The organism is Mesorhizobium sp. B3-1-6 (assembly GCF_006439555.1).
Taxonomy (GTDB): Bacteria; Pseudomonadota; Alphaproteobacteria; order Rhizobiales; family Rhizobiaceae; genus Mesorhizobium.
Map to the genome: position 1 here is coordinate 1 of NZ_VFTM01000017.1, position 54,240 is coordinate 54,240.

The 54,240-nt window shown below is 64.6% G+C and carries 59 protein-coding genes, 2 pseudogenes and 1 riboswitch (1 of these 62 only partly in view); of the genes and pseudogenes, 34 read left to right on the forward strand and 27 right to left on the reverse strand.

Going from position 1 to position 54,240, the window contains the following annotated elements:
• Window positions 1-145: 145 nt before the first annotated feature.
• The gene (locus FJ414_RS16320) at window positions 146-1,009 is read right to left on the reverse strand and encodes a DUF1236 domain-containing protein (RefSeq protein ID WP_140645397.1); all 864 of its coding nucleotides are present in this window, start codon (window positions 1,007-1,009) and stop codon (window positions 146-148) included.
• Between the two features lie 249 nt (window positions 1,010-1,258).
• On the opposite strand from FJ414_RS16320, the gene FJ414_RS16325 reads away from it, so the two are divergent.
• Together FJ414_RS16325 and FJ414_RS16330 are read left to right on the forward strand one after the other, a co-directional pair.
• Window positions 1,259-1,558: a DUF1236 domain-containing protein gene (locus FJ414_RS16325; RefSeq protein WP_140645398.1), complete on the forward strand. Its 300-nt coding sequence runs from the start codon at window positions 1,259-1,261 to the stop codon at window positions 1,556-1,558.
• Between the two features lie 215 nt (window positions 1,559-1,773).
• Window positions 1,774-1,995: a hypothetical protein gene (locus FJ414_RS16330; protein ID WP_140645521.1), complete on the forward strand. Its 222-nt coding sequence runs from the start codon at window positions 1,774-1,776 to the stop codon at window positions 1,993-1,995.
• A 285-nt stretch (window positions 1,996-2,280) separates the two neighbouring features.
• On the opposite strand, the gene FJ414_RS16335 is transcribed toward FJ414_RS16330, so the two are convergent.
• Window positions 2,281-2,631, reverse strand: coding sequence for a DUF982 domain-containing protein (locus tag FJ414_RS16335; RefSeq protein ID WP_140645399.1), 351 nt, complete (start codon window positions 2,629-2,631; stop codon window positions 2,281-2,283).
• Window positions 2,632-2,844: 213 nt separating this feature from the next.
• On the opposite strand from FJ414_RS16335, the gene FJ414_RS16340 reads away from it, so the two are divergent.
• From FJ414_RS16340 to FJ414_RS16360, 5 genes are all read left to right on the forward strand, one after another.
• On the forward strand, window positions 2,845-3,144 hold the full coding sequence (locus FJ414_RS16340) for a DUF1236 domain-containing protein (protein ID WP_140645400.1): 300 nt from the start codon (window positions 2,845-2,847) through the stop codon (window positions 3,142-3,144).
• A gap of 130 nt (window positions 3,145-3,274) precedes the next feature.
• On the forward strand, window positions 3,275-3,484 hold the full coding sequence (locus FJ414_RS16345; RefSeq protein WP_140645401.1) for a hypothetical protein: 210 nt from the start codon (window positions 3,275-3,277) through the stop codon (window positions 3,482-3,484).
• Between the two features lie 119 nt (window positions 3,485-3,603).
• The gene (locus FJ414_RS16350; RefSeq protein ID WP_140645402.1) at window positions 3,604-3,849 is read left to right on the forward strand and encodes a DUF2934 domain-containing protein; all 246 of its coding nucleotides are present in this window, start codon (window positions 3,604-3,606) and stop codon (window positions 3,847-3,849) included.
• 372 nt (window positions 3,850-4,221) lie between these two features.
• Complete coding sequence (locus FJ414_RS16355; RefSeq protein WP_140645403.1) at window positions 4,222-4,722, forward strand: porin; 501 nt, start codon at window positions 4,222-4,224, stop codon at window positions 4,720-4,722.
• Between the two features lie 19 nt (window positions 4,723-4,741).
• Window positions 4,742-5,242 (forward strand): porin, encoded by a 501-nt coding sequence (locus FJ414_RS16360; protein ID WP_181181633.1) that lies wholly within the window; start codon window positions 4,742-4,744, stop codon window positions 5,240-5,242.
• Window positions 5,243-5,248: 6 nt separating this feature from the next.
• On the opposite strand, the gene FJ414_RS16365 is transcribed toward FJ414_RS16360, so the two are convergent.
• Window positions 5,249-5,458, reverse strand: coding sequence for a hypothetical protein (locus FJ414_RS16365; protein WP_140645405.1), 210 nt, complete (start codon window positions 5,456-5,458; stop codon window positions 5,249-5,251).
• A gap of 153 nt (window positions 5,459-5,611) precedes the next feature.
• On the reverse strand, window positions 5,612-5,836 hold the full coding sequence (locus FJ414_RS16370) for a hypothetical protein (protein ID WP_140645406.1): 225 nt from the start codon (window positions 5,834-5,836) through the stop codon (window positions 5,612-5,614).
• A gap of 340 nt (window positions 5,837-6,176) precedes the next feature.
• Window positions 6,177-6,289: riboswitch (TPP riboswitch) on the forward strand.
• Here FJ414_RS16370 and FJ414_RS16375 point away from each other — a divergent pair.
• The 4 genes from FJ414_RS16375 (at window position 6,280) to FJ414_RS16390 (ending at window position 9,731) form a co-directional block, all read left to right on the forward strand.
• A complete protein-coding gene (locus FJ414_RS16375; protein ID WP_140645407.1) occupies window positions 6,280-6,888 on the forward strand; it encodes a YkoF family thiamine/hydroxymethylpyrimidine-binding protein in 609 nt (202 codons plus the stop codon). It overlaps the preceding riboswitch by 10 nt.
• Window positions 6,889-7,162: 274 nt before the next feature.
• Window positions 7,163-7,948 (forward strand): ABC transporter permease, encoded by a 786-nt coding sequence (locus tag FJ414_RS16380; protein WP_181181637.1) that lies wholly within the window; start codon window positions 7,163-7,165, stop codon window positions 7,946-7,948.
• Window positions 7,945-8,718 carry an ABC transporter ATP-binding protein gene (locus FJ414_RS16385; protein WP_140645408.1) on the forward strand — a complete coding sequence of 258 codons (774 nt, stop codon included), beginning with the start codon at window positions 7,945-7,947 and terminating at the stop codon, window positions 8,716-8,718. Before FJ414_RS16380 ends, FJ414_RS16385 begins: the two co-directional genes overlap by 4 nt.
• Window positions 8,715-9,731, forward strand: a complete 1,017-nt coding sequence (locus FJ414_RS16390) for an ABC transporter substrate-binding protein (RefSeq protein WP_140645409.1) — start codon at window positions 8,715-8,717, stop codon at window positions 9,729-9,731. Before FJ414_RS16385 ends, FJ414_RS16390 begins: the two co-directional genes overlap by 4 nt.
• Window positions 9,732-9,787: 56 nt before the next feature.
• Here FJ414_RS16390 and FJ414_RS16395 read toward each other — a convergent pair whose 3' ends face one another.
• From FJ414_RS16395 to FJ414_RS16405, 3 genes are all read right to left on the reverse strand, one after another.
• Window positions 9,788-10,492, reverse strand: coding sequence for a hypothetical protein (locus FJ414_RS16395; RefSeq protein ID WP_246672415.1), 705 nt, complete (start codon window positions 10,490-10,492; stop codon window positions 9,788-9,790).
• An 89-nt stretch (window positions 10,493-10,581) separates the two neighbouring features.
• A complete protein-coding gene (locus tag FJ414_RS16400; protein WP_140645411.1) occupies window positions 10,582-15,099 on the reverse strand; it encodes a tetratricopeptide repeat protein in 4,518 nt (1,505 codons plus the stop codon).
• 194 nt (window positions 15,100-15,293) lie between these two features.
• Window positions 15,294-15,926: a S24 family peptidase gene (locus tag FJ414_RS16405; RefSeq protein ID WP_140645412.1), complete on the reverse strand. Its 633-nt coding sequence runs from the start codon at window positions 15,924-15,926 to the stop codon at window positions 15,294-15,296.
• Between the two features lie 80 nt (window positions 15,927-16,006).
• Between FJ414_RS16405 and FJ414_RS16410 the strand changes: the two genes are divergently transcribed.
• From FJ414_RS16410 to FJ414_RS16430, 5 genes are all read left to right on the forward strand, one after another.
• Window positions 16,007-16,288, forward strand: a complete 282-nt coding sequence (locus FJ414_RS16410) for a hypothetical protein (protein WP_140645413.1) — start codon at window positions 16,007-16,009, stop codon at window positions 16,286-16,288.
• The gene (locus tag FJ414_RS16415) at window positions 16,285-16,581 is read left to right on the forward strand and encodes a hypothetical protein (RefSeq protein ID WP_140645414.1); all 297 of its coding nucleotides are present in this window, start codon (window positions 16,285-16,287) and stop codon (window positions 16,579-16,581) included. Before FJ414_RS16410 ends, FJ414_RS16415 begins: the two co-directional genes overlap by 4 nt.
• Before the next feature lie 87 nt (window positions 16,582-16,668).
• On the forward strand, window positions 16,669-17,517 hold the full coding sequence (locus FJ414_RS16420; RefSeq protein ID WP_140645415.1) for a GcrA cell cycle regulator: 849 nt from the start codon (window positions 16,669-16,671) through the stop codon (window positions 17,515-17,517).
• 276 nt (window positions 17,518-17,793) lie between these two features.
• Window positions 17,794-18,390 (forward strand): DUF6456 domain-containing protein, encoded by a 597-nt coding sequence (locus FJ414_RS16425; RefSeq protein WP_140645416.1) that lies wholly within the window; start codon window positions 17,794-17,796, stop codon window positions 18,388-18,390.
• A gap of 33 nt (window positions 18,391-18,423) precedes the next feature.
• Window positions 18,424-19,068, forward strand: coding sequence for a hypothetical protein (locus FJ414_RS16430; protein ID WP_140645417.1), 645 nt, complete (start codon window positions 18,424-18,426; stop codon window positions 19,066-19,068).
• A gap of 11 nt (window positions 19,069-19,079) precedes the next feature.
• Here the strand turns inward: FJ414_RS16430 and FJ414_RS16435 are convergent, their stop codons facing one another.
• From FJ414_RS16435 to FJ414_RS16450, 4 genes are all read right to left on the reverse strand, one after another.
• Window positions 19,080-20,318 (reverse strand): DUF763 domain-containing protein, encoded by a 1,239-nt coding sequence (locus tag FJ414_RS16435; RefSeq protein WP_140645418.1) that lies wholly within the window; start codon window positions 20,316-20,318, stop codon window positions 19,080-19,082.
• 106 nt (window positions 20,319-20,424) lie between these two features.
• Window positions 20,425-20,751, reverse strand: coding sequence for a hypothetical protein (locus FJ414_RS16440; RefSeq protein WP_140645419.1), 327 nt, complete (start codon window positions 20,749-20,751; stop codon window positions 20,425-20,427).
• Window positions 20,752-20,879: 128 nt separating this feature from the next.
• On the reverse strand, window positions 20,880-21,212 hold the full coding sequence (locus tag FJ414_RS16445; protein ID WP_140645420.1) for a hypothetical protein: 333 nt from the start codon (window positions 21,210-21,212) through the stop codon (window positions 20,880-20,882).
• Between the two features lie 176 nt (window positions 21,213-21,388).
• Window positions 21,389-21,703 (reverse strand): hypothetical protein, encoded by a 315-nt coding sequence (locus tag FJ414_RS16450; RefSeq protein WP_140645421.1) that lies wholly within the window; start codon window positions 21,701-21,703, stop codon window positions 21,389-21,391.
• Window positions 21,704-22,528: 825 nt separating this feature from the next.
• Between FJ414_RS16450 and FJ414_RS16455 the strand changes: the two genes are divergently transcribed.
• Complete coding sequence (locus tag FJ414_RS16455) at window positions 22,529-22,882, forward strand: cupin domain-containing protein (RefSeq protein ID WP_140645422.1); 354 nt, start codon at window positions 22,529-22,531, stop codon at window positions 22,880-22,882.
• A gap of 52 nt (window positions 22,883-22,934) precedes the next feature.
• Here the strand turns inward: FJ414_RS16455 and FJ414_RS16460 are convergent, their stop codons facing one another.
• From FJ414_RS16460 to FJ414_RS16475, 4 genes are all read right to left on the reverse strand, one after another.
• The gene (locus FJ414_RS16460; RefSeq protein WP_140645423.1) at window positions 22,935-24,920 is read right to left on the reverse strand and encodes an acyltransferase family protein; all 1,986 of its coding nucleotides are present in this window, start codon (window positions 24,918-24,920) and stop codon (window positions 22,935-22,937) included.
• Window positions 24,921-25,059: 139 nt separating this feature from the next.
• Window positions 25,060-25,281: an alkylphosphonate utilization protein gene (locus FJ414_RS16465; RefSeq protein WP_140645424.1), complete on the reverse strand. Its 222-nt coding sequence runs from the start codon at window positions 25,279-25,281 to the stop codon at window positions 25,060-25,062.
• A gap of 86 nt (window positions 25,282-25,367) precedes the next feature.
• Entirely contained in the window at window positions 25,368-25,853 is a 486-nt protein-coding gene (locus FJ414_RS16470) for a RidA family protein (RefSeq protein ID WP_140645523.1), read from the reverse strand.
• Between the two features lie 354 nt (window positions 25,854-26,207).
• Window positions 26,208-26,429 (reverse strand): hypothetical protein, encoded by a 222-nt coding sequence (locus tag FJ414_RS16475; protein WP_140645425.1) that lies wholly within the window; start codon window positions 26,427-26,429, stop codon window positions 26,208-26,210.
• Window positions 26,430-26,669: 240 nt separating this feature from the next.
• Here FJ414_RS16475 and FJ414_RS16480 point away from each other — a divergent pair, with 240 nt between their 5' ends.
• Window positions 26,670-27,602 carry a hypothetical protein gene (locus FJ414_RS16480; protein WP_140645426.1) on the forward strand — a complete coding sequence of 311 codons (933 nt, stop codon included), beginning with the start codon at window positions 26,670-26,672 and terminating at the stop codon, window positions 27,600-27,602.
• Between the two features lie 1,083 nt (window positions 27,603-28,685).
• Window positions 28,686-28,808, forward strand: coding sequence for a hypothetical protein (locus tag FJ414_RS32000; protein ID WP_263497842.1), 123 nt, complete (start codon window positions 28,686-28,688; stop codon window positions 28,806-28,808).
• Window positions 28,809-28,852: 44 nt separating this feature from the next.
• Here FJ414_RS32000 and FJ414_RS16495 read toward each other — a convergent pair whose 3' ends face one another.
• Entirely contained in the window at window positions 28,853-29,080 is a 228-nt protein-coding gene (locus FJ414_RS16495) for a hypothetical protein (RefSeq protein WP_140645428.1), read from the reverse strand.
• A 473-nt stretch (window positions 29,081-29,553) separates the two neighbouring features.
• Complete coding sequence (locus FJ414_RS16500; protein WP_140645429.1) at window positions 29,554-30,483, reverse strand: LysR family transcriptional regulator; 930 nt, start codon at window positions 30,481-30,483, stop codon at window positions 29,554-29,556.
• A 131-nt stretch (window positions 30,484-30,614) separates the two neighbouring features.
• Between FJ414_RS16500 and FJ414_RS16505 the strand changes: the two genes are divergently transcribed.
• Window positions 30,615-32,063, forward strand: coding sequence for an MFS transporter (locus FJ414_RS16505; protein WP_140645430.1), 1,449 nt, complete (start codon window positions 30,615-30,617; stop codon window positions 32,061-32,063).
• Between the two features lie 283 nt (window positions 32,064-32,346).
• Window positions 32,347-32,658 (forward strand): hypothetical protein, encoded by a 312-nt coding sequence (locus FJ414_RS16510; RefSeq protein WP_140645431.1) that lies wholly within the window; start codon window positions 32,347-32,349, stop codon window positions 32,656-32,658.
• A 99-nt stretch (window positions 32,659-32,757) separates the two neighbouring features.
• On the opposite strand, the gene FJ414_RS16515 is transcribed toward FJ414_RS16510, so the two are convergent.
• Entirely contained in the window at window positions 32,758-33,600 is an 843-nt protein-coding gene (locus tag FJ414_RS16515; RefSeq protein WP_140645432.1) for a slipin family protein, read from the reverse strand.
• Window positions 33,601-33,820: 220 nt separating this feature from the next.
• On the opposite strand from FJ414_RS16515, the gene FJ414_RS16520 reads away from it, so the two are divergent.
• A complete protein-coding gene (locus FJ414_RS16520; RefSeq protein ID WP_140645433.1) occupies window positions 33,821-34,105 on the forward strand; it encodes a hypothetical protein in 285 nt (94 codons plus the stop codon).
• On the opposite strand, the gene FJ414_RS16525 is transcribed toward FJ414_RS16520, so the two are convergent.
• Complete coding sequence (locus FJ414_RS16525) at window positions 34,085-34,588, reverse strand: hypothetical protein (protein ID WP_226891884.1); 504 nt, start codon at window positions 34,586-34,588, stop codon at window positions 34,085-34,087. The two genes, FJ414_RS16520 and FJ414_RS16525, sit on opposite strands and share 21 nt — an antisense overlap.
• Window positions 34,589-34,692: 104 nt before the next feature.
• Here FJ414_RS16525 and FJ414_RS32100 point away from each other — a divergent pair.
• From FJ414_RS32100 to FJ414_RS16545, 4 genes and pseudogenes are all read left to right on the forward strand, one after another.
• Window positions 34,693-35,056 (forward strand): annotated as a pseudogene (locus tag FJ414_RS32100) (zinc-binding dehydrogenase); the annotation flags it as partial.
• Between the two features lie 331 nt (window positions 35,057-35,387).
• Window positions 35,388-36,347, forward strand: a complete 960-nt coding sequence (locus FJ414_RS16535; protein WP_140645434.1) for an AraC family transcriptional regulator — start codon at window positions 35,388-35,390, stop codon at window positions 36,345-36,347.
• Window positions 36,348-36,701: 354 nt separating this feature from the next.
• Window positions 36,702-37,397, forward strand: coding sequence for an outer membrane protein (locus FJ414_RS16540; protein ID WP_140645435.1), 696 nt, complete (start codon window positions 36,702-36,704; stop codon window positions 37,395-37,397).
• A gap of 245 nt (window positions 37,398-37,642) precedes the next feature.
• Entirely contained in the window at window positions 37,643-38,473 is an 831-nt protein-coding gene (locus tag FJ414_RS16545) for a hypothetical protein (protein WP_140645436.1), read from the forward strand.
• 58 nt (window positions 38,474-38,531) lie between these two features.
• Here FJ414_RS16545 and FJ414_RS16550 read toward each other — a convergent pair.
• The 4 genes and pseudogenes from FJ414_RS16550 to FJ414_RS16565 all read right to left on the reverse strand — a co-directional run.
• Window positions 38,532-38,762, reverse strand: a pseudogene (locus FJ414_RS16550) (VOC family protein); the annotation flags it as partial.
• Window positions 38,763-38,896: 134 nt separating this feature from the next.
• Window positions 38,897-41,194 (reverse strand): xanthine dehydrogenase family protein molybdopterin-binding subunit, encoded by a 2,298-nt coding sequence (locus tag FJ414_RS16555; RefSeq protein ID WP_140645437.1) that lies wholly within the window; start codon window positions 41,192-41,194, stop codon window positions 38,897-38,899.
• Window positions 41,191-42,174: a xanthine dehydrogenase family protein subunit M gene (locus tag FJ414_RS16560; RefSeq protein WP_140645438.1), complete on the reverse strand. Its 984-nt coding sequence runs from the start codon at window positions 42,172-42,174 to the stop codon at window positions 41,191-41,193. Before FJ414_RS16560 ends, FJ414_RS16555 begins: the two co-directional genes overlap by 4 nt.
• Window positions 42,171-42,710, reverse strand: coding sequence for a (2Fe-2S)-binding protein (locus tag FJ414_RS16565; RefSeq protein ID WP_140645439.1), 540 nt, complete (start codon window positions 42,708-42,710; stop codon window positions 42,171-42,173). The genes FJ414_RS16560 and FJ414_RS16565 overlap by 4 nt, the downstream gene beginning before the upstream one ends.
• 482 nt (window positions 42,711-43,192) lie before the next feature.
• On the opposite strand from FJ414_RS16565, the gene FJ414_RS16570 reads away from it, so the two are divergent.
• A complete protein-coding gene (locus FJ414_RS16570; protein WP_140645526.1) occupies window positions 43,193-43,789 on the forward strand; it encodes a TetR/AcrR family transcriptional regulator in 597 nt (198 codons plus the stop codon).
• Between the two features lie 100 nt (window positions 43,790-43,889).
• Window positions 43,890-44,720 (forward strand): aldo/keto reductase, encoded by an 831-nt coding sequence (locus tag FJ414_RS16575; RefSeq protein ID WP_140645440.1) that lies wholly within the window; start codon window positions 43,890-43,892, stop codon window positions 44,718-44,720.
• 88 nt (window positions 44,721-44,808) lie between these two features.
• On the opposite strand, the gene FJ414_RS16580 is transcribed toward FJ414_RS16575, so the two are convergent.
• Both FJ414_RS16580 and FJ414_RS16585 read right to left on the reverse strand, forming a co-directional pair.
• Window positions 44,809-46,404, reverse strand: coding sequence for an alpha/beta fold hydrolase (locus FJ414_RS16580; protein WP_246672416.1), 1,596 nt, complete (start codon window positions 46,402-46,404; stop codon window positions 44,809-44,811).
• A 552-nt stretch (window positions 46,405-46,956) separates the two neighbouring features.
• Window positions 46,957-47,256: a hypothetical protein gene (locus tag FJ414_RS16585; protein ID WP_140645442.1), complete on the reverse strand. Its 300-nt coding sequence runs from the start codon at window positions 47,254-47,256 to the stop codon at window positions 46,957-46,959.
• Window positions 47,257-47,401: 145 nt separating this feature from the next.
• Here FJ414_RS16585 and FJ414_RS16590 point away from each other — a divergent pair, with 145 nt between their 5' ends.
• From FJ414_RS16590 to FJ414_RS16610, 5 genes are all read left to right on the forward strand, one after another.
• Window positions 47,402-48,301 carry a VOC family protein gene (locus FJ414_RS16590; RefSeq protein ID WP_140645443.1) on the forward strand — a complete coding sequence of 300 codons (900 nt, stop codon included), beginning with the start codon at window positions 47,402-47,404 and terminating at the stop codon, window positions 48,299-48,301.
• 40 nt (window positions 48,302-48,341) lie between these two features.
• Window positions 48,342-48,944, forward strand: a complete 603-nt coding sequence (locus FJ414_RS16595) for a sulfotransferase family protein (protein WP_140645444.1) — start codon at window positions 48,342-48,344, stop codon at window positions 48,942-48,944.
• Window positions 48,945-49,037: 93 nt separating this feature from the next.
• Window positions 49,038-50,003, forward strand: a complete 966-nt coding sequence (locus FJ414_RS16600) for a sigma-70 family RNA polymerase sigma factor (protein WP_140645445.1) — start codon at window positions 49,038-49,040, stop codon at window positions 50,001-50,003.
• 109 nt (window positions 50,004-50,112) lie between these two features.
• Window positions 50,113-50,562: a carboxymuconolactone decarboxylase family protein gene (locus tag FJ414_RS16605; protein WP_246672417.1), complete on the forward strand. Its 450-nt coding sequence runs from the start codon at window positions 50,113-50,115 to the stop codon at window positions 50,560-50,562.
• Between the two features lie 94 nt (window positions 50,563-50,656).
• Window positions 50,657-52,042, forward strand: coding sequence for an amidase family protein (locus FJ414_RS16610; protein WP_140645446.1), 1,386 nt, complete (start codon window positions 50,657-50,659; stop codon window positions 52,040-52,042).
• 50 nt (window positions 52,043-52,092) lie between these two features.
• Here FJ414_RS16610 and FJ414_RS16615 read toward each other — a convergent pair whose 3' ends face one another.
• Together FJ414_RS16615 and FJ414_RS16620 are read right to left on the reverse strand one after the other, a co-directional pair.
• Entirely contained in the window at window positions 52,093-52,869 is a 777-nt protein-coding gene (locus FJ414_RS16615) for a DUF2270 domain-containing protein (protein WP_140645447.1), read from the reverse strand.
• A 102-nt stretch (window positions 52,870-52,971) separates the two neighbouring features.
• Window positions 52,972-53,190, reverse strand: a complete 219-nt coding sequence (locus FJ414_RS16620; RefSeq protein ID WP_140645448.1) for a hypothetical protein — start codon at window positions 53,188-53,190, stop codon at window positions 52,972-52,974.
• 304 nt (window positions 53,191-53,494) lie between these two features.
• On the opposite strand from FJ414_RS16620, the gene FJ414_RS16625 reads away from it, so the two are divergent.
• Window positions 53,495-54,240, forward strand: partial view of a cation:proton antiporter gene (locus tag FJ414_RS16625; RefSeq protein WP_246672422.1) — the beginning only. The gene runs 1,450 nt beyond the window's last position; only the first 746 of its 2,196 coding nucleotides appear in the window; its start codon is at window positions 53,495-53,497; the stop codon falls past the right edge of the window.

Below are 54,240 nucleotides of genomic sequence, written 5' to 3' on the forward strand. Positions count from 1 at the left end.
TGACCGCTTGAAGCGCGCACTGTATTTGGACATGCAAAACCCCCGAAGGTTGTGTCCAACTTTCGGGGGTCAGTTCATTGCCAGAGGTTTGTCAGCAGTCTGAGGCCCGCCGCGTGGCGGGCCCTTGGCTGTCCTGCTATCCGGATCAGGTCAGGATCAGCACGATCTTGTAAGTGTCGGGGTCGACGATGACGATGCGTCCGTCGGCCAGCACGAAATACTCGTAGGATTCATAGGCAGGCACGATCTTGACGATGCGCGCCGGCAGGCGGTGCAGACGCACCTTGTGCCGCGGAACCTCGACGCCGACAGAGATGTCGAAGCTGACGTCGCGAACCGGCTCGACCCTGGTCTCGTGAATGATCTGCGTGACCTGCGTCTTCTGCTCCACCGTCACGTTGTTGATCGAGGCCGTCTTGTTCTGGTCGGTCTCGACATTGGTGTTGCCCTGCGCGTTCTGCTCGGTCTGCATCTTGGTGTTGCCGCCCTGAGCGTTCTGCTCGGTGGTGGTTGTGCCGGACTTACCCTGGGCCTGCTGATCGGTCTGGGTCTTCGTCTTGTTCTGGGCATTCTCCTCGGTTGTCGTACCGGTCTTGCCCTGCGCGTTCTGCTCAGTCTGCATCTTGGTGTTGCCGCCCTGAGCGTTTTGCTCGGTGCTGGTCCCGGTCTTGCCCTGAGCCTGCTTCTTCTTCTTCAGCTGTGTATTGTCCTGAGCATTCTGGTCGGTATTGGCGCCGGCCTGACCCTGGGCCTGCTCATCGGTCTTCATCTTGGCCGTGCCCTGGGCCTGCTCTTCGGTGTTGGCGCCGGCCTTGCCCTGAGCGTTCATCTCGGTCTTCGATTTCGTCTCGCCCTGAGCCTGCCCGCCGGCCTTGCCGCCCTTTTGACAATCGGCCGTGCCGGCCGCGCAATTGTCGCCGCCGCTCGGCTGTGCGGATTCGGTCTGCGCCATCGCGGCGCCGCAACCGACGCCGAGCGCGATCATACTTGTGATAAGCAGATGTTTCATGGGATTTCTCCTCGGAAAGTTCGGTCCCTTCACTAGGAAAACCCGGCCCGAAAAGCATTGTTCCGAAATTGCCGCGCCGCGCGCCGGTGACGTTTCTTCGGACGTGCCTGTGACGTTCCCCCGAAAATGGTGTCGGCGAATTTTTTGCAGGAACAAGGCTTGTCGGCCGGCGTTACGCACATTGCCTACCGGCTGTGAAATCGCAGGCGCAGCGTGAGAGGCAATCTATCCAAATCAAGGAGAAGATCGATGAAAATGCACCTCACAACCGCAGCCGCGGGCCTGCTGCTTCTGACCGGCATCGGCGCCGCCGCCGCCGAGGATGTTATTATCCAGCCCGAACAGGAAACGGTCATCCGCGAATATGTGCATAAGCAGCCGCTGGCGTCGGTCAAGCTTCCCGGCGTCAAGCTCAGCATCGGCAGCGTCCTTCCCGACACCGTCGAATTGCACGAGGTACCGAACGTCAAGTACCGTTACGTCGTCGTCGACAATCAGACGGTCATCGTGGATCCCGGCACGCGCAAGATCGTCCAGGTCATCCAGTAGGATCATTCGCAGCTGAGTTGACGGCCCTGCCGCCGGCTGCGGCCGGGCCGTTAACCAGTATTAATTCGTTACCATATGCTAACGGAACCTTCGTTCCGGGCCCGCGTTGCCGCTGCTGTGTTCGAAATTGCCTCATAGAGAACACAAGCATGCGCAGGATGCGGGAATCGGGCGGCGGCGAAACAGGCACGGGTTGGGGGAGGAGACTGACCAACATGTCGAAACGAGAAATCGGAACATCCCGTTCGCTCGGGATGCGTGTCGCCGATCTCAAAGCCAGGATGCGGGACGCCCGGATCACCGAGCATGAGATGAAGACCTTCCAGAAGGTCGCGGCCATCATGGGGGGCAGCGAGGGCTCCCTACGCATAGACGCGGACGATCTGATCGCCGCGTCCTTCGTCACCGAGGCCCCGGGCGAATCGGCACCGAGCTGACAGCGGCCTCCAGCCGAATCCCCGATCGATCCAGTCGACCTCCAGCCGCAAGGCGGCGGTCTGCAGGCAAACGGATGCAACGGACGTCAGGGCGCGCCCGGTTGCTCCGGGATTCGCAGGCCAAATCCTAAACTTGCGGTCAAGGCCAATGCGCACGGCGTCTTGGTGGATGGTCGTCATACGCGTTGTGAGGCGTGATCAACAGACGCTGCCGCTCCAGCGGGCGCCGCTGGCCCTGTGGGCGTCATGCCCGACGCTGCCGACCGGCCTTTGCCCAGCGAGGGACTATCCAGGCACGTGTCGGTTCTGTGCCCTGCTTTCGCGTACCCGGCTTCGCCTGATCTTTGCTTCGCGCAGCACCGCGACCGGATCGGCGCCGGTCCATTCGATTCCGGCCTTCCGCGCGAAGACCAGGAACGCCTGCCGCGCCTTGTCGAGATCGATCTCTCCGGTCCGCGCCGCCTCACAGGCGCGGAATGCGTTGGCGTAGCTATCGCCCCGCGTGGCCTGCGGCCATTCCTTGAGAAAGTTCTGCATCCCGGTGAGCGTGGCGATCTCGCGCTTGAAGCCGGCGCCCACGGCAATGGCCACGGGGGCCCGAAGTTCGATGTCGCTTCTGATGGGACCTTCTTGCATGACTGCGGCATCCTTTGATTTTCAAAGACTTGGGCAGTTTCAATGCCTTCCAATGCGGAGCCGATGCGAAGGTTCCGCCAAATCAATTAGTCGTGGCTGACGGAACAACACCCTGCCGGCGGCGTTTGCCCCGGGAGCTCCCATGTTCGACCTGCCCGTGTTTCCGCCCCGCGGAGGCCAGGCGGAGCTCAACAACGCAACAGGAGATAAACGATGAAAACCACCCTCATTCCAGCTGTCGCCGGCCTGGCTCTGATGGCCGGCATCGGCATCGCGGCCGCGGACGAGGTGATCGTCACCCCCGAGCAGCAGACCGTGGTCAGGGAATATGTCCACAAGCATCCGATCGCCTCGGTCAATGTGCTCGGCCTCGAGCTCGGCGTCGGCTCGACCGTGCCTGACACCGTCGAGCTGCAGCAGGTTCCGGACGTCCAGTACCGCTATGCGGTCGTCAATGACCATACGGTGCTGATCGATCCCGGCACGCGCCGCGTTGTTCAGGTGATCGAGTAGATTAGTCCTGAAAGAGCCCGATCCTCTCCCCGGAGCATCGGGGAAGGATCGGGCTCTTCTCGTATCCGGGCATAAGGCCTAAGATAAACAGCGGTTTGGGAGGCAACGAAGCGCGGAAGGAGTCGTTGCCATGCATCATCCACACGTCGAATCACCTGACATTGCCCGCCAAGTCGACAGGCTGCTGGCCGAACGCGGCGATGGGCTGCTGTCGATCAAGCAGGCGGTCGCGCTGCTGCGCGAGCGCACCGGAACCGATCGTTCCGACGCCGACCTGGCCGGACTGATCGTCAAGAAGGCCGCGTATCTCGGCATCGCGGTGCTTTCCGACGAGAAGTGAGCCATCACCGGATATTGCTTCAAGATGCGTTTGCGCGCCGCGTCTACACCCAAGACGGCACGCGAAAATTCGGCTAATGTTTGGCTGGGGAACAGTCCCAAACCGTAGGAGGCGACAAAGTGACGGACGACAGGCACGAACGCATTCGCCAACGCGCGCACGAGATTTGGGAGCAGGCCGGCCGGCCTGAAGGCGCGCATATGGAGCACTGGGACCAGGCGACGGCCGAGATCGATGAGGCGGGCAGGCCGAAGAAAGCCGCCAAGAAGGCCGCTGCCGCCAAGGTCGAGAAGCCGAAGGCCGCGAAGGCGGAGAAGCCTGCTAAGGCCCCCAAGGCGCCACCCAAGTCGAAAGCCAAGGGCTGATCGCGTCCTAAAGGATTACGGGCAGTCGTCAGACCATCTGCCGCATAGTTGACCCACCGGCGACGGCGACCTGCAAAGCCGCGGCCTGCGCCAGCTGCGCGGGCCCACATCGGCGAGCCTGCCGGGCAGATCGCCCGGCATCGCTTGATATTAGAGAGTGTTAATAAGCCTCGACGCCACAGCTCCAAACCATCGGGGAATTACTGATCAGGTTGAACTGTTTACTGTAGCTGGGCTGCAATATGTGTTCAATAGATGAAATGCTCCCAGTAAAAGTCAGGCATTGAGCGGAAGGCGCAGTTGACTCCGCGCGCTCGCATGCGCCTTTTTCATGCGAGGCTTTCTCTCAACATCCAACTTCGGGGATCAGGCATGCGGGGTATCAACCGTGTCATTTCATTTGCGTTTCTAGCTGTGGCGGGCGGTCTCTCTGCGCCTTGCCAGGCGGCGCCGGTCGAGTACGTCAGGGTCTGCACGGCTTATGGCGCGCAATACTATTACAGTCCCGGCACCGCCACCTGTATCAATGCCAACACGGGCGAGACGCGCAGCTTGACGGAGGACGGTGTGGTCGACGGCAAGACGGCGTTGGCGAGCAAGGTCGACGACATTGACCGCCGCGTCCAGCGCGCCTTCGAGGGTGCATCGGTGGCCTCGGCGCTGGCCGGCCCGGACCTGGTGCAGGGCGAGCATTTCGGCGTGCGCGTCAACTGGGGCAATGCCGGTCAATCCAACGCCATGGGTGTCACCGGCGCGGCGGTTCTTGGCGAGGGCTTCATGTCTGGCGGCAACGGTCGGCTGGCCGGCGCCGCAGGCGTCGGCTTCTCCGGCAAGACGGTCGGCGGCAATGCCGGCCTGCAGTTCACCTGGTAAGCGCGACCGGGGGCAATCAATGTTCAGATATCTTCTTGCGCCGGCGATCCTCGGCGCGGCAACGCTCCTTGCGGCGCCATCCCAGGCGGCAGTCGCGTATGTCAAGATCTGCTCCGCCTATGGAGCCAATTACTACTATAGTCCGGGCACGGACACCTGCATCAATGCCCAGACTGGCGTGACCAAGAAGCAGGTCGACGACGGCAATGGCGGCGAGATGACCGAGGTCGGTAAGACGGCGCTCGCGGCCCACGTCGATGACATCGACAACCGCATCACGCGCGCCTTTGAGAACGCCTCGATCTCGGCCGCGCTCGCAGCGCCCGATCTCGTCCAGGGCGAGCATTTCGGTGTGCGCGTCAACTGGGGCAATGCCGGCTATGCCAATGCCTTCGGCATCACGGGCGCCGCGGTGCTGAGCGAGGGCTTCGACCATGGCGGCCGGCTGACCAGCACGCTCGGCATTGCCTTCGCCGGCAGCCAGATCGGCGGCAATGTGGGGCTGCAGTTCAGCTGGTAGGGGAGGCTACCGTCTCCCTTGCTTTCCGGCGTATTGCGCGACCGCGCAAATGAGGGCCAGCGCCGCCGTATCGCAGGCGGTCCGCGACGGCGACGGTCCCCTGGCGAAAAGCACCGCGTCCGCGACGGGGATCGTCAGGCCATGCTTTCTGGCGAATGACGTGACTTCGTAAGGCTGGTCGTCAGGCTGTATGCCGATGTCGATACGCTGGTCCATCAAACGAGTTCCTCCCTGGTACGCGGCTTTACCCTCCTTCGCCTGAGACGAATTTAACCACCCGCCGCTCAGCCGCGTCCACCAATTGCCAATTGTATGAAACGATGCATTTTTCGACGGGCGGCCCAAGGGTTGTAGGGGGAACTGCCTGCCTCACCACGCATCGCTCGACCGGGCAAACCTCATGCCGGCCGCGATCATCGCGCTTTCGCATTCGCTGATCAGCCTGAGATTGCGCAGATACCGCGCCACCGTCTCCGGGAGCCAGGCGGCGCAGGCCTCGACATAGGCGCGGCCATGCACCAGCGTGCCGGTCGAAAGCCGCTCGTCCTTCTCGGCGATCACCTTCAGATATTGCCGGATGAAACGGAATGTCATCGGCGATGTCCTGGTTGGCCATGCGCCAGGCGCCGGCGACGCGTTCGCGCTCGGCGAACGGCAATGGCGAGAGCAAAGGGCGGGAGAGGTCGGCGAAAGCGCCATGGTTCGCGGTATTCAAGCAAGTCCCCTCAAAGGAAGGGAAATATCGTACTTTATGTACGAAAAACAATCAAGCCGGATTCGTACAATTTGAACGACACTGCGGTTGCGATACCGCGTTATAAGAAATCTGCGAAAATCTTATAACCCGGCATCTCCCTTAGGGAGATGGGGCCCTTGGCTCAATTGGCCTCGCAAAAAAACCGCTTTCCCATTCGCTCGAACAGTGCTTTAACGCCGCCATCCACAGGGGTGCTCCGTACGGTCGGGGCTGAGATGGCGGCGGCAAGCCTCCGGACCCTAAAGCTGATCTGGATAATACCAGCGGAGCGAGGCGGGCCATGTTTTCCGGCGCACAGATTTCCCTTTATCCCATGGCTGACGATTTCGTCGGCGTCATCCTTGGCGCGTTGGGCGCGCTCGATCCTTACCGCGACAGGCTGAGGATCGAGACCGACGATATCTCGACGCTGCTGGTCGGGCCGCCCGAAGTGCTTTTTCCCGCCATGCGCGACCTGTTCGTCGCGGCGGCGAAGAGCGGCAAGCACTGCGTGCTGTCGGCCGCGGTCTCGCGCGGCTGCCCCGGCGAGCCGGACGACCCGATCTGCCGCTCTGATGAGATCGGCGGCCCGGCGATTCCGCTCGATGAACGCAAACTCGCGGCGCGCCGCGCCGTCGAGGCGACGCCCTCGACCGACCAGCCGGTGGCGGCGCAATTCTCGCTCTATGTGATGGGCACCGGCGACCACATGGACGAGATCTATGGCTGCATCGACTTCCTGAAAAACTCCGGCGTCTTCGACCGCTCGAAGAATTTTTGCACCAGGCTGCGCGGCGATGCCGGCGCGGTGTTCGCCACGCTCGCCGAAGCCTTCTGCCGCTTCGGCCCCGGCGCGGGCCACGTGACGCTCGACATAACGATTTCGGCGAACAGCCCGACCGCGGTTTGAGCCGCGTAGCGCTGCCGAGGTGGATGTGATGGCTGTTTCGTTCGGTTCTACGCCGCAAGAAGAGCCTTCGGCGATTGGCGAAAGCCGGGATGCCGTCCAATCTCCCCCCTTGCTGGGGAGATGCCCGGCAGGGCAGAGGGGGGTGCTGTCCCGCCAGCCTGTCAGTCGTTCGCGCCCTGTCGCGCAAGAGCTAGAAGCCGGCGTTCCTTCACACCCCCCTCTGGCCTGCCGGCCGCAAGGGGGGAGATCAGCCCTTGCTTCCGCCTTCGCCAGGATCTCCCCCGCCGCCATCGCTTTCGCTCTTCTCCTCATCGCCTGGGAGTTCTACGCCCGCCTCGGTGGCATCGCGTCCACCGTGCTCCCCGCGCCCTCGCGCGTGCTGGCGCAAGCCTGGGAGAACCGCTCGGCACTTGCCGACAACACGCTGCCCACCATCCGCGCCACGTTGGCGGGCTTTGCCTGCTCGCTCGTTGCCGCCTTCATCCTCTCGGCGCTGGTCGACTTCCTGGCCCCGTTGCGCCGGGCGCTGTTCCCGCTGCTGATCGCCAGCCAGACGTTGCCGCTGGTGGCGATCGCGCCGCTGGTGGTGCTGTGGTTCGGCTTCGGGCTGCTGCCAAAAATCCTGCTCGTGGCGCTGGTCACCTTCTTCCCGATGATGGTGGCGCTGGTCGAAGGCTATGCCGCCACGGCCAAGGAGATCAGCCAGATGCTCGCCGCGATGGGAGCAGGGCGCTGGCGCATCTTTTGGCTGGCGCGGCTGCCGTCGGCGCTGCCCTATTTCTTCGCCGGACTGCGCATCTCCATCACCTATGCCGTGGTGGGCGCCATCTTCGCCGAATATGCGGGCGCCGCGAAGGGGCTCGGCATCTACATGCTCAGCGCCAAGAACAATTTCCGCCCCGACCTGGTGCTTGCCGCCGTCGCGGTCAGCTCGGCGCTGACGCTGGCGCTGTTCGGCCTCGCCGTGCTCGTCCAGCGTCTCGCCATGCCCTGGGAAAATGCAGAGGGCGAAAGGGCGGGGCGCGACGGCGACAAGCCTGTCGGGGAGGGCCGGCCATGACCCGGCTCGAGCTCCGCGACGTGCGAAAGAACTTCGGCGCGCTCGAGGTTCTGGCCGGCGTCTCTCTCCATGTCGGCGCGGGCGAGTTCGTCTCGATCCTCGGTCCCTCCGGCGCCGGCAAGTCGACATTGTTCCAACTGCTCACCGGCGCGACCCGGGGCGAGGGCGAGATGCGCTTCGACGGCGCGCCGCTCGATGGCGCCCGCTTCGCCTTCATGCCGCAGCGCGACGCGCTGATGCCGTGGCGGCGCGTTATCGACAATGCGGCGCTGGGGCTCGAAGTGCAGGGCATGAAGCGGCGCGCGGCGCGCGAGCGCGTGGCGCCGTTGTTCGCCGAATTCGGCCTTGCCGGCTTCGAGCGCGCCTGGCCGGCCGAACTGTCCGGCGGCATGCGCCAGCGCGCCGCGCTCCTGCGCACCGTGGTGCAGCAGCGCGACATGCTTTTGCTCGACGAGCCGTTCGGCGCGCTCGACGCGCTCACCCGCGCCGCCATGCAGCGCTGGCTGGAGACGATGTGGCGAAACCATCGCTGGACGGCGCTGCTCATCACCCATGACGTGCGCGAAGCAGTGCTTCTGTCCGACCGTATCTATGTGCTTTCGGCGCGGCCCGCGCGCGTGGTGCGTGAGGTGGCCGTGCCACTCCCGCGCCCGCGCACCGAGAGCGCGGCGCTTGCCCGCGAGGCCGCGGCGATCGAGGCAGGCATCCTCGACACGCTGCTTGGCCAGTCCGATCCGAATTTCCGACCATCCGATGGAGAATTGAAATGACCGATCTGACCCGCCGCCAGGCGCTGTTTCTGGCCGCCGGCTTGCCTCTTGCCGGGGCTGTCACGCACGCCCGTGCCGCCACCCCGCAAAAGATCACGGTCGCGCTCGACTGGACCGTCAACACCAACCACATCGGCCTGTTCGTCGCCCGCGACAAAGGCTTCTATCGCGACGCCGGCCTTGACGTCGAAATCCTGCCCTATGGCGATACCGGCTCCGGCACGCTGGTAGCCAACCGTGTCGCCGATTTCGGCATTTCCGGCTCGCTCGGCCTGTTCACCCAGAAGAGTGCTGGCGCCGACCTGAAGGCCGTCTACGCCGTCGTCCAGTCGGAGACCGGCCGCGTCGTCTTCAACGCCGACCGCGCGGCGATCAAGAGCCCGAAAAATCTCGACGGCCTGACCTATGGCGGCTTCGGCAGCGCCTGGGAAAACGCGCTGCTGCGGACCATCATCCGCCATGACGGCGGCAAGGGCGATTTTTCGACCGTGACGCTGGGGACGTCCGCATACGATGCGCTGGCCAACGGCTCGGTCGATTTCACGCTCGAAGTCTCGACATGGGAAGGTGTCGAAGCGGAACTGAAAGGCCTCAAGCAGCGCAGCTTCCGCTACGCCGACTACGGCGTGCCGGACGAGCACACCACGCTGATCGCCTCCAGCAACGCCTTCCTTAGCGCCAATCCGAAAGCCGCCGCCGCTTTCGTCAAGGCGACGCGGCGCGGCTATGCCTTCGCGGTCGATCAGGCGCTGGAGGCGGGCGAACTGCTGATCGCCGCCAACAAGGACACACTCGCCAACCCGGCGCTGATCGACGCCTCGCTGAAGGCGCTGAACGACGGCCATTTCCTGAAGAGTGCCAACGGCGCCATCGGCACGATGGACAAGGCGAAGATGGAGGCGATGGGCGGGTATCTGTTCTCGTCGGGGATATTGCTCGACGGCAATGGCAAGGCGTTGACCGCGAAGCCGGACGTCGAGGCATATTTCAGCAACGAGTTTCTGGGCGCCTGAGAGGACGAAGGAACGCGGTGTCGCGCCGGAACCCGTCCGGAAATCCGGTGCGGAGCCTAATTCTCAACGATGGCGCGAAGCAGCGCGGTTTTGATGTGCCACCCGGGTTCGCCATGCAGTAACAGGGCGGCCTCATAGAATCTCGCCACGGCCGGGCACAGGCCCGGGAAGTCCTGGTTGGCGTTCGAGATAGCCTCCATCTCGGCCGACGTGCCGCCGATCTTTGTGAAAACGTCGGCGACCAGCGACCAGTCCTGATCGCTGGGCACGGCCGCCGGTAGACCGCTTCTTTTGGCGGCGCCGAAGGCGCGGAACAGCGTGGCGCCGATTCTGTCCAGGTCAGCCAGGAAATCGTGGCCGGGCGCACTGATCGCGTCCGGCCCATTGCGCAGGTAATTGTTGCAGGTGGCCGGTGTTTCGCGCGCCATGACATGATTGAGCATGTCGAGTTGCGCCGAAAGCGCTTCCGAAGCGTTGCTGTCGGGGGTCGTGGGTAGGAGTGGCGCATATCTATGCCTCAGATCGGCGACCGCCTGTCTGCTGATATCGCGCACTTCTCTTTGGCTTCCGGCCTGGGCCGCGGCAGTGATCTTGCGCAGCATCGCATCGTAGTCGTCCGGAAATTCGCGGGCGATAGCCTCGAATATCTGGAGATCCTGCTTCCGGATCTCGGCATCGATGTCGGCGGTGGTCAGCGTCTGGGGCGGCATCTTTACTGACTGATAGTGGTGATGTCTGCCGCTGCCGAACATCGTTGGCATCACGTTAGTCCCAACGATGCTTACGGGGACGACCGCCGCGACTTGCAACCATTTCCAAGGTGACATCCGCCTGCGCTCCGACACCCTTCTCACTCTGCCCCAAGGCTCAGCGCCTTCTTGCGGTCGGCTTCCGCACGCTTGCGGTCGCCCTTGGCTTCCCACACAGCGCTACGCGATTTGTATGCGCCAGCGAAATTTGGCCTTAACTTGATCGCTTGGTTGAGGTCGGCTATGGCGCCGTCATAGTCCGCTTTGCGGGCGCGGATCGTGCCGCGGCCGAAGTAACCGAAAACGTTATTGCGATCGAGTCTAAGAACCGTTTCGAAATCGCTGAATGCCCCTGTGTCTTCGTGGTGCTTCATGCGGAACATGCCTCGACCGGCATAGATCCTTGCGTTCGTTGGATCGAGACGGACGGCGTTTTCGTAATCCGCCGATGCCCCGTCATAGTCCCCCTGGTAGCTGAGGACGCGGCCGCGATCGCAGTAAGTGTCACCGATGTCGGGGCCGATAGTGATCGCCTGGCTGAAATCGGCGATGGCACGGGCATAGTCGCCCTTCGTCTCCCAAAGGATGGCGCGCGCTACATATACGTCTCGGAAGGTGGGGAACAGGGCAATCGCTTTGCCATACTGCGCGATGGCGCCGTCATAGTCATCCCTGCCGTCCAGCACTTGTGCCTTGTTGAAAGCCGCCCTGGCTCCAGGCGGAATGCCACCCGCCGAGGTCGCCGCTCCGCTCTCGATCTTGCCTGACGTCCTTGCCTTCGCCGCCGCCGCAAGCTTGAGGCCCTTGCGGGCGAGGCTCATCTCCGGATCGAGCTTGAGCGCCTGGTCGAAATCGGCGATCGCCCGGCCATAGTCACCCTTGGCAGCGAAGGCGCCGCCGCGCCCGAAATAGGCCTGCGCGTCATTGGCGTCGAGCTCGATTGCACGGCTCAAATCGGCGATGGCGCGATCCGGTTCGTTCTTTTTGGTCCACGCGACGGAACGGCCGATGTAAGCGTCCGAGTAGTCGGGGTAGAGCCCGATGACCTTGTTGTAGTCCTCGATGGCCGCGTCGTATTTGTCTTTGTCGACAAGCGCGATGGCCCGTCCTACATAGGGCGAGGCATCTTGCGGATCGAGCGCCATCGCCTTGTTGAATTGGGTGATCGCACGATCATATTGGCCCTTGTAGTAGAAGACGTAGCCGCGATCGACCAGAGCGTTTAGCTTCTTCGAGGATGGCGCGATCGCGTTGCCGCCGGCACCGCCTTTCTTCTGCGTGGCCATCGCTGCTTTGCGCGCGGCGGCGTAGTTTGGATTGTGCGGGTCTAGTTTGGCAGCTTGGTCGAGGTCGGCAATGGCATCGGCGTAGTTTTTGCCGTCGGCTCGCACCATGCCGCGTCCGTAGTAGCTGGCGGCGTCTTTCGGATCGATCTCGATCGCCGCTGAAAATGCCTCGATCGCTCGCTTCGGGTCTCCCGTGGCGTACCAAGCCGCTCCGGAACAGAAGAAAGCGCCGCTCGCTTTCGGGTCGAGCCTGATGGCTTTGATGCAATCGTCAAGCGCGCCGTCCGCGTCGCCCGCCGCGGCCTTGGCCAGGCCACGGCGCATGAGCGGCGCGGCCGCATCGGGAATAATGGCGATGGCCTTGTCGTAATCGGCGATCGCGCGGGTAAAATCCTTCTTGCCATCAAAGGCCCTGCCACGGCTGAAATAGGCGAGCGGGCTCTTAGGATCGATCGCGATGGCCTCTTCATAGGCCTCGATCGCTTCGTCATACTTTTCTTCGTGCAAGAGGCTGTCGCCCTTGGCCACCGCGACGAGGACGCGGGGATCGCTGGTGTCGATAAGCTTCGCCAACTTCGGATCGGCAAGCGAAAGATCGTCACTCGCACCAGGCTTGACCGCAGACGGGGTTTCTGCTGGCGCAACTGCGGTGGCGCTCTGTTCGTTCGCCGTTATGTCGGAGCCGTCCGCTTTGGTCATGCCATCGGCAGGCTCCCCGCTGACGTCCGCCGCTGCCTTGCGGGCTACGGCATAGTCACCATTGCCGGGATCGAGCTTGAGCGCCTGATCGAAATCGGCGATGGCGCCGGCATAGTCTTTCCGATCCGCCCGCACCATGCCGCGCGCGTAGTAGCTGGCGTCATGCCCGGGATCGATCCCGATCGCCACCGAATAGGCGGCGATGGCGCGCCCGGTGTCGCCCTTGGCGTGCCAGGCCACGCCTTTGCAATAGTGGGCGTCGCGCGCTTTCGGGTCGAGCGTCGCTGCCCGATCGCAATCGGCAAGCGCGCCATTGACGTCGCCGGACGTCACCTTGGCGAGCCCCCGGTGAAAATACGCGGCGGCAAAATTGGGGGCAAACTGGATGACCCTGTCGAAGTCGGCGATCGCCTGGCCATAATCGCGTGTGGCGGCCCTGGCCCTGCCGCGGCCGAAGTAGCCGAAGCGGTTGTCGGGTTCGAGCGCGATCACCACGTCATAGGAGCCGATCGCCTTGTCGTATTTGCCCATGCCCAGCCAGACATCGCCACCCAGGATCGCTTGGAGCGCGCGCTGGTCTTTTGTCTCCAAGGTCTTTGCGGCCAGTGTGTCGTCCGTAGCCGTCAAATTCGGACGGACGATTTGTTGCTTTGGAGCAGCGGCCGCCGCCTTCGGCTGCTCAGGGTCCTGCGACGGTTCAGTTTTGCCCTCATCGCCGGCAGCCTGCTCGTCGCAGCTTGCCGACCGTGCCGAATCCAACTCCACGGCGCGCCGGCAATCCGCCGCCGCGCCGGCGTGGTCGCCCTTGAGCGTCCTGGCGCGGCTGCGGCCCAGATAGGCGTCGGCATTGTCGGGGTCGAGGCTGATCGCCTTGTCGAAATCGAGCAGCGCGCCGTCGACGCCGTATTTCGACAACCGCATCTGGGCGCGCTCGAGCAGTGTCTTGGCAGTCGCCGGATCCCCGTTTGGCTGCGTAGCGGTCGGCTGTTGGCCAGGCAGATTTTCCCAACACGTGCCTGCGCGTTTCCGATCGAGTTCGACCGCTCGCCGGCAATCGCCGATGGCGAGGTCGAAATTGCCGACGAGTGCCTCGGCGATCGAGCGGTTGTAATAGGCATCTGCATTGTAGGGATCGAGGCCGATGACAAAGCTGAATGTATCTATCGCGCCCTTGGGGTCGACCTGCATCGCCTGCAACCCCGATTTGAGGTTCCAAGCAATGGCGGCGGAGTTATCCTGCTTGGCATATAGTTGCGGCGGCGCATATGTGGGAGGCGGGGTAGGCTTGGCCGCCTGCTGCTCAGCGGGGACTGGGACATCAGCCTGATTGGTCGCAGCGCTCGGCGACTGCAGCACGGGTTGCCCGTTCGCCCTGCTCTTGCTGATTTGGACGCTGAGCCTTTCTTTTCGGTAGTCGGCGTTGGCCGGATCGAGCGCGATCGCTTTGTCGAGGTCCGCAATCGCCTTGTCGGGATCCTTCGCCTCCCAGACGACTGCCCGCTCGAAATATGATTTTGGATCGTCGGAGCTGATGGCAATCGCTTTGTCGAGGTCGGCTAACGCCTCTCGTGAATTGCCGATCTGGGCCATGGTCATGCCGCGCACGCGGTAAGCTTGGGCGTTGGCCGGATCGCGGCGAACGGCTTCATCCAGATCGGCGATAGCGCGGGCATAATTCTTCTTTGAGGCCCAGCTCTTGGCGCGGTTGAAGTGGAAAGCGGAACTTGCTGGATTGAGCCGGATCGCCTCGTCGAATGCGGCGATGGCGCGGGTATGGTCGCCCTTTTCCTGCCACTCTACTCCAATCGCATTTTGAGCAGAAGCTGGGTTTGGGTCGGTCGCGCCGTCGCCCGGCTCACCGAAAGCCTCGACAATCAGTCGCGTGCAATCGCGCCCCTTGTCCGCATCGATATTGGCGATGCGCTTGCAATCGGCCTTGGCTCGCTTGCGATCACGCTCGGCGATCGATGAGCGGGCGCGTTCTAGGTAAGGAGCGATAGGGTCAATACGGACGCTCTCCGCTTTGTCGTAGTCGGCCTGGGCTCGCGCTGCGTCGCCCTTGTCTTCCCACACAACGCCGCGCACGCCATAGGCCATTTCATTGGCGGGATCGATGTCGATCGCCTTGTCGCAATCGGCGATAGCCCGATCATGCTCGCCTTTCTTGTTGAGCGCCCGCGCGCGATCGGCATATCGGCTTGCGTCATCCGGCGTAAGCGCGATCGCTTTTGTGTAGTCCGCGACGGCCCGGTCGAAATCCCCTTTGCTCTCCCAGGCGATGGCGCGATTGGTAAATGCGCGGACGTAAGTCGGATCGAGCGCGATCACCTCGTTCATATCGGCGATGAGGTGGGCAATATCGTTCCTCTGTGCATAGGCCAGGCCGCGCACAAAATAGGCGCTTACGCGAAGATCAGGCACCTCGCCTCTGTCCTCGGCGATTGCGGTGCAGGCGGCAACCTGCCGGTCGGCGGAAAATTTGCTCTCACTGAAGCAAGTGTTGTAGTCTTTGCCAGCCGCGAATGTTTTGCTGCCGAAAGCACCAAGCACAACCACCCCTGCCAGCGCCAGGAGCGGCCCGCGCGAAAGCCAGGCAACAAACGCGCGCGTCAACGCGCCGGTGTGGCGTGACATGATTGATCCTCCCCCCGGAGTGACCGCGACTGCTCTCGCGGATACCTATATAGTTCTGTTTTTGTTCCCTAATGCAAGCAGAAATTGCAGTGGCTGCATTTATGCCCTTGGGGTGGGCCAAGTGGCGCTTGGCGAGGACCTTGCGAGAGGGAAGCAAAGCAGCGCCTCAGCTTGGCGGCATCGCTCCCAACGGCTCACATATCGATCATCGACCTTTTCACCCGCCCAATGATGGTGATCGCGCCCTCCAGCTCCGGCGGCGGGATATCCATATAGGACGCCGGCTGGAACGGCGGGTTGTCGTTCGGGCGGTAGCGCTTGTAGGTGGCGCGTCCCGTCTCGTCCGAGATCACGTAGCAGCCATTGGTCACCAGCCGCTTGTCGCGCAAATTGACGAAGATGATCGAATCCGGCGGCGAGATCTTGTTCATCGACGGACCGTCGACGCGCAGCGCGATCCATTCGCCTTCCTCGAGGTCGGCGGTGGGGATGGTCGGATAGTCGGAGAGGTTGACCACGCTGTCCTGGCTGCCGAGCTCGCCAGCGCTGATCCACGACACGATCGGCACGTCGACGGTGACGGGCGAGGGCATGAGGCTGACGGGCGCCGCTTCCGCGCCATCGGCATTGAACAGGAGCCAGCCGGGGTCGACGCCGAACAGCCGGCCGTATTTCTCCGCCGCTTTCCGGGACAAAGGCCGGTTGCCGTTCTCATGGCTGATCAGCGTGTTCTTGTTGATGTCGCGCAAGGCCCGCGCCGCATCGCTGGGCGAAGCATAGCCGGCTTGGGCGCGCGCCTGCTGCAATCTATGCCGGGAATCCATCATCGTACAAAATGCCTGAAAATAATCGTCCAAAGTGTACGATTATGGTTGCGCGTCATTCGTACATAACGTACGCTTAGCGCATGATCGTACATTCCGCAAGCTCTTCCGCATCGCCCGCCGGCGGATCCGCCCAGCCCGCCGGCATTCCGGAGCTTATTGATTCCTGGCAGAGCATCGGCGCCTTCGCCGCCGATGTCGGCTGCGGCTACGAGGCGGCGCGGCAGATGCGCCGGCGCGGCCGCATCGCGCCGCAGCACTGGCCGCATGTGGTGGCGGCAAGCCGCAGGCACGGCATCGCCGGCGTCAGCTACGAATCGCTGGCCGGCCGCGCCGCGGCCGCCATGCAAGGGGAGGCGGCATGAACGCGCCTCCCTCGATCCATGAATTCCAATCGCCCAGACCGTCCTCCTCCCCGGTCAGGGCGCTTTCCGGGGCGCTTGCCCCGGATCCGGTCGAACCGCCCGCACCCCGGTTCACCGGAGCGGCCGGAGCCGTTCCTCCCCCGGCTCCGGCCGCCACTTATGGCGGCGCATCCTGCATCCGCACCGAGGACGGAACCGTCATCCTGTTCGACCGGGCGACGGGCCTTGCGGTGTCGGGCCTGACCCGCGCCGCGGCCGAGGCAGCGCTGCTTCGGCTGACCAGCACCGCCTGACTTCAACCGATCGCTGACCTGACCGCGGCCTCGTGGCCGAACCCTGGCGCTCGTCCGCGCCTTCGACAAGCAAATGGAATGAGAAGAATGGCAGCCGCCTACACGCAAAAGGAAATCGACGAGATCGCCACCTGGCTGAAGGAGGGGCTTTCGGCCTCGCGCATCGCCGGCCGCTTCAGCGACCTGCGCGGCGCTCCGGTCTCGCGCAACGCCATCATCGGCATCGTCCACCGCAACACGGCCCTGAGCGCCATCGGCTTCGCCAACCCCAAGGGCGGCCGCGCCGGCGGCAGGCCAAGGAAGCATGCCGCACGGCCGGATCGCCCCGGCCGGCGCGCCAGGGTGGCCGCTGGAGGCGTGACGCTCTCCGAACCTGCAGCGCTTGCCAGATATGCCGAGCTTGTAGAAGGCGCCGGCGCTGAAGCGCTTGATCTCCGCCTAACTGGGGGCGATGCCCAGTCCACCCTCCGCAGCCGCAGCGCAGCTGCTGCGGAGGACGGGCGGGACAGAGGGGAGCGCTGTCCGGCCGACCTCTCAGCCTGTGGCATCACCACACAAACGGACGCCGTCACCGCCCGCGCTCCCAAGCCAAAGAAATCCAAACCCCGCAAACCCGCGCGCATGCTTCCGCCCGCCTGGCTCACCCCCGGCGGGCGCGAGAAATCCGAAGCGCAGCGCTACAAGCCGCCCGCGCCGCCGCCGCCGGTAAACCCCGGACGCCAGCCGCATGTCGCGGCGATGCGTTTCCTCGACTGCCTGTTCGGCCGCTGCCGCGCGCCGCTCGACTTGGCGCTGCGCGAAACGCCGGAAGACGATCCCGCCGGCGCGCGCCCGGCACCGGACATGCTGTGCTGCGGTTTGCGCACCGCGGGCACGCGAAGCTACTGCGCGCATCACCATGCCAGGTTCCACGGCCATCGCGGGAGGGGGATGTGAGAGGCGAGGCGTATGCGCGCTTGTGTTCCTCGCCCCCGCCGATGGCGGGGGAGAGGTGTCCGCGAAGCGGACGGGGATAGCGCCGACGACGGCAGGACGAAACGCCGCGCGGCGAGAACCCGCTGTCGAGCTTGGCGCTCCACGAAAAACCCCTCTCCGTCGCGGCTTCGCCGCGCCACCTCTCCCCACTTCGTGGGGCGAGGAACCTTGATCCATGCGCGAGGGAACTCAGCCTCTCCCGTTGGCCATCCACCCCACAACCCAAGGACCGCACGCATGCCCCGCAAATCCTCGAAAAAACCGCAACCGCCAAAACTCCCCAAGGGCGAGGCCGAGCAGGTGCGCATCCGCCGCGAGGTCGGCCACGACTTCGCGCTGAAGACTGACCCCTTCGGCCGCCAGCGCCTCACCACCGGCACTGCGGAGGCGCGGTGCGTCTATGAGGTGTCGAACGGCGGCTACACCTCCACCGGCGGCGTCGTGCGCCTGCGCAATGTCGACCCGCTGGTGGGCATCACCTCGCTCAGCCGGCAGCAGCGTGAGGCAGGAGGGCGCTTCCGCGACGACTTCGAGCGCAGCCAGCGCGAGGGCCTGCAGCCACAATCCTGGAGCGAGCGCGTCGATGGCGGCCGCGTCGGCGGCGGCGTGCCCGACCGCGTGCTGTCAGCCGGCCGGGCGCATGCCCACGCTGTTGCTGCGCTGGCCCATTGGGACGTGGCGGAGGTGGCGCGAAGAATCTGCCTCGAAGGCCAGTCGGTGAAGGCCATCGCCGAACGCAGCGGTGAGGGGCGCGACGTGGTGGTGAAGCTGTTGAAGGTGGGGCTGGATTTACTCGCGGTGCACTATGGGATGATGGGGAGGAAGGCCGGGTGAAGGAAGATTCACCAGCAATAACAGAAGTGCACCTTGCAGATCGTTGAGCGGCCGGGCAGCCTGTCTTGGTCGTTCGTCTTTTGGGGTTTTGACGTAATGCAATACGTTTTCGGTACTTTGGTGCCTCAACATTTTCTACCCGCGCTGGGTTTCATTGCCGTCAGGCAAACACAGATGGACAAGGCTGTTAATCAGTCCATCGGCGACCTAACAGGGCTTGATCACAGCTCACTGATTGCACTGCTTTCGCCCGTAATGAACCTCTCGACTCGGGTAGAGATGTTGGAACGCCTTATCCCCTTAAAAATTGAGGATATCGTGGACAGGTGTAAGCTTGTAGCCATCGCGCGGGAGGTCAGAGACCTGAATAGTCTTCGCAACAGGCTTATCCACGATCTGCCGTATGCCTATTCACCAAGCGAAGATTCTCTTATGTTCGTCAGGTCAGAAACATGGACCGACCCGCAGGTTAAGGCCAGTTTACCGAAACACGTTACACCCGAAGGGTTGTATGAACTTGGCAATCGCATGTTACAGGCCGAGATCTGGCTTGGCATGAGGTTTCAGTCCAGTGGTGTCGGTCTGGAGGCGCATCCCGATTGGCTAGACCGCACCAAATTTCCGTGGCCGGATAAATTCGAGCAATTGCTTCGAAATCTAAAAACCGAGCAACCCTGACTCTGCGGTTCTCACCCCTTCGGCTTCCCCTCCCACCCAAACACACTCCGTCCGCCCAGCAAATGCGACTGGTCCATCTCGCCGGCGACGATCTCCTTCAAGCTCGGCCCCGTCACATAGCGCTCCATCCGGCGTGACTCGCCGTCCAGTCGCCTCAGCGCCTCCAGTTCCTCGGTTCGTCCGAGCTTTGCCTTGCTCACCGCCGATTTCAGCACGCCGATCGTCTCGTCATAGACCTTCAGCGGCACGGGGAAGGGGTGGCGGTCCTTGCCGCCATGGGCGAGGGAGAAGCGGGCCGGGTCGGAGAAGCGAAAGGGTGCGCCATGCACCACTTCCGAAACCATGGCCAGCGCCCGCACCGTGCGCGGGCCGACGCCGGGGACCAGCAGCAATTCGGGAAAATCCTTCGGGCCGCTTTCGATGGCCGAGGCGATGTTGCCGTGCAGGCGACGCATGACGATGTCGCTCTCGCGCACGTCGTGATGCGCCGGCATGACGAGATTGGGCAACAGCGGCTGCGCGGCTGGCTCGGGTTCGGGCCGCGGTTCCAGCACGGCAAGCTCGGTGAGGATCTTTTCCGGGCTCATGGTCTTGAGCAGCTCGATCTGGCCGCCGCGGGCTTTTTCGGCGCGACGGTCGGTGAGGTTGACGATCTGCCCTTGGGCCTCGCCCTCGATCGCCGCATGCGGCTGGTCGACGAAGCTGGTCAGCCCTTCCGACAGCCAGTGATAGCGGCGCGCCTGGCGGGCGTCGCCGTTCATGCCTTGCTGCACCACCACCCAGCGCCCGTCATCGGTGACGATGAAGCCGTGCAGATAAAGGTCGTAGCCGTCCTGCACGGCGGCGCTGTCCACCTTGGCGACGAGCCGGCTGACGGTGGCCAAAGCCTCACCGTTCAGCCCGACACGGTCGCCGATGGCCAGCAGCTCGCCGGGCGTCTTGCGCGAATGCGCGCCGCGCCCGCCGCAGACATGGATGCCGAGCTCGTTGCTGAGCGGATTTAGCCCCCGCTTCAGCGCGCCGATGACCGAGGTGGTGATACCGGAAGAATGCCAGTCCATACCCATCACGGCCCCAAAAGACTGGAACCAGAAGGGATGCGCAAGGCGCCGCAAAAGCTCGTCGCGGCCGTAATGGTGGATGATCGCTTCGCACAGCACGGCGCCGAGCTTCGTCATGCGCTCGCCCAGCCATTTCGGAACCCGCCCGCCATGCAGCGGCAGGTCGGCGCTGCCGCTTCGCTGCGTCACCTTTCGTTCTCCCTGGAACCGGCGACTTAGATGGCATTTCGGCGGAGATTTGCAAGCGGCGGATCTCCCCACAAGGGAAGATCAGCTTGTCGGTGTGCAGCCGCTGCTACCTGCGCCCGTAGAGCCTGTGATGGTGCCGGTAATGGTGCCTGTGGTGGTACCGGTGGGGATAGACGTAGTAATGTCTATGATACCGATGGTACCGGTAGTGGGGATAGCGGACCACGTAGCCGGGATAATCGTCGTAGTAGCGCGGGCCGTAGTAGCGGCCGCCGTAATCGTAGAACGGGCCGCCATAGAACGGGCCGCCGTAGAACGGATAGCCGCCAAACGGTCCGATACCGAGGCCGAAGAATCCCTGAGCGTCTGCCGGCGCGACCGTGGCCACCGCCGACGCGAGGGCGATTGCGGAGGCGAGTAGAAGCTTTTTCATGGCAACCTCCTCCTGAAGGTTCGCATCGACAACGCTTGGCGCGCCGAAAGGCTGCCAAGGAACTGGCGCGCCTGCCCGGAAAATCGCCGGGATTTGAAGTCGCACTCACCCGCCGGCGGTGGACATGGCTAACCGCAGACGCGCACCTGCCGCATGAACCGATGGTCATGACTGCGGGTTCTTACCATTTCGATCCGGCAATGGCGGCGGGCGTGTGCGGCATTCGGCGGGGCGACATAGAAGCTGTCATGGTCGTCATGCTCACCGGGGGCGTAGTTGAGATAGGGGCCGCCCCAATAAGAGCCATAGACCGGCACGGAGCCGTAGCTGTCGTAAAAATCGCCGAATGGGCCGTAGTCGAAATAACTGCCGCCGAGGAATACATTGCCTGCATCCGCAGGCATGACGGTGGTCGCAGCCGAAGCCAGGGCGAGCAGCGAGGCAAACACCAATTTGCGCATGACAAGCCTTCTCCTGAGGTTCGCCATGATAACGCGCGGCACGCCGAAAAAGTCCGGCCGCGTCGCGCAATCAGCAAGATTTGAAGGCTTTGTGAGCGCCGGGAGCCGCCCCGGGGCGGGATCGGCGATCGCGCGGGACGCCGGAGGCGGTTCCCGCGCGATCCACGTTGGCTCGCTTAGTAGCGGTTGTAGCCGTTGCCGCACACCCGCACTTCCTCCACCACGCGGTGGTGGCGGCGCCAGTGGGTCACCAGTTCGGTGCGGCAATGATGGCGATGATAGCGGTGATGGTAGCGCACCACATAGCCGCCATTGTCGTAATCGTCATTGTAGACGTGGCGGTAGTAGCGGTGCGGATAATAGCCGCCATAATAGTCGTCATCATAGCCCGGCCCGATGCCGATACCAAGCTGAACGCCGCCGGCGCTGGCCGGCGCGATCGCGAACGCCGAGGCGATGGCGATCATCGAAGCAAGCAGAAGCTTTTTCATCGCTGCCTCCTTGAGTTTGCAGGACGCCCCTTCGGCAAGACAACGGTTTCGAGCGGTGCATGTTCCCGAAAACCGTCGGGTTGCCGCCCTTGGACAAGGCACTGGCCGCGGCGCCAGCCGCTTGGTCCGGCGCATTGCTGCCTCTCCGTAAGGCAATGAGCTCAGATATTTATTAGCGTATCTGCAACCGACCGGGCGGCGGCGCGTCGCACGCCGGCGAAATATCTCTGATCATTGCCAGGCAGCAGGGAGGCTCGATGGTGTACTGCCCGCCCGTCTGCATGGTCGGCAAGCCTTCGACCGCGACCCAGCCCGACAGATCGTCGCCTTCGGCATGGTCGACGCGGTGACCGGCGCGCTTTCGAACAAGGCGGCGGTCACGTTGAAAACCCGCCCACCGCCGCCACCGCCAGCCGGCGCGCCGGAAGCAATTGCAGGCCGCGGAGGAAGGGCGGGGCGCCCGCCAGTCGGCATGACAATGAAGAAAGAAAACTCGCCGGGCTTGCCCCTGGTGCCCAAAGCCCACACGCCCGGCGAGATTTAAGACCTGATCCCCCGATCAGGACCGGCGGGAGGACACCGGCAATACTCATTATAGCAAGGCTGATGCCAGTCCCGAAACGGGACAGTGATGCTCGATGCCGCAAACTCTGTGCGACGCCTGTTAAGTGTTGCTAATATGCCACTGCCTATCGCCTCAGCCAGCTATCGGTTCCGTAGGCATCCGTCGCCGCTTCGCCTCGCTTTGTCGCATCGCCGCGTGCACCGCATGCCGCCATCGGCTATCTCATCCCCAGCCAATTCCGGCGACCCGAGGAGCATCCGATGACCAGACCCACCATTCTCAAATTCGGCCCCGTCGAGCATGCCGAAGGCGGCGACCTGCCGGGCTGGATCGCTGTCGAAGGCTCGCCGACCATGCAGACGGCCGTGCAGCACACCACCGAGGACGGCAAGGTGATGTCCGGCACCTGGCGCGCCTCGCCCGGCACCTATCACGCCACCTACACTGACTATGAATTCGTCCACATGATCGCCGGCCGCATCATCATCACCCCCGACGGCGGCGAGCCGGTCGAGGTCGGCCCCGGCGATGCCTTCGTCGTCGAGGCGGATTTCAAGGGCACCTGGAAGATCCTCGAGCCGGTGACCAAGCATTTCGTCGTCGTGGTGGAGTAGGGGGCTGCGCTGAACCTGCTGATCTCCCCCACGAGGGAGGAGATTGACAGCTTCAGCGCCCCACCTTCGAGATCACCCTTTTCTCCACCTCCGGCTCCAACGATTCCGCGAATGGCGTCGCCATATGGTGCTGGTCGCGGAAGGCGAGCTTGCCGTCGATGAAGACGTGGCAAATGGTGGCGCTGCAGAAGCGGTCGGTGAGGTCGACGTAAGCGGCGTTGGGAATGCTGTCGACGATGTCGCGTTCCACCGCCGCCATGGCGTCGTTGGCGGCGTAGGCGCGCGTCTGGTCGCAGCGCGAGGGCGTCTCGTCCCGCCACAGCGCCCGCGCCACGCAGGTGTCGACATTGGCGTTGTTGAACGGCACGTCGCGGATGAAGGCGACCTTGAGCCCCGCCTTGCTCAGGCTGGTGAGGGTGGAGCGCAGGCCGGCCCGCCAGTCGGCGTCCTGGCTCCGCGTGTCGCCGCTGCGGCCGGCCATTTTGCGGCCGCTGGTCAGCGCCAGCTCCGAGATGACCACCAGCGCCGGTCTCGCATCGATGATCTCGGCGATCGCCTGCTCGCGCCAGCGGTCGCACTCGCTGTAGGGACGCTTGAGCTCGGACGACCAGACGCTGATGCGCGAGGCGCGGCAGGAATTCTTCAGCCAGGTCACCACCCGGTAGCCGTTCTTCCGGCCCGCCTCGATCAGCGGCGTCGACCAATGGTCGGCATGGGAGTCGCCGAAGAGGGCGATGAGGCGCTGGCCATCGCCGAACACGCAAGGCTTCGGCGTCACGCTCTGGTAATCCTGCACGCAGCCGGCTTTGGCCCGGGCCGTCGACGGTTCGGCGGCGCTGGCGGCGATGATGCGCTGTTCCGGATCGAGGTCGTGCACGGCAAGCCTGGCACTGCCATAGGCGGCTGCGACGCCGGTGCCGGTCAGGAGGAGGGCCGGCACCAGCGCCCGCGCCGCACTGGCCATCAGCCAGCCGTTGCGACGGATCGGGTTCTCGATGAGATGATAGCTGAGGATGGAGAGCGCCAGCGTCACCGCGAGGCACAGCAGCCGCTCGGCCGGCGTCAGCTCCGGCGCCAGCATGCCGGCATAGACGATGACCGGCCAATGCCACAGATAGAGCGAATAGGAGAGCTTGCCGATCCATTGTAAGGGCGGCAGCGCCAGGGCGGCATTCACGCAATTCCATTCGGAATTGCGCGAGCCGTCCCTGGCGCCGGCCGCTCCCGCCTTGAGCAGAAGGACCGTGCCGGCAACCGGCAGAAGCGCCAGAAAGCCGGGGAAGGGAGCGTCCTCGCTGAAGGTGAGATATGCGGCCCCGATCATCGTCAGGCCGGTCAGGCTTAACGCCCGCCCCAGCAGCGGGCGCTCCTGCAACAGCCGTGCCGGCGCCATCGATACGAGGCCGCCGGCGGCAAATTCCCATGCGCGCAGCGGCGAAAAATAGAAGGCCCAGGGCTGCGACACGCTCGTCAGCCAGGCACAGGCGATGAAGGAGACCAGGCCGACGGCGCCGATCGCAATTACGATGGCGCGCTTGCCGGGCTTCATCCAAGCGGCCAGCAGCAAAAGCGCCGGCCAGGCGAGATAGAATTGCTCCTCGACCGACAGCGACCAGTAATGGATGAACGGGTTGCTCGTGGCGTCATTGGCGAAATAGTCGAACGACCAGCGGATCAGCCACAGATTGATCATATAGGCCGAGGCGAACATCGCACCCTTGGAATAAAGCGCCTGCTCCTCCGGCGACAGGATGAGCGCGCCGGCGCAGAGCGTCGCGGCGATGACGAAAAGCGCCGCCGGCAGCAGGCGCCGCGCGCGCCGGGCGTAGAAACGCAAAAGGTCGAGCCGGCCGGTCTCGGAAATCTCGGCGGCGAGATGGCGGGTGATCAGATAGCCCGAAATGACGAAGAAGATGTCGACCCCGGCAAAGCCGCCGGGCAGCGCGGTGAGGCCGAAATGGAAGGCGACGACGCCCGCCACGGCCACCGCCCGCAAGCCTTCGATGTCGGGCCGGAAATCCTGCGCAGGTGTTGACACGAATACGAACCTCACGATGCTTGTTCGTATCCCGCCTCCCTAAAGCCTCGGCCCTAGGCGCCGATATCGCAATGCAACAAATCTAACGCGGTGCAACATAAGGGGAGGGCGAGGGCGGCCCTCCCGATCTCCCCTGCCATCACGCCTTCTTCAGGAACTCTGTCTTCAGCACCAGGCCCTTGACCTGCTTGGTGTTGCATTCGATCTCGCCGGGATTGCCGTTGAGCCGGATGTTCTTCACCAGCGTGCCGCGCTTGATCGTTTCCGACGTGCCCTTGACCTTGAGGTCCTTGATGAGGGTCACGGAGTCGCCGTCTTTCAGCGGCGTGCCGTTGCTGTCTTTCACGATAGGGTTCGTCATGGCGGGTCTTTCATCGGTTGGATGGCGTCGGCCCGCCTATCGCGCCGACCACGGCCTGGTCAAGCTGCGCTGGAACCAAGGGAGGCTCACCCCCCAATCATCACTTCGGCCTCGATCTCGACCGGGAAATTCAGGGGCAGGGCGGCGACGCCGATGGCGGTGCGGGCGTGACGGCCGATCTCAGGGCCGAAGACCTCGAGGATGAGCTCCGAAAAGCCGTTCATCACCGCCGGCGTCTCGGTGAAGCGCAATGCCGAATTGACCATGCCGTGGACGCGGCACCAGCCCGTGATCCGGTCGAGGCTGCCGAGCTCGCGTTTCAGGCTGCCGAGCATCGACAGTCCGACCTTGCGGGCCGAAGCCCGCGCCTCGTCCAGCGACACGCTCTCGCCGACCGCGCCGAACGGGCCCGCAAGCGAGCCGTCCGGCTCCTGCGGCCCGTGGCCGGAGATATAGGCGCGGTCGCCGCGCACATTCACCCAGGGAAAGGGCAGCACCATGCCCGGCGGCAGTTTCAGCGGCGGTGGCAGTACGATGCCGAGCGCGGCAAGCTTTTCGTCGGCACCCGGCATGGCACGGCCTTCCTTCTCGCACAGCGCCATCGCGGCGCCGTGTCCGAGCTTTCCGGTTCGCTGGCCCTTCGTCAAGAACGGCTTGGATCTGCAGAAGAATGATCTGGGGCGACTGGCCGGAAGCCTGACCCGCGCGGATCGTGGCCTTGCATCCGCGCGGGCAGGCGCCGCCCCCGCCGGCGGCGCCAAGCCCCCAGCCCTCAGGCTGGCCGGGCGGCTGTTGGTTCGGCCGTCCGGCCGCTGCTTTTCCCCGCCGATCCCGGATGATGAACCGGCTACGGGTCCCCGGAATGGCTACCTTTTGTCTTACGCGGTAGCGGACCAAAACCGCCGAGCACGGCTTCCGGAATTGCTCTAGAAGTGAAGGTCCAGCGGCTGCGGATAGGCTTGGCCCGGTTCGGCGCCCTTCGACGTCAGGCCGGCCGAAGGCACGATGCCGCCGGTGGCCGTCTGATCGAGCGGCTGCCGGCTTTTCTCGGCGCCGGTCTTTGTTTCGGTCAGCGGGATTTTCGTTTTCGCTTCGGCGGCTTGCGACAGCGCAAGCGCCATAACAAGCGCGGATAGAAGGATCTTCATGGCAGCTCCCTGAATTCACCCCGAAGCGACCCTAGCGCCGCTTGTCTCGTCGCGAAGGCCACGCGCGCGGAACACTGTGGAATTCTTTGGAATTCCATGGATATTAGTGGATGGAAATTAAACGCCGCCGGGGATGAAGATTGTTTGCCGGCGCGCTAGCCAGGAGTGTCGGAGAAGCTCGGCGATTCCCGCCGGAACGCCGAACTGCTTAGGCGGCGAAGAACATCGGGGACCTTTTGCATGGCGCAGCAAATCGCGCAAAAACTAAGGCTGACTTCGGCCTTGCTGGGAACGGTGACCCGCAAGGACCTGGCGGCGGCGTTCCGCGCCGTCAACCCGAACACCGCGTTCGATCTCGGCCGCGCCGACAAATGGTTGCAAGGCCGCGCGCGGCCGCGACAGATGAGCGTCTATGACGACTGGGCGAGGCTGCTCGAACTGGAGCAGTCCGGCGCCTGGATCGCCGAGAGCGAGCTACCGGCCTTCACCGCCGCGATCGCGGCCCGCCACGGCGTCGACAGCGCCGAGCTGGAGCGACGCGCCGGCATGCAGTTCGATGCCTCCTCGCATGACGAGCGCGGCACCGGCTCCGGGCTTGCCGGAACCTATGCATGCTATTCTCGCGCCTGGTCGCCCTATTATCGCGGCCAGTTGATCAAGGGCCGCCTGTCGATCGAGGCCGGGCCAGGCGTGCATGGGCTGACGGCTACCTATGGCGAGACGTTGCCGACGGGGCACTTGCAGCTCGTCGGCCCGGTGATGCCGGCAAAGCGCGGTGTCTATCTGCACCTCAAGGATGTCGGCGGCGACACGCAGTTCTTCCTGTGCCTGTTCCCGCAGACACAGCCGGTCAGCGTGCTCGGCGGCTATATGTGCGGCTCGGCCGTCATTGGTCCCGAAGCGCAGCCCTCGCTGACCCGGATCCTGCTGGTGCGGCTGCGCGATGCGGCAACCGGCGCCGGGACATGGGGCGGGTACCTGCCGGCCGGCGGTTCGATTGCCGCCGACCTGGTAAGCCTCGGCATCGGCCTGGAACATCCGGAAGCGGTCGACCGGCAACTCGACCAGTTCCTTGACGCCTACAGCGACGACGGCGCTATCCAGATTCCGCCGGGAGAGTTCCGCGCCATCCTCGACGTGTTCGACCGCCATTGGCTGCAGCACCCGGGTTGACACATCATGGTATCTGGGACCGTGCCGGATGTTACCGGCCAGCTACAGTCCGTTTGCCTTCGGTTGTGGACAGCCCTCATTGCACGTCGATCACGCGAATGTTCTTTGACGCTAATCCGGTTCGCGTTACCGCTATGCGCGTGAAAACTGGGCAAGGGGTTTCCCATGAAGAAGACTTACGAGAAGCCGGTGCTGTCGAAGCGCCAGAAGCTGTCGAGCGTCGTCGCGAACGCCTCGAATCCCGCGCCGTAACACAGGCGCACCGATCACATTGGCTGGCGAGCCTATAGGCTTGCCAGCCAAATTTACGCGCTCGCCGAATTATCCTTCCGCCAAATTTATCCCTCCGCTTGACGCGGCGGTCGCCGGGCATATCTTGCTGTCCTGATTTCATCGTCGACCGGGCCGAGACAGCCGATGAAGAAGCCATATCGCAAACCGACGCTTGCCAGACGTGACAGGCTTTCGGCGGTGACCGCCGCAGTGCCATCCTCGGGCTTCACGTTCTGAGTTTCTCAGGAACGCGCCACAGCCTTTGATCGGTTTTAAAGCAAGCACTTTTAAAGCTGAAAGCTGGACCGGCCAGGAGCGGGCGGTACACTTCGAAGGTGCCCGCCCGTCCGGCGCCGCCGCCAAGCTGCTGAAACCCCGTCCGTCCCCAACAGCAACGGTCATGGCGTGACCAGTGGTTTGCGGAGTGCCATTGGCGCGGTGTCCTGTCAACGCCGCCGGCGAGCGGCCCGGGAGCGCCTTTTTAGCCGCCTTTTCGTGTCCGAAGCACGCTTTGCGGTCATGCCGGGGCCAAGCCAAGAAGCCCTGAAATAGCGGAATTCCGGGCTTTTCCGATGTCCACCAGGCCGCGCCGCACATATATGCCTATCCGCTTGAATAGGCTGATTTTTCGCCGGCCGGCATGTCACTTCGACCCCGACTTTTTTTGGGTGCAATTCGGCAGTGCAGCATTGGCGCCCGGCGAAGACGGGTCTCACCGTTGAAAACGGCATCGGACCCATTTGTGTGCCATTTCATGATCCGCTCATGAAAGACGTGATAGAATGTCGCCAACGAATGGGGGAAGTTGCGATGGCCAATCGGTTGTTCGAGGTTCTTGCCAGACGGCGGTCATGGCTGGATCGGGTCGCATTGGGGCTGCTTGTCTTTCTGGCGACTCTGGTTGCCGCGCTGATGGGCGGCGCCAGCACCTGACGCAATTCCAGGAAAAGTGCGAAGCGTTCAAAGCCACGGATCGCCTATTTCCTCTGTCCGATTGCTTTGAATTCGAAGATCGTGGGCCTGAGCCTGACCGGCCTCGGCCGCTCGGTGAGGTCGACGACGCGGACCCACCTGTCGGCGCCGGCACGCAACGTGACTTTCCGGCCAAGCGCCTTCTCAGCCGCCTCGAAAGGCGTCTTGGCTTCCGCCGAATGCACCGCGACGACGGCTTCGCCGTCTATTTCCTCGACGCGATAGGTTTTCATGCGCGTCTCCAGGGCGCCCGCCGTTTCGCTTCTCGCGCAAGCGCCTTTTATATTAGAAATGGCGAATAAAATGCAAGATTCCCACGCCCGGCCATCAGCTGATCGGGGAAGCCTGTACATTGGAGGGCGCGCTGTAGCCGCGCAGGCCGGTTCCGTTGCAGGCCCGGCAGGAAACCAGTTGTCCCGGGCAATTGTCGTGCAATGCACCCGAGGGGCAGCATGTGCCGTTCGACGCCACCTGCTTCCCGCACTCGAACACCTTGCCGGCGCCCAGGCACCGGGGGCAGGCGAACTTCCTGAATTCGCTCAAGCGAGCCTCCGGCTGTTTCACAGGCGCCCGGGAACGCGCTGATTGCGCCGCGGGTTCCATGACAGACACGGTTTGTCCTGCGTGCGATAGTGTACATTAGTTATGGCTAATATTTATAGGGATATCGCCTGCAACGCGCGGTTGGTTCCGTGGGGCCGGCGTATCAGGGCAAGGGTTCCTCGCCGTGGTGAAAGGAGGGAGAGGAAAGGCGGCACACCTCTTTCACCAGCCCGCGCAGCCAGCGATGCGCCGGATCGGCATCGAGCCTCGGGTGCCACAAAAGCGAGATCGTCAGCGCGGCGAGCTTCACCGGCAGCGTGAAGGTGAACAGGCCCTCGCGCAGGGTGCCGGTATAGCGCTCCGGCACGGTGGCGATGAGGTCGGAGCCGCGTGCCAGCGCCAGTGCCTCGGCAAAGCCGCCGACCACGGTCGTGACTTTCCGCGTCAGCCCGGCGCGTTCCAAGGCGTCGTCCACCGGGCCGCGGTCGAGGCCGCGGCGCGAGATCAATATGTGTCGGCCGGCGGCGAAGCGGGCGGCGGTGATGCGGCCTTCGCTCAAAGGATGGCCGGCGCGCGCGACGCCGACGAAGCGGTCGCGGAACAGCGCCTGCGTGCGTATCTCGGGTCCGGTCGAGCCGCCGACCACGCCGGTCTCCAGATCGACCGCGCCCCCGCGCATTGGGCCGCTGTCCTTGTCGGGCTTGGGCACGAAGCGCAATTGCACGCCCGGCGCCTCCTCGGCCACGCGGGCGAGCAGCGCCGGACCGAAATTCTCGACGAAACCGTCGCTGTTGCGGAGCGTGAAGCTGCGGTCGAGCCGCGCAAGCTCGAGCCGCTCGGCCGGCCGCAGCACCGCTTCGGCCTCCGCCACCAACCGGCCGACCTCGGCGCCCAGCTCGATGGCGCGCGGCGTCGGCACCAGGCCGCGTCCGGCGCGCACCAGAAGCGGGTCGCCGGTTGTCTCGCGCAGCCTCGCCAACGCCCGGCTCATCGCCGAGGGGCTGAGCTTCAGGCGCCGCGCGGCCTTTGCGACGCTGCCTTCGGCAAGCAGCACATCCAGCGTGACGAGCAGGTTGAGATCGGGTCGCGACATGGCGCGACCATAGCATGGATCCGTCAAACGGACATGGCGTTTGATGCACTGTTCAAGTGCAAACGCTGCGCGTTCCGCCATGTCGATCGCACGCTTATCTTCCCCGGCAAGTTCAATCGACGGAGAAGATCATGGCCGACATCGCCGAAACCCGCGCCGCGCCTGGAAGCCATTCGGCGGCTGGCGCGCTGGCCAGCCTGTCGCTTGCCATGCTCGTCTCCTCGCTCGGCACCAGCATCGCCAATGTCGCGCTGCCGACGCTGAGCCTGGCCTTCGCGGCGTCCTTTGCGGCGGTGCAATGGGTGGTGCTGGCCTATCTGCTCGCTATCACCGCGCTGATCGTCATCGTCGGGCGCCTTGGCGATCTCGTCGGCCGCCGGCCGCTGCTGATTGTTGGCCTGGCGCTGTTCAGCGCCGCCTCGTTTGCCGCCGCGCTCGCGCCGTCGCTGGCCTTTCTGATCGGCGCCCGCGCCGTGCAAGGCCTGGGCGCGGCGGCGATGATGGCGCTGACGATGGCTTTCGTCGGCGAGACGGTGCCGAAGGAACGCACCGGCAGCGCCATGGGTCTGCTCGGCACCATGTCGGCGGTCGGCACGGCACTGGGGCCTTCGCTTGGCGGCGTGCTGATCGCCGCCCTCGGCTGGCGCTCGATCTTCCTCGTCAACGCCGCGCTCGGCGCCGTCGCGCTGCTCGCCGCCTGGCGCTTCCTTCCAGCGGCGATGCCCGCCAGCGAAGCGGCTGGCATCGTCCGCCGGGCGACAGGCGTCCGTGGAGAGGCGAGGGGTCGTTTCGATATGCTGGGCACGCTGCTGCTTGCCGCCACGCTTGCCGCCTATGCGTTGTCCATGACCATGGGGCGCGGCCATTTCGGCGGCCTGAACATCGCGCTGCTCGGCGCGGCCGCGGCCGGCGCGGTGTTGTTCGTTATCGTTGAGGCCAAGGTGGCGTCACCCCTGGTCAAGCTCGCGCTGTTGCGCGACCGGGTACTGGCGCCGAGCCTCGCCATGAACGCGCTGGTTTCGACGGTGATGATGGCGACGCTGGTTGTCGGTCCCTTCTTCCTGTCGCGCGCCTTGGGCCTCGGCGACGCGGCAACCGGGGCCGTGCTGTCGATCGGGCCTGTCGTCTCGGCACTATGTGGCGTCATTGCCGGGCGCGTCGTCGACCGCCTCGGCGCGGCGGCGATGGTCACCGCCGGGCTGATGCTGATGGTCGCCGGCTGCGTCGCGCTGGCCGCGCTGCCAGGCCTCTTCGGCGTTGCCGGCTACGCGGCGGCGATCATACTGCTCACTCCGGGCTACCAGCTCTTCCAGGCGGCCAACAACACGGCCGTCATGGCCGATGTCGACAGGAACGAGCGCGGCGTGGTGTCGGGCATGCTCAGCCTCTCGCGCAATCTCGGCCTCGTCACCGGCACGGCGGTGATGGGCGCGGTGTTCGCCTTCGCCGTGGGGACGGGGAACATCGCGGCGGCGCCGCCTGAGGCGGTTGCCGGCGGAATGCGGTTCACCTTCGCTGCGGCGTCGGTGCTGGTGGCGGTCGCAGCAGTGATTGCGGTGGCTGGACGAAGGAGCGAGTGATCTTCCTTGGACCTCTCAAGGGAGAGATTCCAGGCTTCCGTGATCGCGTAATTTCGCCGCCGGCCGCGAAGACTATCTTTGCCTTGCGGCGGTGCCCATTCCGCCTTCGGCCGGTGCCTCGGCTACCCCAACGAACCCCATCCACTGCGGCACCGGCCCATCCTCCCACCTGATCTCGATCGAGCGCCGGAAGCGGATGGCGATGTCCGCCTTGCCCCGGAACCAAAGCGGCGGGCAGCGGTTTACCCCGGCGAAGGGATGATCAGAAATTAGGAAAAGAGCAATGAAAACAGTGCTTCTTGCTGCCCTGGCGCTCTGTGTCGCCGCCCCCGCCGTGGCTTCCGCGGCCGGGGCCGATATCGTCATCGGCACGCATCACAGGCATCATTACCACCACCGCCCGGCGGTCATCATCAATGAGGAAGGCCACCGCCTGCATCACCGCCATCACGGCACGGTCGCCTTCTATGACAATGGCGAACGCGGCTGGCGTCACCGCCATCACCGCCGTGACGACACCGTCGTCGTCACCGGTTCGATCGGCCACCGGCACCACCATCGTCCGGTCGTGGTCGAGGGCGGCTCCGACTACTGAGGTTCCATCGATCGTTGAAAACAAATCCGGTCCGGCTGGCGCGTCATGGCGCATCAGCCGGACCGGATTTTTATGATGCGTCGGGAGGATGCAATCTCCCTACGCTGCGCTTTTCAGCACGCCGGCCTGAACCAGTGCCGCTGCTGGGTTGAGGCTGTCCACCAGCCCGGTCGGGATCAGGATGGTGGCGCCGCGCTCCTTAGTCGTCTCGTAGATGATGTTCATGGCGCGCAACTGGAGCGCCGCCGGATGGTCGGCATAGGTGGTGGCGGCCTCGACGAACTTGGCCGCGACTTCGGCCTCGGCTGAGCCCAGGATGACACGCGCTTCCTTCTCCCGCTCGGCCTGTGCCTGGCGCGACATGGCGTCCTGCAGCGCCACGGGGATGGCGACGTCGCGAATCTCGACCGACATCACGGTGATGCCCCATTGGGCCGTCTTGGCGCCGATGACGTCGCGCAGATGCGCATCGGCGGCTTGGCGGTCGGCAAGCAGCGAGGAGAGCATCGAGGAACCGATCATCTCGCGCAGCGAGGTCTGCGCCACGCGGTCGATCGCCTCGCGGTAGTTGGTGATTTCCAGCGCCGCCTGGCGCGCGTCATGGACGTGCCAGAAGATGACGGCGTCGACATTCACCGGCACGGTATCCCTGGTCAGCGCCTCCTCGGCGTTGAAGGCGGTGGTCTGGATGCGCTGGTCGATGACCGCCACGACATTGTCGAGGACCGGGACGATCATGAACAGGCCGGGACCGCGCACACCCAGCAGATTGCCGGCGCGCAGCACGACGAAGCGCTGCCAGGTGTTGGCCATCTTCAGCGAGGCGGCGATCAGCGCCGCGATGACGAAGAACGGCGCGCCCGCCCATGGCCCGGCAAGCGCGCCGGCGCCGGCGCCGATGAGCGCAAAGACAGCGGTGAGGAAAAGGGTGATCGGATTCATGGATAAAGCTCCTGTGTCGCGGCCGGTGACAGGGTCGCGCGACGCCGCAAAGGGCCTCGCGAGGAGCGTCGGCGGCCCGGGATGGACCGCTTGGCCGGCATTCTGGGATCGATCACGCTTGTCGCGAGGGCAATCATCGCCGGCGGAGATTCATATGGTGCGGGACGAAAGGTTTCGCCATGGGGCTGGTCACCGACGCGCAACCGCATAACAACCGTAAGTGGCCGGCCTCGTCGTGCTGCACACGCAGCTTGTCACCAACGAGCGTGACCTGCTGCGCGCCGCCGTCGCCCAGCCGCCGGACTTCTGCTACGTCAAGAACACGCGCGGCCAGTCCAGGCGGACAAGGCGCTCTACGCTGCCAAGGCAGGCGGACGCGACGCCACGCGGCTGGCTGTGCCAGACGGTGGCTTCCAAGCAATTCCGCTTCCACGGAAGGCGTGAAAAGCGATGGAACGCGCGGGCGCCGGCGCGCGCTCAGGCATCAATCCGCCTCGCCGCCTGAACCCTTGCCGCACGCTGCCAGCACCTTGCCGATTGCGGCGCCTGAGCCTTTCAGCGGAAAGCTTGCCGCGCCATATTTGTCGGCGGAAACCGTCACTTCGCCCTTGCCGCGCAAGAGCGCCAGCAACGGGTCGGCGGGACCGGAGAGCTCGGCGGTGAAGTAATTGTACATCGCCTCGAGCTCGAGCTTTTTGGTCACGCTCTTGCCCCCGGCCTTGAAGGTGAAGGAGCCGCTGATGCCGGGCTCGAGCTGTCCGCCGGCGGCGCCCAGATCATAGCTCAGCACCGGTCTGTCGAAGCAGGCCAGCATCAGATGCGCATCGCCCTTCGGCCCGCCGCAGACCGACGCCGTCATCACGCTGCCGCCCTCGTCTTCTTCCATCTTGGCGGACCAGGCGCAGGAGGCGGCATGGGCGGGCGCTGCGGCCAGCAGGGTGGCCGCGATGGGAGCAGCCATGATGAATTTTGCCAATCCGTTTTGCATGGTCGCCCTCCGAGACATGTGGCGACCATACAGGACTTATGATGGCGTGGCATCCTCGGGAATGCGAAGGAAATGGCGCTTAACACCTTTCCGAAGCGCGGATTGCAGCCTCGACCTTGCCGAGCGCCGGCACCACTGCCTGGAACGCGCTCCGTGCCGCCGATGTCGGGCCGGGCTCGGTCGTCGTGCTGCTCGGCACGGGCGGCGTCTCGATCTTCACGCTGCAGCTCGCCAAGGCGGCCGGGGCCACCGTCATTACTTGGTCCTCGGACGAGAAGCTCGATCGGGCCAAGGCGCTCGGCGCCGATCACCTGATCAACTACCGCGCGACCCGACTGGGACGGCAAGCTGCTGGAGCTGATCGGTCGTCGACAAGGTGTTTTCGCAGAACGAGGCAACCGAGGCCTACATTCACATGGCCGCCGGCGGCCTGCATTTCGCAAGCTGGTGTTCGGGTTGGACTGGTAGCCGACATTGGAGATTGGCGAAAGAGAATGGGCGACTGATCTCCCCCACGAGGGATCCCACGTGGGGGAGATTGGCGGCTTTGCCGCCGGCTCCACAGCCTGGATCCGCTTTCCGCTACGATCGGCAGGGCGCCGCCGATTCGAGCTGACATTTCCGAGTATTCTTGAAATTTTCCGATCGGGTCGATGAAATTCGGGTGAGTTCTTGTCCAGAACAGCAACGGAATTGTCCTGGCATGCATAGATATTTTGCGGCTCTGGACAAGATGTGAACTGGTCCAATACGGTGCCCGTCCAAGTGAAGACGCGCGCGCAGAAAGGCCAGGTTGCTCTTGAAAAAGAACGTCTTCTCGTCGCTCCACCTGCCTGGGCATCTCGACGACCGCGCGCGCTTCGCGCTCTGGCAGGACATCCACGTCGCCGAGATATGGTCGGTCGAATATGCCATCGCGGCCAACCAGCCATTCGCGGCCGAGATCGAAGCCACGCCCGTCGGGCCGGTGGTGCTGGGGCAGATGGCCGGAACCATCCGGCATGCCAGCCGCAAGGCCCGCAACATCGCCGACGACGGCCGCGACGGCTATCTCCTCTTGATCAACCATGGCGACACCAGGCTGAGCGGCGCCCAGGCCGGCCGCGACTACAGCGTGGGCAAGGGCGAAGCCGCGCTGGTATCTGCCTCGGAGGCGCTGGAAATGAGCGGCGGCGACAGCAATGTCTGGGCCAACATCGTCGTTCCGCGCGAGATCCTGGAGAGTGCCTTCGCCCATGTCGAGGACCGGCTGGCACTGACCGTGGCGGCCGACAATGAGGCGCTCGGCATGCTCAGGCGCTATTGCAACTTCCTGGAAGCTGGTCCGGCTCTGGTGTCGCCGGACCTTGTCACCCATGCCACCGAAACGATCGTCGATCTGATCGGCCTGGTAACCGGCGCCAAGGGCGAGCCCGCCGAGCTCGCTGGCATGCGCGGCCTGCGCGCGGCAAGGCTCCAGGCAATCCTCGACAAGATCAGGGACAATTTCGCCGATCCGTCCATCTCGGCCCAGCGCGTTGCCCAGCAGTTGCGGCTCTCGCCCCGCTATGTCCATGACCTCTTGCAGGAAAGCGGGGTGAGCTTCGCCGAGCGCGTTCTCGAATTGCGCTTGCAAAGGGCCCATCGCATGCTTTCCGACAGGCGCAACGACCGTATGCGCATCAGCGAGATCGCGCTGCTGAGCGGCTTCTCAGACGTCTCCTATTTCAACCGCTGCTTCCGCCGCCGCTTCGGCTCGACGCCGAGCAGCGCCAGATAGTTCGCCGGCCAGGGCTAGCGCGTAGCAATGCTGATCTCTGTTTGCGCGAACAGGTAGGAACCCGGCCTCGCGCCGGGTTTCTTGCTTGTGCCGGAAACGAAAAAACGCCGGCCGACGTGAGCCGGGGAGGCGCCAATGCCGCGGTCGCCGGGAGTGAGCGCGCGCCTGTCGGCTGATGCCGAACTGCCACACTGGCCGGACATGCGCGGCAGCGCTTTCCGGGACAATTCCAGTGCGGTGCAGCCCAAGACGCGGGCTGCGAACAATGCAACATCGGGGCTCTTGACGTTAACTGGATCCCGCTGAGCATTTCGGCAGCGGGGTAGCGCAACACCCTGGGGGCAGCAAACAACAATGAAAACGATTCTTCTCGCTACGGCCGTTATTCTCGCATCTGTCGGCATGGCGCCCGCGGCGGACATCAATGAAACCTTGCCCATTGCCGCCGATTACCACTGGTCCGGGCTCTATGCCGGCGTTCACTTCGGTTACGCTGCCGGAAAATCCAATCTCTTCATCTCTGGCGGTGGTATTGGGGGCACCGATATTAACCCTCCTGTCGATCCGGACGGTTTCATTGGCGGCATCCATATCGGCTTCAATCAGGAGATGGAGAACCGCTTCGTGCTCGGTGTTGAGGCGGACATCGCGTACAGTAACGTCGAAGGACTGACGACCCTTGCCAATGGCGGCAGCACTATTCTTAAGAGCGAGCTCCAGTGGTCGGGGTCGGCGCGGCTGCGCGCCGGCTATGCGTTCGATCGGACGTTGCCTTACATCACTGCGGGCGTGGCCGCGGCCAAGTATGAAATTACCGGCATCACCGGCACCTCCAGTGGTGACATACCGCTCCACGACGACACCCATGTTGGCTGGACGGTTGGAGCCGGCGTCGAGCACGCCTTCACCGATAAATGGATCGCTCGGGTCGAGTACCGCTACTCCGATTTCGGCAGCAAGGCTCTCTCGATCGCATCCGGTCTTCCCACGGCGACGAGCGTCGATCTCAAGACGCACGATCTGCGGGTCGGCCTCAGCTACAAGTTCTGATCCGACAGACCGCACGAAACCCTGGCCTCGCACCGGGGTTTGCTTGTGGCGGGGGGAAAGGCGACAGGAATGAGCAGGCCGGTCGGCTGGTGGCCGGATGGCCACACTGGCGCGTCAAGTGCGGCAGCGCTTTCCAGGACAATTCCGCTGCGGTCCAGCCCAAGACGCCGGACGGCGAACAATGCAAGACCGAGCCCGGCATTCGTCCGGACCGCAGGACGCATATTCGAATTCGGGGGCTCCTAATGCATCGCTTTTCAATCATCGCTGCGTCGCTGGTCGCCACGACGTTCGCGTACGCCGCCGACGCACCGCAGCCGCTGGCCGGAGAGACGGTGGTGACGCCGCATATTTCCGGCTACGGCGAGATCTACCTGGGCGGGCTTCGCTTTACCAGCATCGGCGACACCGTGCACGCCGCAGGGGGCGCCGCCCGCGTCAACATTCCGTTCGCCCAGCGCTGGAACTTCCAGGGCGACCTCACCTATGACCGGATCTGGGACGACGATTTCGCTCATTGGGGCGGCGTTGGCGGCGCGATCCACGGATACTACCGGGACCCCGACAGATTTGCCGCCGGTGTGTTCGCGACTTATACGTCGGTGGACTTTGGCGATTTCGACGGGAAGGCGAGTTCCTGGGCGGTCGGTCCGGAAGCCCAGATCTACTTTGGCAATCTTACCCTTTACGGCCAGGCGGCCTTTGGCCGGGCAAACGAGGATTCCCTCAACTCCGACCAATGGAACGTCCGCGCCGTCGCACGCTACTTCGTCCAGGATAACCTTCGCCTGGATGCGGAACTCAGCTTCAGCAGAACGGACCAGGGGGTGAACCTGGACGTATCCGGCGGCGCTCTCCAGGCCATGTACCGGTTCAACGACACACCGTGGTCAGTGTTCGCGCGCTATCAATTGGAGCAGATGAAGATCGGTTCAACCGACCTCGGCGAGACCCACAAATACCTGGTGGGCCTGCGCGCCTCCTTCGGCAGCAAGTCGCTGTTGGAGGAGGATCGCAACGGCGCGGCCATGGACACCTACCGGCCCAACGAGGTGAAGAATTTGAGCGTGAAATGATCGGTGCCGCCTACATCGCGTGGGGTGCTGTTCCGCTGTCTTCCGGCGACAAGCACCCTCACCGGACCGGCTGAAACAGCTCCGCCAGATTGCCGGACGGATCGATCAGCAATATCTGCGATCCGCCTGGACCCGGGACGATTTCATTGCGGAAGCTGAGACTCGCCGCCCGCAACCGGTCAACCTCCTCCGCAAGATCCTCGACGATCAGATAGATGCGGTTCCAGCCTCCAGGGCCTGGCCGCTTGCCGTCGGGCATTGGCCGGCCCGCCGAACTGGTCGGACTGTTGTTGCGGGTTCTGTCATCGCCCCAGCTGTTTCGTTGCCAAAGCAGGTTTCTTCGATCTGGTGGAAGGGCCGACCGCGAGGTCGTCGGGATTTGGCGAAAGCGACGGAGCCGTAGCCTCTACCTTGAGCGGAAAATTACTCGATCAATTTCTCCAGCGTGATCGGCAAATCCCTTATCCTCTTGCCCGTCGCATGGAACACTGCGTTGGCAATCGCCGGCGCGATGCCGACGATTGCCAGTTCGCCCACGCCCTTGCCCCCAAGGGCGGAGGAGTGCGGGTCGGGGATGCCGACCGAGATCGTCTGGATGTCGGGGATATCGGCGTTGGTCGGCAGCATGTAGTCGGCGAAATTGCCGTTGACGATGCGGCCGTGGCGGCGGTCGACGATGCCTTCTTCGAGCAGCGCCTGGCCGATGCCCATGATGATGCCGCCCTTCCACTGGCTCTCCGCCAGCTTGGGGTTGTAGAGCCGGCCTGAATCCAGCGCCGACACCACGCGCGACACGCGCACCGTGCCGAAATCCTCGTCGACGCGCACCTCGACGAAATGCGCGCACCAGGAATGGCGCGAATAGTCGCCTTCTGTGTGCGGGATCGACATGGCTATCGTGGTGTAGTTCTTGTAGCGCTCTTCCGGCGTCGTGCTGGCCGGCAGCGTGTCGCCCTTGGCTTCGATCTGGTCGCGGCCGATCGCCACCATGAACTCGGCGATCGACAGCTCCGGCCCTTCGCCACGCGGCGAGGCGATGCGGCCGTCCTTTACCAACAGCGTATTTGCCTGCAGCTTCTGGAAGGGCGAGCGCGGGTCGGAAAGCGCCAGGCCGATCAGCTCGTCCAGCGCCTGGCCGGCCGCCTTGTAGACGGCGCCGGTCATCACGCCGGCCAGCCGCGAGCCGCCGGTGACGCCGGCGCGGGCGAAATGCGAGTCGCCGAGCTTCACCGACACATGCTCCACCGGCACGCCGAGCGTTTCGGCCGCCGTCTGCGCCAGGATCGTGTAAGTGCCCTGGCCCATGTCGATGGAGGAGCTTTCGACCTCGACCGAACCGTCGGCCATGAGCTTCACCACCGCCTCGCCATGTGCGCGCCGCACCGGATAGGTGCCGGCCGCCATGCCCCAGCCGATGAACTGGCGGCCGTCGCGCATCGAGCGTGGCTGAGGCGAGCGCTTGGCCCAGCCGAAGGCTTCGGCGCCGGCGGCAAACGCCTCGCGCAAGTGGCGTGTCGACCATGCCTTCTTCGCATGCGGATCCTGTTCGGCATAGTTGATCAGCCGCATCTCCAGCGGATCGATCCCGAGTTCATGGGCGAGCTCGTCGATGGCGCATTCGATGCCGAAGGCGCTCGGGTTCTCGCCCGGCGCACGTTTTGCTCCCGGCACCACCGTGTTGACCCGCACGACATTCTGCTTTGAGGAGAAGTTGGGCGTGGCATACATGATCGAGGTGACCGAGCCGAGCGGCTCGACCCACATGCCGTCGACGGCCGTCTCGTTGACGCCGCGATGCACGATCGACTGGATCCTGCCGTCTCTGTCGGCGCCGATGGCAACGGTCTGCCGCGTCGCGGCGCGGCCGCCATAGGACGTGAAATTCTGCGGACGGTTGAGCACCAGCTTCACCGGACGTCCGAGCATCCTGGCGGCAGCCGCCGCGACCGCGCTGTGCGCCAGCGCCAGCGCCTTGGAGCCGAAGCCGCCGCCGATATAGGGCGAGACCAGCCGCACATTCTCGAACGGCACGCCGAACCACTCGGCATAGGTGCGCGCCATGCCGTCGAGCCACTGGCTCGGCTCCCAGATGGTCAGCTCCTCGCCCTCCCACCGCGCGATCAACCCATGCGGCTCCATCGCTGCCTGGAATTCGCGCGGCGTGTTGTAGGCCGCGCAGATGCGCACGGGCGCTGCGGCGAACGCCGCCTGCGCGTCGCCCCATTCCTTGGTCATGGCGTCAATCGGGATGCCGTCGCCGGCCCTGCCGTCGCTCAGGTCGACGATGGCCGGGCTCTCGTCATACCAGACCTTGACGAGTGCGGCCGCCGCCACCGCCTGCTCGAAAGTCTCGGCCACCACGGCCGCGACATGCTGGCCGGAAAAGGTGACCTCGCGCACGAGCGGCGCGTAGGTCGGCTGCGACGCCGGGTTGCCGAGCCAGTCCGACGCGCCCTTCAGCTCCATGATGGTGTCGGGCGTCAGCACGGCGAGCACGCCGGGCGCGGTTTCGGCCGCGCGCGTGTCGATCGCGGTCACCTTGCCTGCGGCTATCGTCGCGCCGACCAGCACCGCATGCGTCAGCCCCTCAAGCTGCTGCTCGAAGGCGTATTTCGCTGCGCCCGTGATCTTGGCCGGGCCGTCGACGCGCGACAGGCGCCCGCCGACCGCTTCGAGGCGCGCGCTGTCGGACGCGGCGTGTTTCATGTCATGAACGGTCATGCCGTCTCTCCCAATTTGAGGATGGCGCGGGCGATCACGCGCGGCGCCAAGGCGATCTTGTAGTGGTTGGCGCCATGGTCGACGGCGCCCTCCATGGCGAGCACGCTCGCCTCGCGGACCGTGGCTTCGTCGAGCGCCTTGCCCTTCAGCGCCTCCTCGACGGCGCGCACGCGCCACGGCTTGGTGGCGACGCCGCCGAGCGCGACGCGGATGTCGCGGACGGTGCGGCCGTCGCCTTCGAGCTCCAGCCCTACTGCTGCGCTGGCTGCGGCGAATTCATAGGACTGGCGGTCGCGCACCTTGATGTAGGTCGAGCGCCTGGCCGCGGCCGAGCCGGGGATTTCGATGGCCGTGATGACCTCGCCGGGGCGGATGTCGTGCTCCTGTTCGGCGGTTGCGCCGGGGGCGAGGAAGAAGTCCTCGACTTTGAGCTTGCGTTCGCCAAGATCGACCTCGGCGTCGAAGGCGACGAGCGCCACCGCCAGATCGCCCGGATAGGTGGCGATGCAGGCTTCGCTCGCGCCGAGCACCGCATGGCCGCGCGTCACCCCGCCGATCGCCGAGCAGCCGCTGCCCGGCGCGCGCTTGTTGCAGGCCGGGAAGTTTTGCGGATCGCGGAAATAGGGGCAGCGCGTGCGCTGCATCAGGTTCCCGCCGATGGTCGCCATGTTGCGCAGCTGCGCCGAGGCCGCCTGCCAGAGCGCTTCCGACACGGCCGGGAAAAGGCTTTTCACCTCGGCATTGTCGGCGACATGGCTCATCTTCGCCAGCGTGCCGATCACCGCGCGCTCGGCGGTGACATCGATGGCGTTGAGCCCTTCGATATGGCTGATGTCGATGACGGTCGAAGGTTCGGCGACGCCGCATTTGGCGAGGTCGATGAGCGTCGTGCCGCCGGCAAGCAGCATGGCGCCGGGAAGGGCGGCGGCGTTGCGCGCGGCTTCCACGCTGTCAGCGCGGAGGTAGGAAAAATCTCTCATGAGCGCAGCTCCTGTGCGGCCTGGCGGACGGCGGCGACGATGTTCGGGTAGGCGCCGCAGCGGCAAAGATTGCCCGCCATGTATTCGCGGATCTCTTCGTCGGAGCCGGCATGGCCCTCGCGGATGCAGGCCACCGCCGACATGATCTGCCCCGGCGTGCAGTAGCCGCACTGGAAGGCGTCCTGCTCGAGGAAGGCGGCCTGCACGGCGTGCAGCGTGCCGTCCTCGTCGGCGAGCCCTTCGATGGTGGTGATCGAGCGGCCCTCGACCTGGGCCGCCAAGGTCAGGCAGGCAAGCACGCGCTCGCCGTCGACATGGACGGTGCAGGCGCCGCACTGGCCCTGGTCGCAGCCCTTCTTGGTGCCGCTGAGATGCAGCCGGTCGCGCAGCGCGTCGAGCAGCGTCACGCGCGGCTCGACGTCGAGCGCATGGTCGCGGCCGTTGATGGTGAGGTTGAGGGAAAGCGTGGTGGGACTGGCCTTGCCGTTCAAGACGTGGCCGTCTTCGGGAGGATCGATGATTGTCTGGCTGGTCATAGGGCGTCGGGCTCCGATTGCTGGACGCTAGGCGGATGGAAATGGGGCTTGGGAGGAGAGGGGCAAGGGTAACGGCAGCCTGGGGACGCGACCTTCGCGGTCGTCATCCTCGGGCTTGACCCAAGGATCCATGCCGTGACGTTTGCCGAGAAACGCGGCAGGCCAGAATTCTGCACCGGAGCCGCTCGCAGGGTATGGCATGGATCCCAGAGGCTGCGCCGCGTCGCTTCGCTCCTTGCTTCGCCCCAGGATGACGAACTCACGAGCGGATTCGCCAACCACAGGCGTCGCAGAACGCGCGCGGCTCCAGCGGGCAGGGAAAGCTTTCCGTCCTTCTCTACGTGACATACCGCTTCCCCTGGTTATATGATAAAGCCACTCCACTAAAACGGAGGTGCCTCCGTTTATTTAACTGGGGTCTGGCCAGTCATGGTTCAACCCCCCATATTGCGTTGGTGGAGAAAAAAGTGCCCGACCGGGAAATGACCGCTGAAGCGACGCGCGACGCGCAGGCGCCAAAGCCGCTACGCGCCGATGCGCAACGCAACCGCGACAGACTGGTCGAGGTGGCGGCGCAGACTTTCGCGAGCGACGGCGTCGATGCCTCGCTGGAGGAGATCGCCAAGCGGGCGGGGGTCGGCATCGGCACGCTCTACCGCCATTTCCCGACGCGCGAGCATCTGGTCGAGGTGGTCTACCGCCGCGAGGTGGAAGGGCTCTGCCAGGCGGCTGACGAACTGGCGCGCGAGCATCCGGCCGATGTCGCGCTGGAGCTCTGGATGCAGCGCTTCGTCGACTACATCGCCACCAAGCGTGGCCTCGCCACCAGCCTGCGCCTATTGCTCACCACCAACTCGACGCTGTTCTCCGACACGTCCGGCCGCGTCTCCGGCGCCATGCGAGGCCTGATCGAGGCCGCCGCCGCCTCGGGGAAAATCCGCGCCGACGTCGACGCTTCCGATGTGATGCACGCGCTGGGCGGCATCTACTCAGCGCCGAACACGCCGGACTGGCGAGAACGGTCGGGGCGGCTGGTGAAGCTTTTGATGGATGGGTTGCGGTTCGGGGCGAGGGGCTGAGGCGCCGCAACTGCCGGCGGCGCCAGCTCCACCCCGACTGGCATTCCCCAACCCACGGCCTACATAGTCGGCATCACCCTCCCTCCCAAAAGGATTCCCCATGCCCGAACAGCTCACATTGAACGACGGCGCCGCCATCCCCCAAATCGGGCTCGGTGTGTGGCAGGTCGATCCCGACATCACCGCCAAGGTCGTTCGCTGGGGCGTCGGGGCCGGCTACCGGCTGATCGACACCGCCGAGGGTTATCGCAACGAGGAAGGCGTCGGCGAGGCGATCCGCGCCGCCGGCGTGCCGCGATCCGAACTCTTCATCACCTCCAAGCTCCGCAACGGCGCGCATCAGCGTGACGCAGCGCTGCGCGCCTTCGACGATACGATGCAAAAGCTCGGCATCGACAAGATCGACCTCTTCCTCATCCACTGGCCGGTGCCCAGCCAGAACAAATATGTCGAGGCCTGGAAGACGCTGGTCGAGCTGCAGAAGGCCGGCCGGATAAAATCGGTCGGCGTGTCGAACTTCAATCAGGACCACCTGGAGCGCATCATCGGCGAGACCGGCGTGACGCCGGTCGTCAACCAGATCGAACTGCACCCGCGCTTCCAGCAGCGCGACAAGCGTAAGTTCCACGAGAAGCACAACATCCATATCGAGAGCTGGAGCCCGCTGGGCAGCGGCCGGTTGCTTTCCGACCCGACGCTGGAGAAGCTGGCGAAGAAGCACGGCAAGTCGGCGGCGCAGGTCATTATCCGCTGGCATTTGCAGGAAGGGCTGATCGTCATCCCGAAGTCGATCCACCAGGAGCGTATTGCCGGCAATTTCGACGTCTTCGGTTTCGAGTTGGACGCGGACGACATGCAGACCGTTCACGGTCTGGATTCGGCCGACGGCCGGACGGGACCCGATCCAGCCACGGCGGCGTTCTTGTTCTGAGACGCTGCGCCCCTATTGGTGCGGCGTCGGAACCTCCAATCTTCCCACTGATGGGGAAATGAGCAGTTCTGCCGACGACATGCTGCCGTCATCCGGTGAGCGCAGAAATGGTCTTTCGGGACGTCAATCCGGTGACGAAGCTTCGTATCTCGTCAACCAGGCGGTCGCAATCTTCACCCCAGATCACGTGGTCTCTGCCGGCCAGCTCGACGTACCTGGCGCCTTGGATGTGGGTTGCCAAATAACGGCCTTCCTCTGGGCGTACCCAACGGTCGTCCGTCCTCTGCACGACCAGCGTCGGGACTAGGATCGCCGGCAGGATGTCGCGGACGTCGACTTCGGTACCCCAGCGCCAGAGCGCGATTGCATCGGCGGGCGAGGCCGAATTCCGGAGATAGGCGGCGAACCATTCGCGTTCGACCATGTTTTCGGTCAGGCTCGGTGCTGCGTTGCTCATGTCGGCGGGCTTGCCCCATTGCCGCTCTACGGCCGCTACATCATCGTCCACCTGCGCTACAGTTCTTGCCCAGGGATACTCTTTTGACCAAGTGCCCTTGGCGTAGGTTCCGTTGAGCACCAGCGCGGACGTACGCTCGGGATAGGTGGTGGCGAAAAGCATGCACATCGGACCGCCCTCCGAGCTGCCGAATAACACCGCTCGCGTGGAGCCGACTGCGTCCAGTACCGCACGCACATCCTCCATGCGCTCTTCCAGCGTCGGCAGGCCGACATTGCGGTCGGATAGACCGGTGCCGCGTTTGTCGAATCGGATCAGGCGTGAAAAGGTGCCGAGCCGCTTGAGCACATGCGCGAAGCGCGGCGAGCCCCAGGCAAGGTCGAGATTGGAGACCCAGCCGGGCACGTATATGAGGTCAACCGGCCCTTCGCCGGTCACCTGATAGGCAATGTTGATTCCTGCCGATTTGACGTAATGGGTGGCCGGTGGCATCGGCTCGCCGCCGGAAAGGCTCCCACCGGCATTTGCCCCCGAACCGGCCGCCGGCTCGGCGGCCGCAACTGGACGCTTCGGGTAGGGCGATGAACTCATCCGGCGTGTCCGCAGAGCCTCGTACAGCTGGCGCGTTTCCAGTTCTGGCGGCAGTCCGAGATCTCTCTCCAGCGCCTCACGGCAGAGCTCATACTGTTTGAGAGCAAGGTTGATGCGGCCCTGCGCGGCATAGGCTCTCATCAATGCCCGGTGGATATCTTCGCGCAGAGGCTCCATTGCGAGCAGTCGCGCAGCCGTGCGGGCACAGGATGAAAGGTCGTTCGACGCGCTGTAATGCGCCACCAGCCTGTCCAGCGCTGCAACCGCGATCGTTCTCAGGCGCTCGCGTTCAACTCGAAGCCAGTCCTCGAACGGCTCCTCTTTCAAGCCAAGACCGTCGAGCAGCTCGCCGCGGTAGACGGCGAGTGCCTGCTCGAGGTGTTCGGGCGACGATCCTGTCGCAAGCGTCTCGAACCGGGCGACATCGAAGTCGATCTCATCGAGATACAGGGCGACACTGGCGCCGTCCGTCACAAACCGTCCGCTGCCGCACTTGTGCATGGCCTTTCGGATGGCCGAAACGGCTTGCCTGAGGCTCATCCGGGCCTGGGTTTCGCCATTCAAGCTCCAGAGCAGGGCGGCCAGCTTCTCGCGCGATTGTGCCTGTCCGGCTTGCAGGGCGAGATAGGCCATCATCGCCCGTGCCTTACGGCTCAAGGTTGGAGCAGCCGCGCCAGTACCGGCGAGAGCAAATCCGCCCAGAAGATAAAGATGAGGCCCTATCATTGGGTTCGGCCCCGGCCACGGTTATGGCAATTCTTTCGATTCGCCCCTGCTAATTCAACCGCTATCTGTCCCAAGCGGTCTTTTTCACGTTTCGATCACGCTGCCTTCTCCAGCTTTATCACGGTCGCGCCAGAGAGTTGGCCGAACCTGAAACGTGGGAGAACCTCAATGCTGCCATTCAGCCCGACCGACTGGCCCTTCCGGCAAGATGACGGTTTCTACCGGCCCCAAGGCAACCCACCCGCAATCTTTCGTCACGACATCGCCCAGGCGCGGTACTTGGAGCGGCAGCTAGCTCAACGGTTTCCCGGCGCTCCCAGAATAAGTCTGCCAATGCTTGTGAGCCGGCTTCTTGCCTTGGCGGCGTCGGCCCGCGCAGCGCTCTCTCGCCGGCGTGCCGGGCGAGGACCCGCCTCGTTTCGGCTTTGAAAGCCTGCCTTCCGATCCACGGCGGGCTTCACCCTAAATCCCGTCTCCGTCCACCAGCGGCACGTCCTCGCCCTCCCATGGGCTCGGCATCGACCCGCGTCCGGCGGTCGGCAGCGGCATCCAGCATCTGAGTTCCGGCTCGGCATATTCGACGACGCGGCCGGGCGAGGAGTCGGACGCCCGCCAACCTTCCTCGCCGAACTGGTCGGCGCGCGACCAGTAGGCCATGTCGACCTCGGCCGGTCCTTGCTCCGAGGAGCGCACCGTCACCAGGATGCGGCTGCCGTCCCGCGGCGCGCTCGCCATGTTGCGCCACTGTTCGGTCTCGTCCATGCGATCTCCTCCTGCTGAACCAATTCCAGAAAACCGGCCGTTGCAATAGTCGCTGCCCGCCGGGAAGGGGTCAACCCGAACTTGGAGCGCGACAGACTTTTCATTCACAACTAATATGTCATTGGCCGCAATCGGACAGACGACGATGGATGAAGGATTGCTGTCTCCAGTGACCCGGCTCGGGCCGGTCCATCTCAGGGTGACCGACATGCCGGCGGCCTTGAATGTCTGGCGCGACGCGCTCGGGTTGGCGCTGCTTGGCCAGGACGCCACCATGGCGAAGCTTGGCGCCGGCGGCCGGACGCTGATTGTGCTCCATGCCGGCGCGGAGGCACCGCTGCCGCAGAAGTCGCGCGATCTCTTTCACGTCGCCATCCATATCACCAGCCGCCGCGATCTCGCGCATACAGCCGCCCGCCTCAAGGCATCTGGCTTACGGTCCAGCGCCCAGGATCACCTGATTTCGGAATCCCTCTATGTCTCCGATCCCTCCGGCAACGGCATCGAGATCTGCTTCGACACGCCGGAGCGCTTGCTGCGCCGCGAAATGTCGCCCAACGGCCGCGTGACGCTGATTGCCACCGACGGCAGCGCGCATTCGGGGCTCGAGCCGCTGGACGTGTCGGGCCTGCTGCGCGACCTCGGCAACTCCGGCCATATCGAGCCGAGGATGGCGCAGGATGCCTTTATCGGCCACATCCATTTGCGCGCCCGCGCGCCCGAGATGCTGATGAAATTCTATCTCGGCGTGCTCGGCTTCCGGCCGCATATCCAGTCCCGGACCTTCGGCATGTTCGACTGCGGCACGGAGCGCCGCGCCCATATGGTGGCCTTCAACATCTGGGCGCGCGACGAGCTGCGCGAGCCGCCGCCGGGTGCAGCCGGCCTCGACCATTTCACCATCGAGCTTGGCTCGGCGCAGGAGCTCGCCGCCGTGGAGCGCAGGCTCGAAGCGGCCGACATACCGGTGAAAAGGGACGGTCGCGTTATCTCGACCGCCGATCCGGAAGGCAACCGCCTGCGGCTCGTGGTCCAGGGAGATTGATCGTAGCCGCTGGAAGACGTGGAGAAGTGGAGGAGGGGAAATGTCGCTCAAGGTGATTGGAACCGGCTTTGGCCGGACCGGGACGGATTCGATGCGCGAGGCGCTTACCATGCTGGGTTTCGGCCCTTGCCATCATATGTCGGAGGTGATGGCGCATGAGGAGCAGAAGGCGCTCTGGCGGGCGCTGGCCAAGGGCGCCGCGCCCGACTGGGATAGGCTCTTTGCCGGTTATAAATCCTGCGTCGACTGGCCCTCGGCGCATTACTGGCGCGAGCTGATCGAAATCTATCCCCAGGCGCGCGTCATCCTAACCTGGCGCTCGCCCGAAAGCTGGTGGGAGAGTTTCGAAAAGACGCTGCTGCCCGCCATCGCCGGCAGCACGGACCAGGACTCGCTCGGCGTCTCGCTCGTTTCGAAACAGATTTTTGACGGCCGCCCGCATGATCGCGCCCACGCGATCGCGATCTATCGGGACAATGTCGAGGCGGTGCTGAACACCGTGCCGGCCGAACGTCTGCTGGTCCACAAGCTCGGCGACGGCTGGGTGCCGCTTTGCGCCCATCTAGGCATTCCCGTGCCGGACGAACCCTATCCCAGCCGCAACTCGACCCAGGAGTTTCGGACGGCGCTGTCGCTGAATTAGACGAGTTCGGGTCGATGAATACAGGCATCCGAACTTTCCGGTCGCTCATCGCATCCTGTCCCTTGTGATATGATCAGGAAAGGGGATCAGGCCATGGGGCAAGCCAGTTTTGATCGCGGTCGAGGCCAGCCCGATGCGGCGCTGGTGATGGCTGCGCGCTTCGGCGAGGCGAACGGTTTCGGCCTGTTGTTCGAGCGCTACCGTCCGCAACTCCATGCCATGGCCCTGTCGATGCTGGGCTACACCGGCGATGCCGAGGACGCGGTCCACGACACGTTCCTCACCGCGCTCGTCCGGCTGGACGGCCTTCGCGATCCCGCCGCCGTCGGCGGCTGGCTGCATTCGATTCTCAGGAACCATTGCCTGATGGCGCTGCGACGGCGCCGGCCCTGTGCCGGACCCGCCGAAACCGAGCGCGCATTCCGCGAGCTTGCCGACGAGGAACGCATCGAGAGCCGCATCGAAAGCCGCGACCTGCGCGACTGGGTGTGGGCTGCGCTGGCGCATCTGCCGGAAATGCAACGCGCTACCGTGATGCTGCGCTATTTCGGCAGCTCGCCGGGCTACGAGGAGATATCGACCGTTCTGGGCGTGCCGGTGGGCACCGTGCGCAGCCGGCTGGCTGACGCCAAGATCAGGCTTTCGGAGCTGTTGCTTGCATCGGCCGGCCTGCCCGACAGGGAGCATCAGAAGCTGGTGGCGGAGCGGCTGGCTTTCTACACCGAGGAATACCGCTCGCTGCAGCGCGGCGGCAAGGAGCGTGTGCTTTCCCACTATGCCGAGGAGCTCGACATCGCCTTCGCCGGCGGGCCGCGCGGCATTGGGCGCCATCTGTTTGGCGAGGCCATCGACGAGGATGTCGGCGCCGGGGTTCGCCATGAGCCGGTGCGGGCGCTGGTCAGCGCCAACGTCACTGTGCTCGAGGGCGATTTCGTCAACCCACCCGAGAACCCGTTCCATTGCCCGCCAAGCTTCGCCATCGTTTTGATCCACGGCGAGCGCCAGGTGCGCATGATGCGCGTCCACACCTGCGAACGGCCGCCGCGCCTCGAGGAATGACATCTTCGTGAAGTTCGCCGGCCCAGCGAACTTTTCGATCCGCCCCATCATCCTGTCTAGGTCACGCGGCCGATTGCCGGCGCGTCAACCACAGCAAGGAGGAATTCCGATGTTTGCCTTTCTCGCAGTCAGATTGAGCCGCGCCGTCGTTCTGGGCTCGCTTGCCATGCTCGCGACGCCGTTGCTTGCCAATGCCGACGATTACGATGCGACGCTGAAGGACATCCAGTCGACGATGGGCGGCGTGCCGAGCTTCATCAAACAGTTTCCCAAGGCCGGTCTGCCCGGCGCATGGGCCGAGGTCAAGGCCATCGAGCTCAGCGACAAGACGGCGCTGCCGCCGAAGGTCAAGTCGCTGATCTCGCTGGCGGTCGCGGCGCAGATTCCCTGCAGCTACTGCATCTGGTCGGACACGCAGGACGCCAAGCGCGCCGGCGCCACCGACGAGGAGATCCAGGAAGCCGTCGCCATGGCGGCTCTGACCCGCCACTGGAGCACCATCTTCAACGGCATGCAGGTCGACTTCGAGCAGTTCAAGAAGGAGATGGGCGGGCAGTGAGACGGTAAGGGGTTGAGGGACTGGGGCAGCAGGGAAATCTGCAGGCTATCGCTTCCTGCTGCCTTACTCCCCCAAACACAGGGAGAACATGCACATGACCGCCACTCTTGCCACCGACACCACCTTCCTGACCGCCACCCAACTGGCGGCGGCGATCCGCGAGCGGAGTGTGAGCGCAAGCGAGGCGATGGAGGCGCAGCTGGAGCGGATCGCCGCCGTCAATCCGCTCCTCAATGCCATTATCACCCTCGACGAGAAGGCCGCGCGCGACGGCGCCAGGGCAGCCGACGAAGCCATTGCGCGCGGCAAGGCCGTCGGGCCGCTGCACGGCGTGCCGATTACGCTAAAGGACGGCCACGCCACCGCCGGCATGCGCACCACGATCGGCCTGAGGGCCTGGACCGACCATGTACCGACGGTTGACAGCACCATTGCCGCGCGCCTGCGCAAGGCCGGCGCCATCATCATCGGCAAGACTAATGTGCCGCCGAGACTGCGCGACCTGCAGACCGTTAACCCGATCTTCGGCCGCACGGGCAACCCCTGGGATGTCACGTGCACGCCGGGTGGTTCCAGTGGCGGCGCGGCGGCAGCGGTAGCCGCGGGGCTCGCTCCGCTGGAGATCGGCAGCGACGCCGGCGGCTCGATCCGCGTACCGGCGCATCTGTGCGGCGTCTATGGCTTCAAGCCGACGCAGGCAACTGTGCCGATCACCGGCAGCTATGCAGATCCCCCCGACATACCGCGCAGCTTCCGATTGCTGTTCGACATAGGGCCCCTTGCACGTGGCGTCGACGACCTCATCCTTGCCCACCGCGTTATCGCCGGCGCCGACGGCCTCGACACCGAAGTGCCGCCGGTGGCGACGGACGAGGAGCCGGAGCCGCCGCTCGACCGGCTGCGCATAGCCTTCGCGCCGGAATTCCCCGGCGTGCCGACCGCTCGCGATATCGCCGATGCGATTGCCGGTCTTGCCAGCGCGATCGACGCCAGCGGCGCACGGGTCGGTCAGGCCCTGCCGTCACATGATTTCGCCGCCGAGCGGGCGCTGTTTTCGGACTTCATCACCTGGTATTCGCAGGCCTTCCAGCCGCCGCTGGAAAACTCCCCCACGCTGTCGACCTATCTCGAGGCGCTCAATCAGAGGGACGAATTCATCTACGCATGGGAGCGCTTGTTCGGCGATTGGGACGTGCTCGTCTGTCCGGCGATGATGTGCACTGCTTTTCGCCACCGGGAGATGGGAATGCCGATTCCGGTCGATGGTGTCGAGACGCCCTATTGGAGCGCGCTCAGCCACGCCTGTCGCTTCAACCTGACAGGTCATCCGGCCGTCGTCATTCCGATCGGCCTCGACCGAGAAGGCCTGCCGATCGGCGCCCAGCTCGTCGGCCGCCGCCATTCGGACATGAAGCTGCTGGCGGCCGCCAAGGCGCTGTCGCGCCTGACCGACGGCTTTGTCAGGCCGCCGGGATTGTGATCGCGCGGCACGCTCCAGCAAGCATGGCTGAAGTCCTTGGCGCCGCTGTTTCACACATGCACGTCGCCGAAGGACAGCTCGCCGTCATCGGCGCGGACCAGGAATGCGGCGGCAAGCAGCGCGAGATAGCAGGCGGCCACCCCGCACACGACGACGACGCCAGGGATGGGGCCCAGTGTCGCTACCCGGAACGTGTCGACGAGCGAGGCACCGAAGCCGATCGGAGAGCCTTCGCGCGACAGGCTCGGCGTGGTGATCTTCAGGATCCAGGCAAGCAGCAGGATCGTGTACATGAAGATGTAGTTGCGGCGCAGCCGGCGGATCAGCGCCGCGCGCTGCGAGATCAGGAAACGCGGCGAGCGCAGGCCTTCGCCGAGGATGGCCAGCCAGTTGGAGGCATAGTCGGGCTGCGGCGAAAAGATCTGCGCGAAGTAATAGCGCTCGAACTGCCGCACGCGGGCGCGGTAGACGTCGAAGAAGCGGTAGCGCCGCGCCTCGATCCACAAAAGCAGCGTGATCAAAAGCATGGCGAACAAAAGCACGCCGTGATGCGCGGAGGGCGTCGACAGCGACACCGACAGCATCGCCGCCACCACGGTGATCGCCCAGTTGCTGGTGCGGTCGAGCCGGTCGCGCCAGCCGGCCATGCGCGCGATCTCGGCGCGATGGAAATGCGACAGCGTCGTGGTGAATTCGGGAGAACTAAGCTTCAGCGCCAGCGTATCGGAAGCGCGCGGCGGCGCGGCCGCTTCGGTTGATTTTGCTGGCGCGGCCGCTTCTGTCGGCCAAGCCGCGTCGGTTGGTTTTGCGGCCCTTGTCTGGGACATCCCTCTGCCATGCGCCTCCCGCCGCCATGGCCGGCCGCCCCGAGATCGGCCGGCCACACCCAATCCTCATAACGTGCGGCCGGCCAGAATGTTCCCGCCTTTTCAGGCGGATAAGTCAGATGCAAGCGGGGGAAGACCACCATTCGCGCGCCGCGGAAAGGGCAGCACATCGGCTACCGGCCTGGCATGCTGGGCTGCCGCCACCGCCTCGATCACAAGGTCGAGCGCCGCAAGCGCCGCGCGGCTCGTTTCATCGTCGCCACGCAGGTAATGGCAGGCCCGGTCGAGGTGCAGGTGGGCGGCGGCAAAGTCGCTTTTCATTAGCTTCTCCTTATTGCCCGCCACGGCGCGACCATCGCCGAGTCGCTTTACGGGGAAGCAAAGATCGGCGGCGGCATTTGAATAGAATTGTAAGGGATGCGGCGCTGGAACTGCTGATCGCCCCCTTGTGGGCGAGATTGGCAGCTTCGACGCCCTGCAACCGAAGCACCGGCCAAACCGTTATGACGCGAAATCGAGGGGAGACAGCTTGTCCAAAATACTCAATCGGCGTTGGTCGATCGCGCTTGGTGCTGCGGCGCTCGCCCTGATCCCCGCCGTCGCCTTCGCCGCCGAGAAGACAGGCATGTCCTCGGAAGGCATTTTCGTCGCCGAGCTGATCCTGCTGCTTGTCGTCGGCCGGGGCATCGGCGAGGTGCTGGAAATACTGGGCCAGCCGGCGGTGATGGGACAGCTGATCGGTGGCATCCTGCTCGGGCCCTCGCTGCTCGGCTGGGCCTGGCCTGCGGCCGAGCGGCTGATCTTCGCCGGCGACCCTTCGCAGAAATCGATGATCAACGCCATCGCCCAACTCGGCGTCTTGATGCTGCTCCTGCTCACCGGCATGGAGACCGATTTGAGGTTGGTGCGCCGCGTCGGCCGCGCCTGCTTTTCCATCTCGGCCGCGGGCGTGGCCATGCCTTTCGCGCTCGGCTTCGTCGCCGCCCAGTTCATGCCGGCCACGCTGCTTGCCGCCGGCAGCGAGCGCATCGTCGCCGGGCTGTTCCTCGGCACCGCGCTCTCCATCTCCTCGGTCAAGATCGTCGCCATGGTGGTGCGCGACATGAACTTCATGCGCCGCGACCTCGGCCAGATCATCGTCTCCTCGGCCATCATCGAGGACACGATCGGCTGGGTGATCATCGCCATCACCATCGGCATCGCCACCAAGGGGCGCATCGAGATCGGCAGCCTGGCCTTCACCATCGCCGGCGTCGCCGCCTTCATGGCGTTTTCCTTCACGCTAGGGCGCCGCATCGTCTTCGACGCCATCCGCTGGACAAACGATACTTTCCGCTCGGAATACGCGGTCGTCACCGTCATCCTCGCCAT

What these genes read in the sequence shown, in the direction of transcription:
- FJ414_RS16320 (WP_140645397.1), bottom strand. Translation starts at nt 1,009, where the DNA reads ATGAAACATCTGCTTATCACAAGTATGATCGCGCTCGGCGTCGGTTGC.
- FJ414_RS16325 (WP_140645398.1), top strand. Translation starts at nt 1,259, where the DNA reads ATGAAAATGCACCTCACAACCGCAGCCGCGGGCCTGCTGCTTCTGACC.
- FJ414_RS16330 (WP_140645521.1), top strand. Translation starts at nt 1,774, where the DNA reads ATGTCGAAACGAGAAATCGGAACATCCCGTTCGCTCGGGATGCGTGTC.
- FJ414_RS16335 (WP_140645399.1), bottom strand. Translation starts at nt 2,631, where the DNA reads ATGCAAGAAGGTCCCATCAGAAGCGACATCGAACTTCGGGCCCCCGTG.
- FJ414_RS16340 (WP_140645400.1), top strand. Translation starts at nt 2,845, where the DNA reads ATGAAAACCACCCTCATTCCAGCTGTCGCCGGCCTGGCTCTGATGGCC.
- FJ414_RS16345 (WP_140645401.1), top strand. Translation starts at nt 3,275, where the DNA reads ATGCATCATCCACACGTCGAATCACCTGACATTGCCCGCCAAGTCGAC.
- FJ414_RS16355 (WP_140645403.1), top strand. Translation starts at nt 4,222, where the DNA reads ATGCGGGGTATCAACCGTGTCATTTCATTTGCGTTTCTAGCTGTGGCG.
- FJ414_RS16360 (WP_181181633.1), top strand. Translation starts at nt 4,742, where the DNA reads ATGTTCAGATATCTTCTTGCGCCGGCGATCCTCGGCGCGGCAACGCTC.
- FJ414_RS16365 (WP_140645405.1), bottom strand. Translation starts at nt 5,458, where the DNA reads ATGGACCAGCGTATCGACATCGGCATACAGCCTGACGACCAGCCTTAC.
- FJ414_RS16370 (WP_140645406.1), bottom strand. Translation starts at nt 5,836, where the DNA reads ATGACATTCCGTTTCATCCGGCAATATCTGAAGGTGATCGCCGAGAAG.
- FJ414_RS16375 (WP_140645407.1), top strand. Translation starts at nt 6,280, where the DNA reads ATGTTTTCCGGCGCACAGATTTCCCTTTATCCCATGGCTGACGATTTC.
- FJ414_RS16385 (WP_140645408.1), top strand. Translation starts at nt 7,945, where the DNA reads ATGACCCGGCTCGAGCTCCGCGACGTGCGAAAGAACTTCGGCGCGCTC.
- FJ414_RS16390 (WP_140645409.1), top strand. Translation starts at nt 8,715, where the DNA reads ATGACCGATCTGACCCGCCGCCAGGCGCTGTTTCTGGCCGCCGGCTTG.
- FJ414_RS16395 (WP_246672415.1), bottom strand. Translation starts at nt 10,492, where the DNA reads ATGCCAACGATGTTCGGCAGCGGCAGACATCACCACTATCAGTCAGTA.
- FJ414_RS16400 (WP_140645411.1), bottom strand. Translation starts at nt 15,099, where the DNA reads ATGTCACGCCACACCGGCGCGTTGACGCGCGCGTTTGTTGCCTGGCTT.
- FJ414_RS16405 (WP_140645412.1), bottom strand. Translation starts at nt 15,926, where the DNA reads ATGATGGATTCCCGGCATAGATTGCAGCAGGCGCGCGCCCAAGCCGGC.
- FJ414_RS16410 (WP_140645413.1), top strand. Translation starts at nt 16,007, where the DNA reads ATGATCGTACATTCCGCAAGCTCTTCCGCATCGCCCGCCGGCGGATCC.
- FJ414_RS16415 (WP_140645414.1), top strand. Translation starts at nt 16,285, where the DNA reads ATGAACGCGCCTCCCTCGATCCATGAATTCCAATCGCCCAGACCGTCC.
- FJ414_RS16420 (WP_140645415.1), top strand. Translation starts at nt 16,669, where the DNA reads ATGGCAGCCGCCTACACGCAAAAGGAAATCGACGAGATCGCCACCTGG.
- FJ414_RS16425 (WP_140645416.1), top strand. Translation starts at nt 17,794, where the DNA reads ATGCCCCGCAAATCCTCGAAAAAACCGCAACCGCCAAAACTCCCCAAG.
- FJ414_RS16440 (WP_140645419.1), bottom strand. Translation starts at nt 20,751, where the DNA reads ATGAAAAAGCTTCTACTCGCCTCCGCAATCGCCCTCGCGTCGGCGGTG.
- FJ414_RS16445 (WP_140645420.1), bottom strand. Translation starts at nt 21,212, where the DNA reads ATGCGCAAATTGGTGTTTGCCTCGCTGCTCGCCCTGGCTTCGGCTGCG.
- FJ414_RS16450 (WP_140645421.1), bottom strand. Translation starts at nt 21,703, where the DNA reads ATGAAAAAGCTTCTGCTTGCTTCGATGATCGCCATCGCCTCGGCGTTC.
- FJ414_RS16455 (WP_140645422.1), top strand. Translation starts at nt 22,529, where the DNA reads ATGACCAGACCCACCATTCTCAAATTCGGCCCCGTCGAGCATGCCGAA.
- FJ414_RS16465 (WP_140645424.1), bottom strand. Translation starts at nt 25,281, where the DNA reads ATGACGAACCCTATCGTGAAAGACAGCAACGGCACGCCGCTGAAAGAC.
- FJ414_RS16470 (WP_140645523.1), bottom strand. Translation starts at nt 25,853, where the DNA reads ATGCCGGGTGCCGACGAAAAGCTTGCCGCGCTCGGCATCGTACTGCCA.
- FJ414_RS16475 (WP_140645425.1), bottom strand. Translation starts at nt 26,429, where the DNA reads ATGAAGATCCTTCTATCCGCGCTTGTTATGGCGCTTGCGCTGTCGCAA.
- FJ414_RS16480 (WP_140645426.1), top strand. Translation starts at nt 26,670, where the DNA reads ATGGCGCAGCAAATCGCGCAAAAACTAAGGCTGACTTCGGCCTTGCTG.
- FJ414_RS32000 (WP_263497842.1), top strand. Translation starts at nt 28,686, where the DNA reads ATGGCCAATCGGTTGTTCGAGGTTCTTGCCAGACGGCGGTCATGGCTG.
- FJ414_RS16495 (WP_140645428.1), bottom strand. Translation starts at nt 29,080, where the DNA reads ATGAAAACCTATCGCGTCGAGGAAATAGACGGCGAAGCCGTCGTCGCG.
- FJ414_RS16500 (WP_140645429.1), bottom strand. Translation starts at nt 30,483, where the DNA reads ATGTCGCGACCCGATCTCAACCTGCTCGTCACGCTGGATGTGCTGCTT.
- FJ414_RS16505 (WP_140645430.1), top strand. Translation starts at nt 30,615, where the DNA reads ATGGCCGACATCGCCGAAACCCGCGCCGCGCCTGGAAGCCATTCGGCG.
- FJ414_RS16510 (WP_140645431.1), top strand. Translation starts at nt 32,347, where the DNA reads ATGAAAACAGTGCTTCTTGCTGCCCTGGCGCTCTGTGTCGCCGCCCCC.
- FJ414_RS16515 (WP_140645432.1), bottom strand. Translation starts at nt 33,600, where the DNA reads ATGAATCCGATCACCCTTTTCCTCACCGCTGTCTTTGCGCTCATCGGC.
- FJ414_RS16525 (WP_226891884.1), bottom strand. Translation starts at nt 34,588, where the DNA reads ATGCAAAACGGATTGGCAAAATTCATCATGGCTGCTCCCATCGCGGCC.
- FJ414_RS16540 (WP_140645435.1), top strand. Translation starts at nt 36,702, where the DNA reads ATGAAAACGATTCTTCTCGCTACGGCCGTTATTCTCGCATCTGTCGGC.
- FJ414_RS16545 (WP_140645436.1), top strand. Translation starts at nt 37,643, where the DNA reads ATGCATCGCTTTTCAATCATCGCTGCGTCGCTGGTCGCCACGACGTTC.
- FJ414_RS16555 (WP_140645437.1), bottom strand. Translation starts at nt 41,194, where the DNA reads ATGACCGTTCATGACATGAAACACGCCGCGTCCGACAGCGCGCGCCTC.
- FJ414_RS16560 (WP_140645438.1), bottom strand. Translation starts at nt 42,174, where the DNA reads ATGAGAGATTTTTCCTACCTCCGCGCTGACAGCGTGGAAGCCGCGCGC.
- FJ414_RS16565 (WP_140645439.1), bottom strand. Translation starts at nt 42,710, where the DNA reads ATGACCAGCCAGACAATCATCGATCCTCCCGAAGACGGCCACGTCTTG.
- FJ414_RS16570 (WP_140645526.1), top strand. Translation starts at nt 43,193, where the DNA reads ATGACCGCTGAAGCGACGCGCGACGCGCAGGCGCCAAAGCCGCTACGC.
- FJ414_RS16575 (WP_140645440.1), top strand. Translation starts at nt 43,890, where the DNA reads ATGCCCGAACAGCTCACATTGAACGACGGCGCCGCCATCCCCCAAATC.
- FJ414_RS16580 (WP_246672416.1), bottom strand. Translation starts at nt 46,404, where the DNA reads ATGATGGCCTATCTCGCCCTGCAAGCCGGACAGGCACAATCGCGCGAG.
- FJ414_RS16585 (WP_140645442.1), bottom strand. Translation starts at nt 47,256, where the DNA reads ATGGACGAGACCGAACAGTGGCGCAACATGGCGAGCGCGCCGCGGGAC.
- FJ414_RS16590 (WP_140645443.1), top strand. Translation starts at nt 47,402, where the DNA reads ATGGATGAAGGATTGCTGTCTCCAGTGACCCGGCTCGGGCCGGTCCAT.
- FJ414_RS16595 (WP_140645444.1), top strand. Translation starts at nt 48,342, where the DNA reads ATGTCGCTCAAGGTGATTGGAACCGGCTTTGGCCGGACCGGGACGGAT.
- FJ414_RS16600 (WP_140645445.1), top strand. Translation starts at nt 49,038, where the DNA reads ATGGGGCAAGCCAGTTTTGATCGCGGTCGAGGCCAGCCCGATGCGGCG.
- FJ414_RS16605 (WP_246672417.1), top strand. Translation starts at nt 50,113, where the DNA reads ATGTTTGCCTTTCTCGCAGTCAGATTGAGCCGCGCCGTCGTTCTGGGC.
- FJ414_RS16610 (WP_140645446.1), top strand. Translation starts at nt 50,657, where the DNA reads ATGACCGCCACTCTTGCCACCGACACCACCTTCCTGACCGCCACCCAA.
- FJ414_RS16615 (WP_140645447.1), bottom strand. Translation starts at nt 52,869, where the DNA reads ATGTCCCAGACAAGGGCCGCAAAACCAACCGACGCGGCTTGGCCGACA.
- FJ414_RS16620 (WP_140645448.1), bottom strand. Translation starts at nt 53,190, where the DNA reads ATGAAAAGCGACTTTGCCGCCGCCCACCTGCACCTCGACCGGGCCTGC.